General features: G+C 43.1%; 51 protein-coding genes and 1 other RNA gene (1 of these 52 running past the window's edge). 27 read left to right on the forward strand and 25 right to left on the reverse strand.

Annotation, left to right across the window (positions count from 1 at the left end; genetic code table 11):
- The 3 genes from LJ707_RS00005 to LJ707_RS00015 form a co-directional block, all read left to right on the forward strand.
- Positions 1-916, forward strand: a 916-nt coding sequence (locus LJ707_RS00005) for an RHS repeat-associated core domain-containing protein (RefSeq protein ID WP_304610893.1), incomplete at its 5' end; no start/stop codon positions are given.
- A gap of 1 nt (position 917) precedes the next feature.
- Positions 918-1,556 carry a hypothetical protein gene (locus LJ707_RS00010; RefSeq protein ID WP_228948669.1) on the forward strand — a complete coding sequence of 213 codons (639 nt, stop codon included), beginning with the start codon at positions 918-920 and terminating at the stop codon, positions 1,554-1,556.
- A complete protein-coding gene (locus tag LJ707_RS00015) occupies positions 1,549-2,208 on the forward strand; it encodes a hypothetical protein (protein ID WP_228948670.1) in 660 nt (219 codons plus the stop codon). The genes LJ707_RS00010 and LJ707_RS00015 overlap by 8 nt, the downstream gene beginning before the upstream one ends.
- A gap of 756 nt (positions 2,209-2,964) precedes the next feature.
- Here LJ707_RS00015 and ssrA read toward each other — a convergent pair.
- Together ssrA and LJ707_RS00025 are read right to left on the reverse strand one after the other, a co-directional pair.
- Positions 2,965-3,333: a transfer-messenger RNA gene (gene ssrA / locus LJ707_RS00020) on the reverse strand.
- Between the two features lie 153 nt (positions 3,334-3,486).
- A complete protein-coding gene (locus LJ707_RS00025; RefSeq protein WP_228948671.1) occupies positions 3,487-4,686 on the reverse strand; it encodes a pyridoxal phosphate-dependent aminotransferase in 1,200 nt (399 codons plus the stop codon).
- Between the two features lie 98 nt (positions 4,687-4,784).
- Here LJ707_RS00025 and LJ707_RS00030 point away from each other — a divergent pair, with 98 nt between their 5' ends.
- The 4 genes from LJ707_RS00030 to LJ707_RS00045 all read left to right on the forward strand — a co-directional run bounded on the left by LJ707_RS00030 (position 4,785) and on the right by LJ707_RS00045 (position 9,130).
- Complete coding sequence (locus tag LJ707_RS00030) at positions 4,785-5,357, forward strand: TIGR00730 family Rossman fold protein (protein ID WP_228948672.1); 573 nt, start codon at positions 4,785-4,787, stop codon at positions 5,355-5,357.
- Positions 5,358-5,457: 100 nt separating this feature from the next.
- A complete protein-coding gene (locus tag LJ707_RS00035) occupies positions 5,458-5,820 on the forward strand; it encodes a VOC family protein (protein ID WP_228948673.1) in 363 nt (120 codons plus the stop codon).
- A gap of 149 nt (positions 5,821-5,969) precedes the next feature.
- On the forward strand, positions 5,970-8,303 hold the full coding sequence (locus tag LJ707_RS00040) for a TonB-dependent receptor domain-containing protein (protein WP_228948674.1): 2,334 nt from the start codon (positions 5,970-5,972) through the stop codon (positions 8,301-8,303).
- A 5-nt stretch (positions 8,304-8,308) separates the two neighbouring features.
- Positions 8,309-9,130 (forward strand): DUF4249 domain-containing protein, encoded by an 822-nt coding sequence (locus LJ707_RS00045; RefSeq protein WP_228948675.1) that lies wholly within the window; start codon positions 8,309-8,311, stop codon positions 9,128-9,130.
- Here LJ707_RS00045 and LJ707_RS00050 read toward each other — a convergent pair.
- Positions 9,124-10,110, reverse strand: a complete 987-nt coding sequence (locus LJ707_RS00050) for a chitinase (protein ID WP_228948676.1) — start codon at positions 10,108-10,110, stop codon at positions 9,124-9,126. The two genes, LJ707_RS00045 and LJ707_RS00050, sit on opposite strands and share 7 nt — an antisense overlap.
- An 81-nt stretch (positions 10,111-10,191) precedes the next feature.
- Here LJ707_RS00050 and LJ707_RS00055 point away from each other — a divergent pair, with 81 nt between their 5' ends.
- The 3 genes from LJ707_RS00055 to LJ707_RS00065 all read left to right on the forward strand — a co-directional run bounded on the left by LJ707_RS00055 (position 10,192) and on the right by LJ707_RS00065 (position 11,322).
- Positions 10,192-10,740, forward strand: a complete 549-nt coding sequence (locus LJ707_RS00055) for a cob(I)yrinic acid a,c-diamide adenosyltransferase (protein WP_228948677.1) — start codon at positions 10,192-10,194, stop codon at positions 10,738-10,740.
- Positions 10,741-10,826: 86 nt separating this feature from the next.
- Positions 10,827-11,048 carry a DUF2795 domain-containing protein gene (locus LJ707_RS00060; RefSeq protein WP_002996718.1) on the forward strand — a complete coding sequence of 74 codons (222 nt, stop codon included), beginning with the start codon at positions 10,827-10,829 and terminating at the stop codon, positions 11,046-11,048.
- A gap of 127 nt (positions 11,049-11,175) precedes the next feature.
- The gene (locus tag LJ707_RS00065) at positions 11,176-11,322 is read left to right on the forward strand and encodes a lmo0937 family membrane protein (RefSeq protein ID WP_228948678.1); all 147 of its coding nucleotides are present in this window, start codon (positions 11,176-11,178) and stop codon (positions 11,320-11,322) included.
- Between the two features lie 45 nt (positions 11,323-11,367).
- Here the strand turns inward: LJ707_RS00065 and LJ707_RS00070 are convergent, their stop codons facing one another.
- Positions 11,368-12,054, reverse strand: coding sequence for a 2-C-methyl-D-erythritol 4-phosphate cytidylyltransferase (locus LJ707_RS00070; protein WP_228948679.1), 687 nt, complete (start codon positions 12,052-12,054; stop codon positions 11,368-11,370).
- A 93-nt stretch (positions 12,055-12,147) separates the two neighbouring features.
- Complete coding sequence (gene queA / locus LJ707_RS00075) at positions 12,148-13,197, reverse strand: tRNA preQ1(34) S-adenosylmethionine ribosyltransferase-isomerase QueA (RefSeq protein WP_228948680.1); 1,050 nt, start codon at positions 13,195-13,197, stop codon at positions 12,148-12,150.
- Positions 13,198-13,360: 163 nt separating this feature from the next.
- On the opposite strand from queA, the gene LJ707_RS00080 reads away from it, so the two are divergent.
- Together LJ707_RS00080 and LJ707_RS00085 are read left to right on the forward strand one after the other, a co-directional pair.
- Complete coding sequence (locus tag LJ707_RS00080) at positions 13,361-14,608, forward strand: ABC transporter permease (RefSeq protein ID WP_228948681.1); 1,248 nt, start codon at positions 13,361-13,363, stop codon at positions 14,606-14,608.
- A 24-nt stretch (positions 14,609-14,632) separates the two neighbouring features.
- On the forward strand, positions 14,633-15,169 hold the full coding sequence (locus tag LJ707_RS00085; RefSeq protein WP_228948682.1) for a DUF3347 domain-containing protein: 537 nt from the start codon (positions 14,633-14,635) through the stop codon (positions 15,167-15,169).
- A 14-nt stretch (positions 15,170-15,183) separates the two neighbouring features.
- On the opposite strand, the gene LJ707_RS00090 is transcribed toward LJ707_RS00085, so the two are convergent.
- Positions 15,184-18,432, reverse strand: coding sequence for a PAS domain-containing sensor histidine kinase (locus LJ707_RS00090; RefSeq protein WP_228948683.1), 3,249 nt, complete (start codon positions 18,430-18,432; stop codon positions 15,184-15,186).
- 153 nt (positions 18,433-18,585) lie between these two features.
- Here LJ707_RS00090 and LJ707_RS00095 point away from each other — a divergent pair, with 153 nt between their 5' ends.
- Positions 18,586-19,854: a citrate synthase gene (locus tag LJ707_RS00095; protein WP_228948684.1), complete on the forward strand. Its 1,269-nt coding sequence runs from the start codon at positions 18,586-18,588 to the stop codon at positions 19,852-19,854.
- 54 nt (positions 19,855-19,908) lie between these two features.
- Here the strand turns inward: LJ707_RS00095 and LJ707_RS00100 are convergent, their stop codons facing one another.
- Positions 19,909-21,804, reverse strand: coding sequence for an ATP-dependent DNA helicase RecQ (locus tag LJ707_RS00100; protein WP_228948685.1), 1,896 nt, complete (start codon positions 21,802-21,804; stop codon positions 19,909-19,911).
- Positions 21,805-21,877: 73 nt separating this feature from the next.
- On the opposite strand from LJ707_RS00100, the gene LJ707_RS00105 reads away from it, so the two are divergent.
- The 9 genes from LJ707_RS00105 to LJ707_RS00145 all read left to right on the forward strand — a co-directional run bounded on the left by LJ707_RS00105 (position 21,878) and on the right by LJ707_RS00145 (position 34,293).
- Complete coding sequence (locus LJ707_RS00105) at positions 21,878-25,117, forward strand: amidohydrolase family protein (RefSeq protein WP_228948686.1); 3,240 nt, start codon at positions 21,878-21,880, stop codon at positions 25,115-25,117.
- Between the two features lie 111 nt (positions 25,118-25,228).
- Entirely contained in the window at positions 25,229-26,581 is a 1,353-nt protein-coding gene (locus tag LJ707_RS00110; RefSeq protein ID WP_228948687.1) for a carboxypeptidase-like regulatory domain-containing protein, read from the forward strand.
- A gap of 313 nt (positions 26,582-26,894) precedes the next feature.
- Complete coding sequence (locus LJ707_RS00115; protein ID WP_228948688.1) at positions 26,895-27,500, forward strand: GIN domain-containing protein; 606 nt, start codon at positions 26,895-26,897, stop codon at positions 27,498-27,500.
- A gap of 135 nt (positions 27,501-27,635) precedes the next feature.
- Positions 27,636-28,352, forward strand: a complete 717-nt coding sequence (locus LJ707_RS00120; protein WP_228948689.1) for a head GIN domain-containing protein — start codon at positions 27,636-27,638, stop codon at positions 28,350-28,352.
- A 153-nt stretch (positions 28,353-28,505) separates the two neighbouring features.
- Entirely contained in the window at positions 28,506-29,495 is a 990-nt protein-coding gene (locus LJ707_RS00125; RefSeq protein ID WP_228948690.1) for a c-type cytochrome, read from the forward strand.
- Positions 29,496-29,577: 82 nt separating this feature from the next.
- Positions 29,578-30,927 (forward strand): trigger factor, encoded by a 1,350-nt coding sequence (tig, locus tag LJ707_RS00130; protein WP_228948691.1) that lies wholly within the window; start codon positions 29,578-29,580, stop codon positions 30,925-30,927.
- A 298-nt stretch (positions 30,928-31,225) separates the two neighbouring features.
- Positions 31,226-31,933 (forward strand): ATP-dependent Clp endopeptidase proteolytic subunit ClpP, encoded by a 708-nt coding sequence (gene clpP / locus LJ707_RS00135; RefSeq protein WP_228948692.1) that lies wholly within the window; start codon positions 31,226-31,228, stop codon positions 31,931-31,933.
- A gap of 106 nt (positions 31,934-32,039) precedes the next feature.
- Positions 32,040-33,278: an ATP-dependent Clp protease ATP-binding subunit ClpX gene (clpX, locus tag LJ707_RS00140; RefSeq protein WP_228948693.1), complete on the forward strand. Its 1,239-nt coding sequence runs from the start codon at positions 32,040-32,042 to the stop codon at positions 33,276-33,278.
- Between the two features lie 151 nt (positions 33,279-33,429).
- Entirely contained in the window at positions 33,430-34,293 is an 864-nt protein-coding gene (locus LJ707_RS00145) for an AMP nucleosidase (RefSeq protein ID WP_228948694.1), read from the forward strand.
- On the opposite strand, the gene LJ707_RS00150 is transcribed toward LJ707_RS00145, so the two are convergent.
- Positions 34,290-40,145: a carboxypeptidase-like regulatory domain-containing protein gene (locus LJ707_RS00150; RefSeq protein ID WP_228948695.1), complete on the reverse strand. Its 5,856-nt coding sequence runs from the start codon at positions 40,143-40,145 to the stop codon at positions 34,290-34,292. The genes LJ707_RS00145 and LJ707_RS00150 overlap by 4 nt on opposite strands.
- A 172-nt stretch (positions 40,146-40,317) precedes the next feature.
- On the opposite strand from LJ707_RS00150, the gene LJ707_RS00155 reads away from it, so the two are divergent.
- On the forward strand, positions 40,318-41,679 hold the full coding sequence (locus LJ707_RS00155) for a pyridoxal-phosphate dependent enzyme (protein WP_228948696.1): 1,362 nt from the start codon (positions 40,318-40,320) through the stop codon (positions 41,677-41,679).
- A gap of 193 nt (positions 41,680-41,872) precedes the next feature.
- On the opposite strand, the gene LJ707_RS00160 is transcribed toward LJ707_RS00155, so the two are convergent.
- The 4 genes from LJ707_RS00160 to LJ707_RS00175 all read right to left on the reverse strand — a co-directional run bounded on the left by LJ707_RS00160 (position 41,873) and on the right by LJ707_RS00175 (position 46,089).
- Positions 41,873-42,250, reverse strand: coding sequence for a DMT family protein (locus tag LJ707_RS00160; protein ID WP_228948697.1), 378 nt, complete (start codon positions 42,248-42,250; stop codon positions 41,873-41,875).
- The gene (locus LJ707_RS00165) at positions 42,247-43,803 is read right to left on the reverse strand and encodes a glycosyltransferase family 39 protein (protein ID WP_228948698.1); all 1,557 of its coding nucleotides are present in this window, start codon (positions 43,801-43,803) and stop codon (positions 42,247-42,249) included. The genes LJ707_RS00160 and LJ707_RS00165 overlap by 4 nt, the downstream gene beginning before the upstream one ends.
- Positions 43,804-43,956: 153 nt before the next feature.
- Positions 43,957-45,264, reverse strand: a complete 1,308-nt coding sequence (gene murA, locus LJ707_RS00170; RefSeq protein WP_228948699.1) for a UDP-N-acetylglucosamine 1-carboxyvinyltransferase — start codon at positions 45,262-45,264, stop codon at positions 43,957-43,959.
- Positions 45,265-45,366: 102 nt separating this feature from the next.
- Positions 45,367-46,089, reverse strand: coding sequence for a DUF4290 domain-containing protein (locus tag LJ707_RS00175; RefSeq protein WP_228948700.1), 723 nt, complete (start codon positions 46,087-46,089; stop codon positions 45,367-45,369).
- 241 nt (positions 46,090-46,330) lie between these two features.
- Here LJ707_RS00175 and LJ707_RS00180 point away from each other — a divergent pair, with 241 nt between their 5' ends.
- Positions 46,331-47,389, forward strand: coding sequence for a mandelate racemase/muconate lactonizing enzyme family protein (locus LJ707_RS00180; protein ID WP_228949748.1), 1,059 nt, complete (start codon positions 46,331-46,333; stop codon positions 47,387-47,389).
- A gap of 41 nt (positions 47,390-47,430) precedes the next feature.
- Here the strand turns inward: LJ707_RS00180 and LJ707_RS00185 are convergent, their stop codons facing one another.
- From LJ707_RS00185 to LJ707_RS00230, 10 genes are all read right to left on the reverse strand, one after another.
- Positions 47,431-48,801, reverse strand: coding sequence for a dipeptidase (locus LJ707_RS00185; protein WP_228948701.1), 1,371 nt, complete (start codon positions 48,799-48,801; stop codon positions 47,431-47,433).
- Positions 48,802-48,931: 130 nt separating this feature from the next.
- On the reverse strand, positions 48,932-49,102 hold the full coding sequence (locus LJ707_RS00190; protein WP_228948702.1) for a hypothetical protein: 171 nt from the start codon (positions 49,100-49,102) through the stop codon (positions 48,932-48,934).
- A gap of 26 nt (positions 49,103-49,128) precedes the next feature.
- Positions 49,129-49,317, reverse strand: coding sequence for a hypothetical protein (locus LJ707_RS00195; protein WP_228948703.1), 189 nt, complete (start codon positions 49,315-49,317; stop codon positions 49,129-49,131).
- Positions 49,318-49,383: 66 nt separating this feature from the next.
- On the reverse strand, positions 49,384-49,572 hold the full coding sequence (locus tag LJ707_RS00200) for a hypothetical protein (protein WP_228948703.1): 189 nt from the start codon (positions 49,570-49,572) through the stop codon (positions 49,384-49,386).
- Between the two features lie 66 nt (positions 49,573-49,638).
- On the reverse strand, positions 49,639-49,827 hold the full coding sequence (locus LJ707_RS00205) for a hypothetical protein (protein ID WP_228948704.1): 189 nt from the start codon (positions 49,825-49,827) through the stop codon (positions 49,639-49,641).
- Positions 49,828-49,897: 70 nt separating this feature from the next.
- Positions 49,898-50,086: a hypothetical protein gene (locus LJ707_RS00210; RefSeq protein ID WP_228948705.1), complete on the reverse strand. Its 189-nt coding sequence runs from the start codon at positions 50,084-50,086 to the stop codon at positions 49,898-49,900.
- A 59-nt stretch (positions 50,087-50,145) separates the two neighbouring features.
- A complete protein-coding gene (locus LJ707_RS00215) occupies positions 50,146-50,334 on the reverse strand; it encodes a hypothetical protein (protein ID WP_228948706.1) in 189 nt (62 codons plus the stop codon).
- A gap of 64 nt (positions 50,335-50,398) precedes the next feature.
- On the reverse strand, positions 50,399-50,536 hold the full coding sequence (locus LJ707_RS00220; RefSeq protein ID WP_228948707.1) for a hypothetical protein: 138 nt from the start codon (positions 50,534-50,536) through the stop codon (positions 50,399-50,401).
- 42 nt (positions 50,537-50,578) lie between these two features.
- Positions 50,579-50,722 (reverse strand): hypothetical protein, encoded by a 144-nt coding sequence (locus LJ707_RS00225; protein WP_228948708.1) that lies wholly within the window; start codon positions 50,720-50,722, stop codon positions 50,579-50,581.
- 34 nt (positions 50,723-50,756) lie between these two features.
- Positions 50,757-50,909 (reverse strand): hypothetical protein, encoded by a 153-nt coding sequence (locus tag LJ707_RS00230; RefSeq protein WP_228948709.1) that lies wholly within the window; start codon positions 50,907-50,909, stop codon positions 50,757-50,759.
- Between the two features lie 305 nt (positions 50,910-51,214).
- Here LJ707_RS00230 and LJ707_RS00235 point away from each other — a divergent pair, with 305 nt between their 5' ends.
- Positions 51,215-52,654, forward strand: a complete 1,440-nt coding sequence (locus tag LJ707_RS00235; RefSeq protein WP_228948710.1) for a tetratricopeptide repeat protein — start codon at positions 51,215-51,217, stop codon at positions 52,652-52,654.
- On the opposite strand, the gene LJ707_RS00240 is transcribed toward LJ707_RS00235, so the two are convergent.
- The 3 genes from LJ707_RS00240 to LJ707_RS00250 form a co-directional block, all read right to left on the reverse strand.
- Positions 52,651-52,935, reverse strand: coding sequence for a hypothetical protein (locus tag LJ707_RS00240; RefSeq protein WP_228948711.1), 285 nt, complete (start codon positions 52,933-52,935; stop codon positions 52,651-52,653). The two genes, LJ707_RS00235 and LJ707_RS00240, sit on opposite strands and share 4 nt — an antisense overlap.
- 206 nt (positions 52,936-53,141) lie before the next feature.
- Positions 53,142-53,492: a helix-turn-helix domain-containing protein gene (locus LJ707_RS00245; protein ID WP_228948712.1), complete on the reverse strand. Its 351-nt coding sequence runs from the start codon at positions 53,490-53,492 to the stop codon at positions 53,142-53,144.
- 180 nt (positions 53,493-53,672) lie between these two features.
- Positions 53,673-55,940 (reverse strand): ATP-dependent helicase, encoded by a 2,268-nt coding sequence (locus tag LJ707_RS00250; protein ID WP_228948713.1) that lies wholly within the window; start codon positions 55,938-55,940, stop codon positions 53,673-53,675.
- Positions 55,941-56,142: 202 nt separating this feature from the next.
- On the opposite strand from LJ707_RS00250, the gene LJ707_RS00255 reads away from it, so the two are divergent.
- Positions 56,143-56,553, forward strand: coding sequence for a cytochrome c maturation protein CcmE (locus LJ707_RS00255; RefSeq protein ID WP_228948714.1), 411 nt, complete (start codon positions 56,143-56,145; stop codon positions 56,551-56,553).
- 21 nt (positions 56,554-56,574) lie between these two features.
- On the forward strand, positions 56,575-57,671 hold the 5' end (the start) of the coding sequence (gene ccsA / locus LJ707_RS00260; RefSeq protein ID WP_228948715.1) for a cytochrome c biogenesis protein CcsA. 1,351 nt of this gene lie beyond the right edge of the window; the window shows 1,097 of its 2,448 coding nt (coding positions 1-1,097); the start codon lies at positions 56,575-56,577; its stop codon lies beyond the right edge, outside the window.

Raw genomic sequence — 57,671 nt, forward strand, 5'->3', positions numbered from 1 at the left:
CTATGATGCTGCGTTAGGCCGGTTTATCGCTGTTGACCCTATGGCCGAGGCTACTGAATCCATGACGATGTACCAGTATTCAGCTAATAACCCTATCATGTTCAATGATCCCTTGGGGGATAAGCATATTTCGAGTGCCTACCCTGTTGAAATGCCTGAACCGCTTCAAATCCTCGGGATTTTTCGTAGTACTGGACGTATTTCAAGGGAAATGTATTGGAGTGGTGTTGAAGGTGCTTTCATTAAAGAAGATTATGATCCGTTTGCTAAATCAGGTGATTATTCGGAATTTTGGGGACAGTTCTTAGATAAATATAGTAACTGGCAAGGAGAAACACTTAATTTAGATTTTAGTGATTTAAAGGTAGGTACTAATAACGGTCAAACAACTTATCGTTATAACACTACTTACATTGATGGTAATGCCGTGGGTGTTACCGAACATACTATAAAGGTAAATGCTGCTTATCAGGGGGGAATTGGGCCAGGAAAGTTAGGGTATGCCGATCCTTCATCTTTTAATCTTGGCAAGGTCGGGGATGCATTTGTTACCAATATTACTAATCCATATACAGTTTATGAATCTATTGATGTGTCTATATACCCATTAAGATTAACATCGCATGAAGCAGCCGTTTCCTTACCAAGCCTTTATGTGCAAGTTAGAAATAGAGGGTTAGAACAATCGCAACGAGCCATTGCGCGGGCATGGGATTTAGCTAGAGATGTGGTGCGGCGAGATAACATTGAGGGATTTTTTGATACAGATCCGTTAAAAGCAAATCAAGTATTTGTTTCTCAGTTCCGATCATATCTGAAGGATTTTTTTGGTGGAAAACCAGTGGTAACTATTTCGCCTTTCAGGGGAACTATTCCGGAAACAACAATAAAATATCTTCCAATTAGAACGTATTGAAATGAAGTATATCGATATTTACGAATGTATTATTAAATATTACCCATTAGGTATAAATGAGTTAGAGCCCATTTATCAGGAATATATTGGATATAAATTATTGCAAGAACTGTGTTATGAAAAACTTAATTCTGTTAAATCAAACCAATGGGTAAAATTACTATCAGATTTAAAGACTTCATTCTCTTCTTTTATTTGTGTGAGGGATGAAACAGAATCAATAGAGCCGTCATACAGCTGTTCATTGATTTTATATCAGAGTAAAATAGGTAATATATTATATCAAAAAGAAATACGCCTGCATATTAGTGTGTTAAGTCCTTTTTACACTGTATTTGGCTTAGATACAATACGAATTTATGATACTTATGATAATGTAGTTATGGAAACTCAACCAATATTGAGTGTCTCGCCAATTGACGATTATAAAGATTCACTTCCACTGGTTCGAGATATAGTAAAAAATATATATCCAGAACTCTCCTACGTGCCATTTTATTATTTGAAGAAGCGGGTTAAAGCATTGTCAGTAGCTGGTGTTAGCGTACCTGAAGGCAGTGGCGCCAGTGTTTTTCAGGCATTATTTACAAGTGAAGATATAGTAAATTATAAACTTCGAGGGGACATTAATTATGAATAAAATGCAACCACTAATCGTTTTTATGCTAATACTTTCGGCATGTAATCAAAAAAGCTTTGTAGATAAAAGAGAAAAGAATATGACAAACAATAATGGATATGTAGAAAATGGCAATTCTGCTATTGATATTTTTTCTAAAGACTTGAATAAAAAAACTCAAATGCTGTTCTCTAACAAGGATATCATATTAGTTGGCCTGAATAATGAGCCATATGCCTTATTTGCAAGTACAAAGTTTGAGATATCAAGTCTTCCACCTGGAATTTCAAATAACCTGTTTCAAATAAAAAGGGTATTGTTGAAGTCCTCATTTCTGGGTAATCAAATCAACGAATTACAATTTATTGAACCTTGGCTAGCCTATTTCCATAAAGTAGAATACTTAACATTAGATCATATTAAATTAAAAAATCTAAATGTGATAAAGAGTCTTCCTTTGAAATATTTGATATTAAGCGATATTGCATTAGAGAATCGAGGTGAAATAATAAATGAATTTGGCAACTTGAAAACTTTAAAATATATTGCTCATAGCAGTTTATTCACACCGGCAGAGATAATAAAAATAAAAAAAGATCTACCGGATGTAAACATACTATTAGAGGCAGATTTCAATCGAAAAGTTGAAAAAGGAGAAATTGAATCGGATTGATACAGTATAGATGTATAAAATATACGTATATCTGTTAATGTGGTTGTGGTTTATGGTGCAAGTTGTTTTTGTGTCACAACAATTTACTTGCCCTACCGCCGGTGGCGGTAGGGTTAGCAAACCTGCGCGACTTGGTTTGCTAATTTGGCTACATAGGTAGTTTACTATTTCTTAATCATAAAGAAAACTTTTATTTACCATATGGTGCCTCTTTAAAAGCAATTCATCTCGGACTTGGTTTTCCACGCCATTACATTCCTGCAATTGAAACGTTAATCAAAGATACTCCAATCAAACTATATACATTAATTTATGAAAATGATGAATATAAAAGATGGCGATTAAGTCGGAAAGAAGGGAAGCTTTGGACTTCAAACGATGATTAATAGTAAGTATTAGCGTTAGGTTTGGCAGCGAAACCAGCCGATCTTTTTGTAACTGTTTTAAATTACGCAAGTTTAACACGTTACATCTGATGAATTTGTGTCAGTTTTTTGCTATTACAAAACTGCCACTATTCTGCCACAAAAAATTTGAGCACTTTTGAAAGATTTGTGAATGCCTGTAAACCAAAAACTATTAAATCCGCTAATTATCAAAAGTTTAGCTCTGTTTACAGATGAAAATAAGTGTAATTTTAGAAAAGATGGATTCGAACCCTCGAGTACTACTGTTTATTTATAAATATCTTATAATCAACGAATTAAAATAATTCTAATAGCATAAAAAAACCGAACTTTAGGTTCGGTTTTCTTTCAGTGGAGCCGGAGGGATTCGAACCCTCGTCCAAACATGGTATAAGGTAAGCTTTCTACATGCTTAGCTTCTGTTAAATTGTCGGGAAGGGGAAGGTCAGTTGCTTACCTGTACCGTCTTCCGTAGGTGCTTTATCTCGCCTGCTTATCACACCCTAAGCTGGCCAGTTCCGTTTTTCGATGCCCCGATTGCCGATTCAACAGAACGGAAAACCGGCGGGACAAAAGCTATGCTAATTCTAAATTAGGCAGCTAAGGCGTAGTTATTTTCGCCATTTGTAAGTTTGAGCGTTCAGATTAAAGCGCTAATTCACCCAACGCGCTGCATGCTTACCTACTTATCTCCATCCTGTCAATTCCGGTCGACCCCATTTTTAATTGAAGTTACCATTGCCATATGCAGTAGTAGCTTGCAAATATACACAATTTATATGCCGCAGTTTGTTAAAATTTGCAGTTGGCAGTATTCAGTTTGCAGATATTGTTTTAGTGCTTAACTGCATACTGCCAACCGCAAAGTGATTTAATTAGTTCTACCCGGATAAACCTTCAACGCCTGCTTCAAACAAACCATGGCCTGTTTCAGGTCATCATTGTTTAGCACATAGGCTAAGCGTACTTCGTTAAGTCCGGTACCCGGGGTACTGTAAAAACCCGTGGCCGGGGCCAGCATCACGGTTTGGTTGTTGTATTCAAAGCTTTCAAGCAGCCATTGGCAAAACTTGTCGGCATTGTCTATCGGCAGGCGGGCAACTATGTAAAACGCACCGCCGGGGGTGGGGCAGTAAACACCTTCCATGCTGTTAAGTGCATTTACCAGGGTGTCGCGGCGCGATTTGTATTCGGCATTCACCATCTCAAAATAACTGTCAGGCGTATCTACCGCTGCTTCACCGGCAATTTGTTCTACCATGCCGGGGCTTAAACGTGCCTGGGCGAATTTTAAGGCCGTTGTCCAAACGTCTTTATTTTTGGTGATGATGCAGCCTAAACGTGCACCGCAGGCGCTGTAACGCTTGCTCACCGTATCCAGTACGATCACATTGTTTTCTAAACCCTCCAGGTGCATGGGTGATATAAACTCACGGCCGTCATAACAAAACTCACGATAAGCCTCATCGCACAATAAATACAGATCGTACTTTAAGCAAAGTGTTTTTAATGCTTCAAGTTCTTCACCTGTGTACAGGTAACCTGTTGGATTATTGGGGTTACAGATGATGATGGCTTTGGTTTTATCCGTAATCAGTTTCTCAAACTCACTGATAGGCGGCAGGGCAAAATCATTTTCAATGTATGATAAGATGGGTTTAACCACAACATCGCCCTGGCTGGCAAAGCCGTTGTAGTTGGCATAAAAAGGTTCGGGGATGATCACTTCGTCGCCCGCGTCAAGGCAGGTCATCATGGCAATGGTAATCGCTTCAGATCCGCCGGTGGTTACAATAATATCCTGTGTGCCGATGCCATAACCTAATTTATTATAGTATTCAGCCAGCTTTTTACGGTAGCTTAAAGTGCCTTCAGATGCTGTGTAGGCCCAAATGTTAAAATCAATGTTCTTAACAGCGTCAAGCATCCCGGCCGGGGTTTCAATATCGGGCTGGCCAATGTTAAGGTGATATACTTTTTTACCCTCCTGTTTTGCCTTATCGGCAAAGGGGGTTAGTTTACGAATAGGCGAGGCGGGCATACGCAGCCCTTTTTGCGAAATTTTTGGCATCCGCAAAAGTACAAAAATCTGTTATGCGGTAAAGTAACATTCTGTTTAAACTGGCAAAGCGTTAATAGCTATCTTCGCTGCAAATATTTGTTATAAAAATGAAAGCTGTTTGTGTGTATTGCGGAGCCAATTTTAATGGCGATACTAATCTGTTAAATGCTATTGAAAGCCTTGCCCAATATTTTGTTGATCATGATATTACGCTGATTTTTGGTGGCGGTCGTGTAGGGGTGATGGGTTTAATTGCCGATGCGGTGCTGACTAAGGGAGGCAAGGCCATAGGTATTATACCGCAGTTTTTGGCAGATAAGGAGGTGGCCCACACAGGCCTTACCGAGCTGCATGTAGTACAAACCATGCACGAGCGTAAGCAACGCATGATTGAACTTAGCGATGGCATCATCGCGTTACCGGGCGGCATGGGTACGCTCGATGAATTATTTGAGGCGATTACATGGTTGCAGCTTGGCTTGCATAAAAGCCCGGTAGCGATATTAAATATTAATGGTTTTTACGATATGCTTTTAAAGCAGCTCGACCTGATGGTTGAGCAAAAATTCATGAAACCGGCTAACCGTAACATGATATTATCATCAGGCGATGTTAGGGATTTGATGGATGCTATGCAAAATTTTGATGCCGCGCCCGAAGAGGTTTGGTTTAAAAAGTAATTATTGTCCGTTTTGCCCTGTTATAATGTTGTTTATACCCCCTTGTTTGTGATGCAATAAACCAATAGCTTTAGCACATACAAAAATCTATAACACCACTATGGAAAAATTAGTAACAGGTTTTGGCGGTTTCTTCTTCAGGGCTAAGGATGCAGGTACGCTTGGCAAATGGTACGAAGAGCATTTGGGTATTAACTCCCTGCAAAGCGGCGAAACCTGGCAGCAACAAGCAGGCTCAACCGTTTTTATGCCCTTTAAGCAGGATACAACTTATTTTGGCAGCCCCGCGCAGCAATTTATGATCAACTTCAGGGTTACCGATCTGGATGCTTTGCTGGCGCAGTTAGCAGAAAAAGGTGTACGTATCGACGAAAAAAAGCAGGACGATGAATACGGTAAATTCGCCTGGATATATGATCCGGAAGGCAATAAGATAGAGCTTTGGCAGCCGGTAGCCGAATAGTGTTGTTACAAAGTAAAGTGTAGGTTAAATTTGGCTGCCGGTAAGTTGATTGCAATTTTTTTGTAACAAAAAGTTGACTGTTGTATCAAAAAACTCCGCATACTTGCGTTATACGTACAACATACATCAACTTTACCTTACTGCCGTTCATGCAAAAACGACACTTTTACTACCTTACATTAATCATTAGCTTACTGTTCGCACTTCCTGTATCGGCGCAAAAGCGTTATACGGTTAGCGGCACTGTGCGCGATGCTCAAACCGGCGAAACGCTGATAGGCGCTACCGTCCGCATTCAAAACGCATCAGCACAATCGGCAGCGGCTACAAATTCCTACGGTTTTTATTCGCTTACCAACACGGCAGGCGAATATACGTTTACCATCACCTACACAGGCTATCAGCAGGTTACCCAAACAGTTAACCTTACTGCCGATACCAAGCTGAATATCGACCTGAAAAGCGGTTCGGAACTTGCCGAGGTTGTAGTTCGCGCTACTGACCGTAAGAACGAGAACGTGCGCAGCCCGCAGATGGGTTTGGATAAGCTCAATATGAAGGATCTTGACAATATCCCGGTGATATTTGGTGAGAAAGATGTATTGAAAACCATCCAACTGCTGCCCGGCGTAAAATCAGGCGGGGAGGGTACCACGGGCTTTTTTGTACGTGGCGGCGCTGCCGATCAGAATTTGATTTTACTGGATGAGGCTACCGTATATAACTCATCGCACTTGCTGGGTTTCTTCAGTACTTTTAATGCTGATGCTATTAAAGATGTAAGCCTGTACAAAGGCGGTATGCCATCACAATACGGCGGCAGGCTATCGTCGGTACTGGATGTAGTAATGCAGGACGGTAATAACAAGGAGTTTGGTATGCAGGGCGGTATCGGGCTTATCGCCTCACGCCTTAAAGCCGAAGGGCCAATTGTTAAAGATCGTGGCTCGTTCATGATCAGCGCGCGCCGTACTTATATTGACCTGCTGCTGCAAGCCTCGCCGGATTCATCGGTGAAAGGCAACACCCTCAATTTTTATGACATCAATGCCAAAGCCAATTATAAATTTGATGACAAGAATACCCTCTACGTTTCAGGCTATTTCGGGCGCGATAACATCGGCATAAAGGATCTGTTTGCCAACCAGTGGGGCAATACTACCGCTACCATACGTTTAAACCATGTGTTTAACAGTCGGTTATTTTCAAATACCAGCTTTATATTCAATAAGTACAACTACAGCATCAGTTTATTGGATGATGATAACAACGCCAACGTTACTTCACTCATTCGCGATTTTAACCTGAAGGAGGACCTGCAATATTTTAGCGATAAGCATACCATACGTTTTGGGTTTCAGGGTACGCACCATCGCATAGCACCTTCAGAGATCACTACGGATGGGAACTCCAGTTTTAACCCACTTTCTATCGAGAACAGGTATGGGTTGGAGATGGCCGCCTACGTGTCTGACGATTGGAAGCTGACCGATAAATTCAACCTGTTATATGGTTTAAGGCTGAGCAGTTTCTCGCTGCTTGGCCCCGGCACATTTAATACTTATGATGCCGATGGCGATGTAGCATCGGCCACAAAATATGGCAGTGGCGAATTTGTAAAAACATACTTTAATCTTGAGCCGCGCTTATCATTAAGCTATAGCCTTAACGAGGAGAATTCGGTAAAAGCCGCCTATAACCGCAATACCCAAAACATACACATACTTACCAATGCCAGTACAAGTTCGCCAACAGATCAGTATGTGATGAGCAGCAATAACATACAGCCAGAGATAGCCGACCAGGTGGCTATTGGGTACTTTAAAAATGCGAAGGATAATACTTTTGAATTCTCTGTTGAAACATACTATAAATGGCTGCAAAATCAGATAGAATATAAAAATGGCGCGCAACTTATTGCTAACGCCAATGTAGAATCGGAGTTGTTATATGGCAGCGGCCGTGCTTATGGTTTAGAACTCTACACCAAAAAAACCAAAGGCAGGTTAACCGGCTGGATAAGCTACACGCTATCAAAAACCGAGCGTAAGTTTGACGGGCTTAATGATGGCAATTACTTTCCGGCACGGCAGGACCGTACACACGATGTGGCCCTGGTAGGTATTTATAACCTGAGCAAACGCTGGTCGGTATCAGCAAATTATATATACAGCACTGGCAACGCGGTAACCTATCCGGCAGGAAAATATAATGTTGGCGGCCTTACTACCTATTATTATACCCAGCGTAATGCCAACCGTATGCCCCATACCGAAAGGCTTGACCTGAGCGCCACACTAAAGGCTAAGGAAACCAAACGTTTCCGCTCAAGCTGGTCGTTTAGTTTATATAACGCGCTTAACCGCAAAAACCCGTATGCCATCCAGTTCCGTGATAAAAAGGATGATCCCAACCGTACCGAGGCTGTGCAGATAGCTTTGTTTGGTATCATCCCGTCGGTAACCTGGAATTTTAGCTTTTAATATTTATGAAAATAACATACATACATTTTTTAGGAACATTGATGCTGGCTGCAATCGGCCTTACATCATGCGAGAAGGTGATCGATGTAGATATAAAGGAATCGGCCAGCCAACTGGTAATTGAAGGTACTGTGGTTGATGATGCTGATATGCAAACTATCAAACTCTCGCGCTCGGTATCCTATACCGAAGATAATACTTATCCGCCGGTTACAGGCGCGCAGGTAGTAGTTACTGATAGCCAGGGCAATGAGCATGATTTTGTAGAGCGCATACCCGGCGTGTACATCAGCTCATTTAAAGGGCAGCCAAATATAACGTATACCATGCGGGTAAAGGTTAACGGGAATGACTATACCGCCCAATCAACTATGCCACGCCCGGTAGAACTCGACTCGCTGAGTGTAACCGAAATTACCTTTGGCGGTGAAGACCGCAAGGTGGTGGCCGTGCACTATAAAGACCCGGCAGACGAGGTTAATCAATACCGGTTTGTTATGTGGGTTAACGGCACGCAAACCCGCCGTGTATATGCCAATAACGACAGGCTAACCAACGGTAACGATGTTAAAGATCAGCTTTTTTACAGCAGCGATGATGATAACGAAGAAATAAACGATGGTGATGTGGTAGAAGTAGAAATGCAAAGCATCGATGAACCGTTATATAAATACTGGGTAACCCTGGCCGACCAAAGCCAGAACGGGCCGGGCGGTGGTGTAACGCCAGGTAACCCACCTACCAATGTCAGCAATGGAGCGTTGGGATATTTTAGCGCCCACGTATCACGCAAAAAAACAATTACCATACGCGGAAATGGTCAGTAAGCGTAGGCTTGCATACTGCCGCATGAGCATGCGCAATTATTGTCGGCAGCGCCAAGTTGTTTTAAAAAGTGCCGGTAAAAACCTATACGGTCCTGCATATTGGTTTGCCCGTCGCCTTTACCGCATTCTACGGCACCATTAACAATATTGATAGTACTGCCAAAGCCTGGTACACGGCCTTTAGCTTTTTCAGTTGTGGCAGGCTGCCATTTGCCGCATATGGCATCATGCGCTGATGGTTTAGGCGATTGCGGTGTCATCCAAAAATAAATAGCCGTTTTAAACGCCACTACGGCATCCTGTTCTATCAGTTCGGGATTATTCAGCAGGGTTTCCTTATTGCCGAATATGCAATGCGAGGCATAGCCATAGTTGCCGTTGTAGCTTAGTTGTAACGGCCCTCGGCCGTAATATTTTTTGCCTTTTACAGGTGGGTACTCGTCATTAGGCACCACGTAAGGCAGTGTGGTGTCAGCCTCGGTTTTCAGCATCAGGCCATCATTATACTTGCCGTTAATGCCATGGCGGGTTTCATGGGCTATATGGGCGAAAAAGGCAGCCACTTCACGTTTGTTGATGGCGGCATCCTTTTCGTTACAAAACAAGCCGTAATCAATATAATAAACACTATCGGGCTTTGAGCGGGCCCAATCTTCATTGAAGCCCTCATCCTGCCTGGTAACGGTGGTTTTACCGGTCTTTTTATCGGTACGTGCCATTTGCAGGGCTTGATAGGCGCGCCTGGTGATCTTTATTTTAATGGCTGCCATCTCATCAATCGCCTGCATAAAAGCTTTGTATGTATAAAATCTATCCCGGTTAGGAAACAGCGCGTTAAATTGCTGCTCGGTTAACAGGCCGGATTGTTTTGCGTCAGATAGTTTTGTAGTACCGGCAGATCGGTTGCCACAGCTAAAGCTGAGCGCAATAAGCAGCAGGGGGATCAGTATAAATGGTTTGAACGGCGCTTGTAGTGTCATGATGGTTAAATGTAAACATTTGGCAAATTATTCACATTGATAATAATAACAGCTTGTAAATTGTTTAATTGCACCATTGTTATGAAAATTTATACTAAAACGGGCGATAAGGGTTATACATCATTAATTGGCGGTACACGGGTGCCCAAACATCACCTGCGCATTGAAAGTTATGGTACCGTTGATGAACTTAACTCCTATATAGGGCTCATACGTGATCAGGCTATTAATACGCACTACCAGGACGTGCTTAAAACCGTGCAGGACAGGCTTTTCACCATCGGTGCTTCGCTGGCCGCTGACCCTGAACGTTCAAAAATGGTACTGCCCGATATTAATGAAGGTGATATTGAGCAGCTTGAACTTGAGATTGATGCCATGAACGAAATATTGCCGCCCTTAAAACATTTTATATTACCCGGTGGTAGTAATGCCGTATCATTTTGCCACCTGGCCCGTTGTGTATGCCGCCGTGCCGAGAGGGTTGTGGTGCACCTTGCAGATGAAAGCAGGGTGGATGATAAGGTAATGGTTTACCTGAACAGGCTGAGTGACTACCTTTTTACCCTGGCGCGCAAGGTTGGGTTTGATGCACAGGTGCCTGAAAATCAATGGTTACCAAGAGAATAAAAAATGTGAAAAAAAATATTGATAATCAATTTTAAAATATTATACTTTTGCGAAATTGTTAATAACATTAAAAAACCTATATAGATATGTATTGGACACTTGAACTTGCTTCGCATCTGGAAGATGCACCATGGCCGGCTACTAAAGATGAATTAATTGATTACGCTATACGCTCGGGCGCCCCGGTTGAAGTGATCGAGAACTTACAGGCACTTGAGGATGATGGCGAACCGTATGAAAATATTGAAGAGATTTGGCCTGATTACCCTACAAAAGACGATTTCTTTTTCAACGAAGACGAATATTAAAAGCTGCTGATCAGTATTTAAACCTTTTGTAAAGTTATTTTAAAAAAATCAACACTTTTTGGAATGATTTTAGTTTGATAGATATTAACAATACTATTTAAACATTTATCAACTAAAACTTAATAACATGAGAGGTTTATTGTACATTATCGCAGTCATCCTGGTAATAGGCTGGATATTCGGATTCTTTTTTAACCACGCGGGCAGTTTGATCCACGTACTTTTAGTGATCGCGATCATCGCTTTACTATTAGGCGTTATCAGGCGAGCGTAAATTCTTAAAAAAGGATTATAGCACATACATAAAAGCCATTCCTGTTTACGGGGATGGCTTTTTGCTTAACAGTATTTCGGCAATGGCAATATCAGCAGGGTAGGTGATCTTGATATTGGTATCATTCCCTTCAACCAGGTTAATGGTATAGCCTGCCGCTTCAACCACGCTGGCATCATCAGTAAAACTATCGTTGTAGGGCTGTTGGTAAGCCTCCTGTAATTGCCGGTAGGTAAATGTTTGGGGTGTTTGTACAAGGTATATCTCATCGCGTACCAAAGCGGTTGATAAACCATTCTTAACCCGCCTTACGGAATCGCGGCTTTTAACGGCCACTACGGCATTACCATGCTTTTGGGTATGCTGGTAGGCGTGGTCTATCACATCGGGGCTTGTAAGAGGCCTGACAGCATCGTGCACGGCAATCAAAGCATCTACATCATCAACCGTATCAAACCCATTTTTAACCGAATGGAAGCGTGTGCTGCCTCCGGCTACTACGCTGTGCGGTACGTTAAACTTATGCCTTTCGCAAAGGCCGGCCCAGTAAGCATGAAAATCGGGGTGCATCACCACTATAAGCCGGGGTTTAGCGGCGCTGTTGCTAAAAGCCTCCAATGTGTAAAACATCAGCGGGCGGCCGTTAAGCAGTAAAAATTGTTTCGGCAAAGCCGATTGCATACGTGTGCCCGATCCTCCGGCTACTATTATGGCGTAATTTGTTGCTTGCATATTTTAAACCGGGCTTTAGCCCATGCAAATATGTGTAAACAAAAAAAGAGAGATGGTACACATCTCTCTTTTTTATCGGTCAATTAAAAAATATTATATGATCAGCATGGCATCGCCGTAGCTGTAAAAGCGGTATTTCTCTTTAACGGCAACTTCATACGCGTTCATTACATGCTCATAGCCACCAAACGCGCATATCATCATCAACAAGGTCGACTCCGGTGTATGGAAGTTGGTGATCATTGAATTAGCGATGCTGAACTCGTACGGCGGGAAAATGAATTTGCTCGTCCAGTCGTTAGCTGCTTTAAGCGTTTTATTGGCCGATACTGATGATTCAATGGTACGCATACTGGTGGTACCAACGGCACAAACACGTTTTTTACGCTCAATACCACGGTTTACAATATCAGCTTGTTTTTGCTCGATGATAAATTGCTCCGAGTCCATTTTGTGCTTGGTCAAATCTTCAACCTCTACCTGGCGAAAAGTGCCTAAACCAACGTGCAATGTCACCTCCGCAAATTCAACACCTTTAAGTTCAAGGCGTTTCATCAGTTCGCGGCTAAAGTGTAAACCGGCAGTAGGGGCGGCTACGGCACCTTCGTTTTTAGCGAAAATGGTTTGGTAGCGCTCTTTATCTTCGGCAGTGGCTTTGCGTTTTATGTATTTAGGCAGTGGTGTTTCACCTAATATCTCTACGTTACGGCGGAATTCCTCATCAGTACCATCAAATAAAAAGCGGATAGTGCGGCCTCGTGAGGTGGTGTTATCAACAACCTCGGCTATCAGCAGGTCGTCATCGCCAAAGTAAAGCTTGTTACCAACGCGAATTTTACGTGCCGGATCAACCAAAACGTCCCATAAACGCAGCTCTTTATTCAATTCGCGCAGCAGGAAAACTTCGATGGTAGCGCCTGTTTTTTCTTTATTTCCGTATAAACGGGCAGGGAATACCTTGGTGTTGTTCAGGATCATAACATCCTGATCGTCAAAATAATCCAATACGTCCTTGAATATCTTATGTTCAATTTTGCCTGTTTCGCGGTGCAGCACCATCAACCTTGACTCGTCGCGTTTTTCCGACGGCGTATGGGCTACTAATGATTCGGGTAAATTGAATTTAAACTGAGATAATTTCATATTATATTCTTATTGGATTTTCAGGGCGCAAATGTACGAAAAAATTTATTAGTAATGTTTAACAGATAATTAGGTGCTTTTGTGTGAGCGATATGCACAAATTAATTTAAATTTATTGTAACCAAATGGATGGGCGTATGTCTAAAAACCAATAACTGCCATTATGCTATTTTTAAAACTGTTTCGCGAGAGCTTTTTGTTTGCTTATGATGCCCTTACGCAAAACAAACTGCGCACACTGCTATCCTTATTGGGGGTAACTATAGGTATCTTTACCATCATCGCCGTATTTTCGGCGGTTGACACATTGCGCAATAACCTGCAAAGCAGCGTAAACAAGCTGGGTAACAATAGTATATACATCCAAAAATGGCCATGGATATTCGGCAGCGATTACCCGTGGTGGAAGTTTATACAACGCCCTGTGCCTAATATGCACGATTATGAGGAGCTTAAAAAGCGCAGCCAAACTGCTGCCGCAGTATCTTTTGAGATATATATTGACAGCCGGAAGGTAAAATACAAAAGCAATACGGTTGATGGCGCTACACTATATGCCGTATCTCACGAGCATGCCGAGGTATATAATTACGAGTACCAGGATGGCCGCTATTTTACCGATATGGAATCGCGCTCGGGTGCGCCGGTTACCGTTATCGGGTACGAGATAGCCAGCCACCTTTTCCCGGCGGGTGATGCCATGGGCAAGCAGATCAAGATCATGGGGCGATATGTTACCGTGATAGGCGTGTTTAAAAAGGAGGGAGATGACATGCTGGGTATTTCGGCAGATAAAGAGGTTTTACTGCCGCTCAACTTTTGCCGCAACCTGATAGATATTAAATCTGAAAAATACCAGCCGCAAATTGTGGTAAAGGGCAAAACCGGCATAGCCGAGGAGGAGGTGGAAAGCGAGTTGCGCGGTGTAATGCGCTCTATACGCCGTATTGGCCCCGGTAAGGAAGATAACTTCGCGCTTAATAAATCAACCCTGTTATCTAACCAGTTAGATTCGTTGTTTGGTATAATCAACCTCGCGGGTTTGTTTATCGGCGGTTTTTCAATACTGGTGGGTGGCTTTGGTATAGCCAATATTATGTTTGTATCGGTTAAGGAGCGTACCAATATCATCGGTATACAGAAATCATTGGGGGCTAAAAACTATTTCATATTATTGCAGTTTTTAATTGAAGCCATAACACTGTGCCTTATGGGCGGGGTTATTGGTTTGATGTTGGTATACCTGGTATCGCTGGCTGTAAAAGGAGCTGCTGATATTGAAATTGTGATCGGAACGAAAAACATTATGATAGGTGTGTTCGGATCATTAGCTATCGGTATAATTTCCGGAATTGTTCCGGCGCTTAGCGCGGCCAGGCTTAACCCGGTAGATGCCATACGTTCAAACTGAAAGGCTGTTAAACTCATCCCCAAAATGAAAAGATACTTTATTACAGCCGCCGTTGCCGCCATGTTTATGGCCGCGGCCTGCAACCAAACACCTTCAAAACAATCGGCAGAAGGTACCGAAAATACAACCCTTGCCGATACCGCCGCTTTGGCTAAAGCAACAGACCCGGATAAGAACAACGTGTCTGAAGTGTTAACCTCATACATCGCGTTAAAAAATGATCTTGTTAAGTCAGATGGTGCGGCGAGCAAAAAAAGCGCCGCTAAACTGCAGCAGGAACTTATTGAGGTTAAAGGCTGCTCAGAAGCGGCAACCCTGGCAGGTGAAATTGCCGCTACCGATAAGGTTGACGAACAGCGTAAAGCGTTTTTAACGCTGAGCAAGGATGTGATCACACTGGCTAAGGGTATTAAAACCGGCAAACCATCATTTGTAGCTTTTTGCCCGATGGCCAATGAGGGTAAGGGCGGCTACTGGCTGTCAGAAGCTAAAGAGATAAAAAACCCGTATTACGGCGATGCCATGCTTGAGTGCGGTGAGGTAAAAGAGGAGTTGCAATAAACTCCTCACCATATTTACACACGTGGCTTACGGTGTTTAGCTACTTTTTCAAAAAGGGTTTCGGGTAAAAAGGGTTTGGTGAGGTAATCATCCATGCCGGCATCAAAAGCCTTGTTGTAAGTATCCGGCATGGCATCAGCCGTAAGGGCGATAACGGGCACATCAGGATGATTTAGCTTGATTAAGCGTGTGGCCTCAAACCCGTCCATCACCGGCATTTGCAGGTCCATAATAATCATGCTGTAAGTTTTCTCTCCAGTCATTTTAACAGCTATTTCGCCATTAGTGGCCTCATCAACATTAGCGCGCCATTTGCGCAAAAACTTCGACGCGATAAGCAGGTTCATCTTATTATCATCTACCACCAGTATATGTACATCGCTCAGGTCATGAGAGAGTGCCTGTGCGGGTGTGCTTTGCGTAGCTAAAGAGTTATCAGGTACTACTTCAAAAGGTATCTCAATAGTGAATTTTGTACCTGTATTGAGCGCGCTGATCACATCAATACTGCCTTTATGCAGGTTTACCAACCGTTTTGTTATAGCAAGCCCAAGGCCGGTACCCCCAAAGGTATTTTGGTGGTGCATATCCTGCACAAAGGGGTCAAATATATCGGGCAGGCTTTCCGGCGCTATACCTATGCCGGTGTCCGTTATCGAAAAATGTATGTTAGCCGTATTCTCAGTTTCATTATTACTCTTATCAACCTTGATGGTTACGCTGCCCTGCTGGGTAAATTTAATACTGTTGCTTATCAGGTTATTCAGTATCTGGCTCAGGCGTACAGGGTCTGCCATTACCTGATCGGGCAGCAAGCTGTCTGTTATCAGCTTTAGTTCAATACCTTGCTGGCTTGCCCGCGGCAAAAATGATTGCCATATGTTTTGGGTAAGCTGCTTTAAATTTACAGGCTGTTTTATGAGGTTAAATTTGCCTGCCTCTATTTTATTATAATCAAGTATATCATTAATAATGGCCAGCAGGTTATCGCCCGAGAATTTGAGGGTATGCAGGTATTCCATCTGCTCGGGCTTAGGCTCCTCAACCAATAGCAGGTTAGTGATGCCGATAACCGCGTTCATCGGGGTGCGTATCTCGTGGCTCATGGTAGACAGGAAATCCGACTGGAATTTAGACGAACGCTCTGCATCCTCCTTGGCTGAGATTAATTCCTCCGTGGCTTTTTGGCGGCTGGTAATATCTTCACCTATCGATGTTATTTCAATCAGGTTACCATGTTCATCAAAGCTTGTGGTATTTTGCCAGCTTACAATTGCCAGGGTGCCATCACTGCAAATAACCGGGTTTATGTAGTGCGTTTCATAATTGTTATGTTCAAGCCAGCCGTTAAGCGTTGGCCTGAATTGTTCGGGCACAAAGTTGTTCACCCAGTTTTGGCCTATAATTTCATCAGCATCGTAACCTAATATGCCGGCCAGGTGGCTGTTGCAAAACGTTACAATGCCAGCGTCGTTTACGGTTAAAGCCGCCAGTTTAACCCCTTCAAGCACCAGTCGGTATTTGTTCCGGGTACGTTCAGATTCAAGTTCGGCTTTTTTACGTTCAGATATATCCTGAAGCGTGCCTATAATTTTGCGCAGGGTGCCATCGCGGCGCATAACCTTGCCCACAATTAAGCTCAAATGCTTAATGGTGCCGTTTACTGTTATTCGGTATTCAAATGAACGACCAATGGCCAGCGATGGTGTTTTTAACAGCTTGTGCAGCAACTGGCGGTCGTCCGGATGTATGTGTTTGAAAAACTGTCGGATAAAGCTTTTTAACGCTCTTTCCCTGTGGTTTATGTTGTATATGTTAATAATCTCGTCAGACCAGGAAAAGGTGCTGGTTGCAAACTCAAATTTCCAGTTTCCTATCTTAGCTATGGTTTGCGCCTCAATCAGTTCGGCCCGGCTTATTTTGGCCGATTTTTCGGACAGGCGTATCTCCGTAATATCCTGTATAACACCCGAAATTCGTTTTAACCTTCCATCGTCATATTTAATGGTTTCACCGCAAATTATTTTAATGTATTTAAGGTTGCCTTTTTCGGTAATGAGTTTGTGTTCAAATGTTTTATATCCATCCTTACCTAAATGCTGTAAAAAGTAATTAGTTGCCGCAATGTCATCAGGGTGAACAAGGGATAGGTAATATTCCTGGTGCGAAAATCCTTCAGGTACAGTGCTTACCTCTAATATATTATAAGCGTTTAACGACCAGTAATTCTCGGCCGTTGTATCATCATACCACCAGTTGGCCATTTTAGCAATACTTTGTGCCTCAAGCAGGAGCTCCTGGTTAGCTTGCAGTGCCTGTTCATAATCCTTTTGGCTGGTAATGTCAGTTATCGCTACAGAAATGCGGCCGGTATAATTAGACTGCCTGTCATACACCGGACTTATTTTGGCCGAAAACCATTTATTTATCCCAAAAATTGATCGGAACTCAACAGAAGTGGCTTCGTGATTATTAATCACAAAATCAATGGCGTTTGATAATGGCCGGCTTTTTTCTTTATCCACCAGGTCGGCCATCCGGTTATCAAAAAATATATTCGGATCAAAGTGAAGTTGCTTTTTCTCATTGTACCAAATATTTAACGTCTTGCGGTTCTCATCAATCTCAAATACAATATCGTTAATGGAATTGATAAGCGAATGGAGCTGGTTGCGGCTATCGCGCAGTTTTTGTTCGCTATGCACCAGCGAGTGGTTGGTTTTGGTAAGGTTATCAACCGCTTTTTTAAATTTAAGCCGGTACACCATCCGTACTATAAATATTATGTACCCGGTTATGGTAAACGCTACAAGCAGGCCACCTAATGATGCCGCGCTGATAGCTGGTTGTGCGGTGTTAAGATAGGCTGCAACTATAAAAATAAAGTTTAACGCGGTGATAGATACAAACTCATATTGCTTGGTGCACAAAAATGCCAGGCCGGTAAATATCATCAGCGAACTGAATATGTAGAGCGGGCTGAAATAGGTATGGCTTAATAACCAGTAGTTGTTAATTAAAAGATGTACAAAAATGGTTAGGTATAAGCCCGATCTGAAATAAAATTTATTTTTAATGAATGACAAGCTGATAGCTGCCAAACAGGTTGCGCTGCTGAAGAGCCTGAGGTACAGAGAATCGGCAGGGTTTTGATGGCACAGATAGTAAAGAGCAGGGCTGGCTATGCATAAAGCCAATAACAAAAGCCGGTATATACTCCTGTCATTATGTATCAATAATACAAGCCTGCTGTTGAGAGACATCTGTCAGTTAATAGTCGAAAATTATTAAACTTATAATATAAACCAAAGGTTTGCGTAATGTGTTAATAAAACATAAAAATTACATTACAAAACCTTTGTAGCCGATAATAATACACAGATTTATTTACATTTGCTGCACTTACATTTTTTTCTATGTCAGAAATTGCACAACTAATTATAGGCGATAAAACGCACGAACTACCGGTAATAACGGGCTCTGAAGGAGAGAAGGCAATCGATATCTCGAAGCTTCGCGATCTAAGCGGATATGTAACACTTGATATTGGGTATAAAAACACTGGCGCCACAAAAAGCGCCATTACTTTTTTAGATGGGGAAAAAGGTATACTTAAATATCGCGGATACTCAATTGAAGAACTTGCCGAAAAATCAACCTTTATAGAGGTTGCTTACTTATTGATATATGGCGAATTGCCAACCGCCGAACAATTAAAGGATTTTCAGTACCTGCTGAGCCGCCATACGCTGGTGCACGAGGATATGAAGAAATTTTTTGACGGCTTCCCGCAGCGTTCACACCCGATGGGGCAACTGTCATCACTGGTATGTGCCATGTCGGCCTTTTATCCTGAATCATTAAAATCAAACCAAACTACCGAGGAGGTTAACCTGAGCATTGTTAAAATGCTGGCAAAAATGTCAACCCTGGTATCATGGATATACAAAAAATCATTAGGCCACCCGTATATCTACCCTCAAAATAAATATGATTACGTTACCAACTACCTGCACATGACCTTTGGCCAGCGTACCGAGCAGGTGGAGATTGACCCGGTAATTGTAAGCGCCATGAACAAGCTGCTTATTTTGCATGCCGATCACGAGCAAAACTGCTCAACATCAACGGTGCGTATCGTAGGCTCGTCTGATTCAAATATATATGCTTCCATATCAGCCGGTATATCTGCGCTTTGGGGCCCGCTGCATGGTGGTGCCAACCAGGCCGTTATTGAGATGCTGGAAAAAATACAGCAGGATGGTGGCGATACCGATAAATGGATAGCCAAGGCAAAGGATAAAAATGATCCTTTCCGTTTGATGGGTTTTGGTCACCGTGTGTACAAAAACTTTGACCCTCGCGCCAGGATCATCAAAAAAGCATGTGATGATCTGTTAGAGAAACTGGGTATTAATGATGAGGTGCTTGAAATAGCCAAAAAGCTGGAAGAAGTAGCCTTAAAAGATCCATACTTTGTTGAGCGCAAGCTTTACCCTAATGTGGATTTTTATTCAGGTATTATTTACCGCGCATTAGGCTTCCCTACGGATATGTTTACCGTGTTATTCGCCCTTGGCCGTTTGCCGGGATGGATAGCCCAGTGGAAGGAAATGAAAGAGAACAAAGAGCCTATAGGCCGCCCGCGCCAGATATATGTTGGCGAAACCGACAGAAGCCTGTAAAGCTTCAGTATCAGATAAGATAACAACAAAGCCTGCACATGCAGGCTTTGTTGTTTATACATAATACCGTTCCCCATCGCCCTTTATACGCCCCGAATCAAGCAACTCGCGCAGGGCACCGATCTTTTGGTTATCATTACCTTTTTTTAATGAGGAGATAAGGGTGTGGAGCGTTAATGGCTCAATGCTTACCAACTGCAATATCTCATCAGCAAGCACCTCGCCAATGTTCTCGCTATCGCGTATGCGTTTTTCTTCGAGGCAAACATCACAAACACCGCATTTGCGGGCATCATCCTCATCAAAATAACCCAGCAGCATTTGGCTGCGGCATTTTTTGTGGGTAGCGTAGGCTAACACGGCCTCTACCTTGTTGCGGTAAATTTTTTTTCGCTCTTCAATATAAGCCTTGTTAATATATAACTCAGCGGCTTGCAGGCGGGGTTTAAGGTAGGTGATCTGCGGCTGGTCGGTTTGTTGCAGGTAGTTGATTATCTTATAATCCTGCAATTGTTTCATACCCTCAATAACCTGCTGTACGCTCATGTTGGTACGGCGCGCCATGTCAAACTCCTTAATGCGCACGTAATTATCGAACGAGCCGCCGTATGATCGCAGTAAAGTTTTAATAAAAAGGTCCCAGCCGTTATTAGCCACCTGGAAGCCGTATAATGCAGCATTGTCAATAATAAACCTATACCTCGATGGCAGGTACACACTCTCGTTAAATGACAGGTATTCATCCTGCTCCAAAAATTTAAGGGCGTTAAGCGTTTTAAATATATCGAGATTAAAGCGGTTGCAAAAAGCGGTTATGTCAAAATCAAAGCTCAGGCCCGCGCCCGCGCTATAGGCTATCTGGTACTGATTGGCCAGTTGATGGTAAACCAGCTTTATCTCATCAACAGAAGGAAAGCTGGTTTCAAACTTGCGCTCTTGCTTATAACGGTCGTTATTATTGTATAGCAGTACACCATAGGCTTTTTGCCCATCCCGACCGGCGCGACCGGCTTCCTGGTAATAGGCTTCAAGGCTTTCGGGGGCATCCTTATGTACCACGAATTTTACGTCTGGCTTATCTATACCCATACCGAACGCGCTGGTAGCCACTATAACACGTATGCGGTTATCCTTCCATTCCTGCTGATGCAGCGCGCGCTGATCCATCGGCATACCGGCATGGTAGTTGGCGGCGGATACGCCGTTGTCGGTAAAAAAGCGGGTAAGCTCCACGGTTTCCTTACGGCTGCGCACATACACAATGCCGCTGCCGCTAACACCATTGGCAATGCTGAGCAGTTTGCGCAGCTTATCCTCGGTATGCTGTACCACGTAGCTTATGTTAGCGCGTTCAAAACTTTGCTGAAATACTTTGCAGCCGGGTTTAAACAATAATCTTTCCTTAATATCCTCCTTAACATCAGCGGTGGCGGTGGCCGTAAGGGCCAGCACCGGTACGTCAGGTTTTATTTCCCGCAGGTCGGCAATGTGCAGGTACGGCGGCCGAAAATCATAACCCCATTGCGATATACAGTGCGCCTCGTCAATAGCGATCAGGTTAACCTTCATGTACGATACCCGCTCGCGCACCAGCTCAGACAGTAGGCGCTCCGGCGAGAGGTACAAAAATTTTACCGGCCCGTAAATACAGTTATCAAGCGCGATGTCAATCTCCCGCTTACCCATGCCTGATACGATGGCCACAGCCTCAATTCCTTTGGCTTTCAGGTTCTCTACCTGGTCCTTCATCAGCGCTATAAGCGGCGATACCACAATGCAGATGCCTTCCATAGCCATGGCCGGCACCTGGAAGCATACCGACTTGCCACCACCCGTTGGCAGCAGCGCCAGCGTATCGTTACCGGCCATTACCGAATTGATAATATCCTCCTGAAAAGGCCGGAAGGTATCATGTTTCCAGTATTGTTGTAGTATGCTATGTATTGTCATGCAAATATGGCAAAGCTAAAAACTGTAAAGTGTTTCAATATAATTAAATTCGTGGCTGTAATAATTTGACCTTATGAAAAAAGTTTACCCCTTTGTTCTGCTTATCCTCTTAAACCTGTGTGCCAGCGCGCAAAAATGGAACGTTGAGAATACATCAGGGCAGCCTAAAAAAGTAAGTATTACTACTGATGAGGGCACCTGGATGAATGTTGACGTTAGTCCTGACGGCAAAACTATAGTTTTTGACCTATTGGGCGATATTTATAGTATGCCAATAACCGGCGGCCGCGCAACCATACTGGCAGGTGGCAGGGCATGGGAGGTACAGCCGCGCTTTAGCCCGGATGGTAAATTTATATCCTACACCAGCGATAAAGAAGGGGGAGACAACATCTGGATCATGAACAGTGATGGAAATAACAAGCACTCCATCACCAAAGAAAATTTCAGGTTATTGAATAACGCTTCATGGTCGCCGGATGGTAACTACCTGGTTGCTCGCAAGCACTTTACGGCAAGCCGCTCATTAGGTGCGGGTGAGATGTGGCTGTATTACCGTACCGGGGGTGATGGCGTTCAATTAACCCGGCGCAAAAATGATCAGCAGGATGCGGGCGAACCGGTTATCTCTCCGGATGGTAAATATGTTTACTGGAGTGAGGATGTTACACCCGGCCCGTTTTTTCAATATAACAAAGATCCCTATCCTGGTATTTATGCGATAAAACGTTTAAACCGCCAAACCGGCGATATTGAAACCGTTACAGGTGATGCCGGTGGTGCCTGCCGCCCGCAGCTATCGCCTGATGGTAAGCTGATGGCTTTTGTTAAGCGCGTTCGCCTTAAATCGGTAATGTATCTACGTAACCTCGAGACTGGTGAAGAGTGGCCGGTGTATGACAGCCTCTCGCACGATCAGCAGGAAACATGGGCCATTTTTGGTGTTTATCCCAACTTTAGCTTTACACCCGATAGCAAGAATATTGTTTTTTATGCCAAAGGCAAAATATGGAATCTTGATATAACCACGCTTAACGCGGTACAGGTGCCTTTTGAAGTAACATCACAACAGATCGTATCCGAATCATTGCACTTTACGCAAAAGGTATTTCAGGATGAATTTACCGTGAAGATGATACGCCAGCTAACCACCTCTCCTGATGGTAAACTGGTGGCTTTTAACGCCGCGGGCCATATCTATATAAAAGAGTTGCCTAACGGCAAGCCGCAACGCATAACCAATACCGCCGATATGGAGTATGAGCCAAGCTTTAGCCCCGATGGCCGCACGCTGGTGTATGTAAGCTGGACAGATGAGCTGAAGGGCGGCATCAATAAAATTGACCTGGTTACCAAGCAGGTTACCCGCCTAACGGTTGATAAGGGTTTTTATTACTCACCAAAGTTTAATAACAAGGGCGATGTGATCGTATTCCGTAAGGGAGAGGGCAATCAGGATCTGGGATACGCTTTTGGTACCAACCCGGGTATTTATGTAATGGCCGCGGCAGGCGGTACGCCAAGGCTGGTGCTTGATAACGGTATCCGCCCGCAGTTTTCACCTGATGATCAAAAAATATATTATCAGAGCAGTGAGGATGGTAAAAAGGCATTTAAGGTGATGGATATGTTTGGCGGCAACAGGCATACATTGTATACCTCAACTTACGCTACGCAATTCAGCCCCAGCCCCGATGGTAAGTGGATGGCTTTTACCGAACTGTATAACTGCTATATAACACCCATGACGCAAACGGGTAACCCGCAGGAACTATCAGCAGGTAACAGGGCATTGCCATTAAATAAGTTAACACGCGATGCAGGTACGTACTTGCATTGGAGCAAGGACAGCCAAAAGCTGATGTGGACGCTGGGCCCTAAATACTATGCCCGCGATCTGAAAGCGGCTTTTCCTTATAATGATGCCAACCCGGATAAAGCTCCGGCAATTGATACCAATGCTACTGCCGATATTGGCCTGAAGCTGAAAGGTGATGCGCCGACCGGAAAGATCGCCTTTACCAATGCCCGTATCATCACCATGAAGGGCGAAGAGGTGATAGCGCAGGGTAACCTCATTGTGGTAAATAACAAAATTACAGCCGTGGGCAAATCGGCAGATGTGCAGGTGCCTGCCGATGCCAAAGTTTACGATATGACGGGTAAAACCATCATTCCGGGCCTGGTTGATGTACATGCCCACCTGCATACCAGCCCGGATGGGGTAACGCCGCAGCAGGATTGGAGCTATTATGCCAACCTGTCATTCGGCGTAACTACCTCGCATGATCCGTCAAGCAATACCGAAATGGTGTTTAGCCAGAATGAAATGCTGCGCGCCGGCCTGATGGTAGGGCCCAGGGTGTACTCAACAGGTACCATACTTTACGGTGCCGATGGGGATTTTAAGGCTGTTATAAATAGTTTGGATGATGCGCGTTCAAGCCTGCGCCGGTTAAAGGCGGTAGGCGCGTTCTCGGTTAAGAGCTACAACCAGCCACGCCGCGAGCAAAGGCAGCAAATTATTGAAGCCGCCCGCGAGTTGCAGATGGAAGTGGTACCCGAGGGTGGATCGACGTTTTTTACCAACATGACGCAGGTGATAGACGGGCATACCGGTATTGAACATAACATCCCGGTTTACCCGGTTTATAAGGATGTGCGCAGCCTGTGGAATGCTACCAGGGTGGGCTATACGCCAACGCTTATTGTAAGCTACGGTACACAGTTCGGCGAGAATTATTGGTACGATAGGTCGGAAGTTTGGAAGAACGACCGCCTGATTTCGTTCACGCCGCCATCATTGGTTGACGCGCGCTCACGCAGGCGTACCACTGCTGAGTATGGCGATTACGGGCATATTGATGTAGCCAAAGCAACTAAATACATTGCTGATGGCGGCACCAGGGTTAACCTGGGCGCGCACGGGCAAATGCAGGGCATTGGCGCCCATTGGGAGCTGTGGATGCTGGCACAGGGCGGCATGTCGCCGTTGCAGGCTTTAAGGTGCGCTACCATCAACGGCGCATCGTACCTGGGTATGGATAAAGAGATCGGATCCCTGGAGGCTGGCAAACTGGCCGACCTGGTAGTACTGGATGAAAATCCGCTGGAAGATATCAGCAACAGCGAAAGTATAAAATATGTAATGCTGAACGGAAGGCTATATGATGCCGACTCGATGAACGAGATAGGTAACCGCGAAAAGCCCCGCCTGCGTTTTTGGTGGCAAATGGGTCGCGGCGGCGATATGCTCAACCTGCCGGTAAACAATACCGAGACTTATTTATTTGGTACGCAGGATTGTGATTAATGTAACATTATAGTGTAAAGAGGCCATCCATTACCCGAGGGCCTTTTACACTATTGAATAATTGGGTATGTTTATATCATCATCTTTTACTGTAAACCTATATTACATTTAATGAAAAAGGCTCTTTTAACGTTTACTTTTTTATTATTTTCAGTTATTACCTACGCGCAATTTACCATTGCAGGCAAGGTGCTTAATGCTGCCGATAAAAAACCGGTTGAAAGCGCTACCGTATTTGTTAATAATACCAGCTATGGTACAAAAACGGATAAGGAGGGGAATTTTATTATTCGGGATGTGCAGGCAGGGCAGTATGACCTTATCATTTCAGTAGTTGGTTTTAAAACACAAAAAGCTTCAGTAACAGTAAAGGCCAATGTAACCGTACCGCCAATAACTATTACCGAGCGTGAGTTTGAACTGAATGAAGTTAAGATCACCAGGTCAAAAGGTGTTGATAACAAATACCTGGAAATATTTAAGCGCGAGATACTGGGATCATCCAGATTTGGCAGGCAATGCCGTATTATTAATCCAAAAGTTATTGAGTTAAGTTATGATAAGGCAGTGCGTAATCTCACCGGCTATACGTCTGATTTCATGGTGATCGATAACAAATTACTGGGCTACCGGGTAAAGTACCTGGTTGAAGATTTTGAGCGCAATGAAACCAAGGCTACGGTTAACTATGTAGGCTATGTGCTGTTTGAGGAAATGAAAGGTACCGAGAAGGAACGTAGTGAGTGGTATGTTAACAGGCTTGAGGCTTATAATGGTTCGCCGCAGCATTTTTTCAGGGCGCTATTAGGGAACAATATAAATCGTGCCGGTGAGCCGGGTTTCCTGGTACTGACCATGACCAGAACCATTAATCCCCGTCGTCTGCCTGATAGTTTAATTATGGCCAACATCAGGTACTATAGTGAAAGAAGAAGCGGCAGTGCAAGAGATTCAATGAGTTACTGGCTCAGGATGCAAAGGATACCACGCCGCATACAGGTAATGGATACCACCCGTTTAAAGGCTCAGGATGTGGTACAGTTAACTGATCAGAGTGGATTATATGCCCTTAAAATAGATAATACTAATTATTTAAAGATCTGGAAATATGTTAAAGTACCGGGTATGAGCGACATGTACGAGTATAAATGCGATACCTGCGATTATACCAACTCTTTGTATGTAACTTATACAAAAAAGGTACCCGCCCTGGTAGTTTCAAAAAACAGGGTCGGTGCCTTTTCTACTGAAAAAACGTTTACACCTACAGCAGAAATGGGACAAATGGCCAGCGTGATAACGCCTACTGAAACCGTTTTTTTTGACAGGAACGGAATGGTTGTAAACCCTATGAGTTTACGCATGGAGGGATATTGGGAAAAGCAACGAGTAGGCGATTTGCTGCCTGTTGATTATTTGCCGAATACAGGAGTTGTAAGTAATGCCCCCTCGGTTAGTAACTGACCATCGGTTGAGTTACTCCAAAGACGGACTCAACAATTAAAAAATTACGCCCGTAATAAAAATGTTACAAATGCTATGTGTGCATAATAAAATGCGCGCCTGTTAGCTGTAATATCCCTGTTTTATTATCTAAATACAGTAAGTGTACCTTATACACCATTGGTTTTCACCGATACATTTTGGCCATTCACCGATGTTTAACCCGTTTACGCCTATTTGAGGCTGATCGGCTGTAACGTTCGGGTGGGTAGGAGTGTCTTATTGATGTATTTAAAAACATAAATAATTAATTCACTATCAAAATATTATAGTCATGAAAACTACCATAATCACCATCGCCACTATCTGTTCATTAGCTTTCGGTTCAGTAACCTCAGCAAAAGCCGAAAAATTTAACGACAGTAACGCAACCGTATTAAACGACGTTAAAAGCATCAGCAAAATTGAAGTTCGCGGAAATGTTGAACTGTATGTATCAAACAGTGTTAACGATCGTGTAAAGGTTTACAACCGCTACTATACCGAAAGCGCCCTGGTACAAAACAACAACGGCGTATTGCGCATCTCATCATACTCAGCCAAAAAACTGGTAATATGGGTATCAGCTAATGATCTTCGCTCAATCTCAGCTTATGATAACGCTACTGTTAAAACATTCGGTACCCTGTCAGCTATCGATCTTAATGTTACGTTAAACAACAATGCTGCAGCGCAATTGAACATCGAATCGTACAGCGCTAACATCAAGGTAAATGATAATGCCAAGGCTGACCTTACCGGTAACGTAACCGATTATGCTTTAAACTACGGCCGCTCAACCAGTGTAAACTATGGTAAACTGGTAGCCATGGGCAAAGCACAGGTAGCAAAAAGCGCCGATAAATATGCCGCCGCTAAAAATGAGCTGGCCGCGCTCTAAGTATCACTTTTGCAAAAGTCCATCATATATTCTGCGAAAAGCCATCAGCACACAAATTGATGGCTTTTCTAATTTAAAGTGTAACTTCACGGCAGTAATCAACGTCAAAAAACCAAATACAACTAACCCGAGATCATGAAAACTATAGTATACACCCTCATTATTGCCGCAGTGGCAACATTATCATTTTCATCATGCAAAATGAAATGTAAAAAAGGTTCAGGTACCATAATAACCGATAATCGAAAGGTTGCCGATTTTACTAAAATTAATGTAAGCGGAGGTTTTAAAATTGTTTTAAAGCAGGATAGCTCGCTCAATTTGAACCTGAGTATTGATGACAACCTGCTTGAGTTTATTGAAACCGAAGTTAGCGGCGGTAAATTAACTATAACTACCAAGAAAAATATATGCCCAAGTACTGATGCTGTATTAACCATAGGCGTCAAAAACCTTGAAGAGGTTAAAGGCTCGGGAGCAATAACATTTAACAGCGAAGGCAAGCTTAATGTAAAGGACTTTAGTATTGATCTTTCCGGTGCGGGACGTACTGACCTTGACCTGAGCGCGGCTAATGTACGTACGGAGGGCAGTGGCGCTACCGAGATAAAATTGAAAGGACAGGCGGCATCAAATACCGTAAACCTTAAAGGCAGCAGCAAAGTAAGCGCGCTTGATTTTGTGGTAGGCAATTACAATATTGAAACAACAGGTGCCGGAGATTATAAAATAAATGTGCTAAAATCTTTAATAGTTAAAACTACCGGCGCATCATCGGTTGAATATCGTGGCAATCCAAGCACTGTTGAAAAGAAAGAAACAGGATCGTCAACAATTAAAAAGATAGACTAACAGTCAAACAAAAAAAATTTAAAAGCTTGCCCATCGGCAGGCTTTTTTTATGAGGTAAAGTGTTGGTTCACATTTTTTTAACATAACTTGTAGCATTTACAACATTGTTTGCGTCTAAACCTGAATACAAAACAATCACAACCAAACCACACAATGAAAAAGTTAATCAAATGGATAGCCATTATCCTTATTTTAGTTATTGTAATAGCAGTTTCGGGGCTATCTTATGTCAAATTCGCGCTGCCCGATGTTGGCGATCCTGAAAAAATTACTGTTGAACTTACACCGCAGCGTATTGAGCGCGGTAAATACCTGGCCAACCATGTTGCCGTTTGCGTTGACTGTCACTCCGCCCGCGATTTCAGTAAGTTTGCCGGGCCGATTGATACCACCCACATAGGTGCCGGTGGCGATAAGTTTGATCAAAACATAGGCTTTCCGGGGCTGGTGTATGTGCCCAACATTACCCCGCTTAATTTGAAGAACTGGACAGACGGCGAGATATTTCGGGCCATTACTACCGGTGTAAAAAAGGACGGCTCTGCCATATTCCCGATAATGCCGTGGCAGTATTACTCAAAAATGGACAGGGAGGATGTGTATGACATTATAGCCTACCTGCGTACCCTGAAATCCGAAGGCAAAAACTATCCGGCGCATAAACTTGATTTTCCGTTGAATTTTATAGTGAACACCATGCCGCAGCCTGCTACACTGGGCAAGCGCCCGCCCGGGAGCGATACACTTAAATATGGCGAATACCTGGTGCAAACCGCTGCCTGCCGCGATTGCCACAGCCAGGATGAAAAAGGCGTTGTTATAGCCGGGCTTGAGTTTGCAGGCGGCCGGGTATTTAACCTGCCCGGCGCTACACTAAAATCTTCAAATATAACCCCCGATAAGGAAAGCGGTATAGGCGGCTGGACGAAAGAGCAGTTTGTGGCCCGTTTCCGTCAGTTTGCTAATGGCAATATACCGCCATCTGCCGTAAAACCCGGCGAATTTCAAACCATTATGCCCTGGTGGAAGTATGGCAGCATGAAAACCGCCGACCTTGAGGCCATGTACGCTTACCTTAAAACCATTAAGCCGGTACTAAACCCTGTAGTAAAATTTCAGCCCAACGCTGATGCAAGTAAATAAATTAAAATAAAATTCATACTTTTGCGCCTCAAAATCAGGTACGGCGCACCCGTACCTGTTAATAATTAAACATTCGCAGAAGATGAATATTACACAGGAAAAAGTTGATAACCTGAACACCGTTCTTAAAATTAACCTTGCACCGGAAGATTACTCTCCGCGTGTTGACAAAGCCATTAAAGACCACGCTAAAAAAGCCAAGCTTCCGGGTTTCCGTCCGGGTATGGTACCTGCCGGCCACATTAAAAAAATGTATGGCAAAAGTATTTTGGTTGATGAGATCAACAACCTGTTATCAGATACACTGAATAACTATATTGACGAGCAAAAGCTTAACATATTAGGTCAGCCGCTGCCAAAGGTTGATGATGAAAAAGAATATAACTGGGATTTTGCCGACACTTTTGAGTTTAACTACGAAATAGGCTTAGCCCCTGAATTTGATCTGGAGTTCACCTCAAAAGATAAGCTTACGCAATACGTTATTAAAGTTGACGACGAAACACTGGCATCACGTACCAAAAACATCCGTCGCAGCTATGGCAAAATGACAAATCCTGACGTATCGGCAGATGATGATGTGCTTTATTCGCAATTAGAGCAGCTTTCACCGGATGGCTCTGTTTTTGAAGGTGGCATTAACGAAACTGTATCGGTTCGTTTAGATCAGGTTAAAGATGAAGCCATCAAAACTTCATTGATTGGTTTAAAAAAGGATGATACCGTTGAATTTGATATTCAGAAAGCATATGATAACGACGCAGCTAAAATTGCCGGTCTGTTAAAAATAGACGAGGAAACCGCTGCCGACCTTAAATCAAACTTCCGCCTGACAGTTAAAAATGTTAACCGTTTAGAGGAAAGCGATCTGAACCAGGAGTTCTTTGATAAATTATTTGGTGAAGGTACTGTAACTACCGAAGAGGAGTTCAAGGCTAAGATTACTGAAGAGCTTGAAACCATGATGCAGCAGGACAGCGACCGTAAGTTGCAGGACGAGATATACAACTATGCTACCGGTAAAGTTGATTTTCCGCTGCCTGACGAGTTTTTGAAACGTTGGTTAAAAGTTACCAATGAGAAACTGAGCGACGAGGAACTTGCCGAAGGTTATGCCGAGTTTGCTAAAAACCTTAAATGGACGCTGATAGCTAACAAGATCATTGTTGAGAACAACATCGAGATAAAATACGAAGAGGTTTTCGAGGCTGCTAAACAACGTTTGGATGCCCAGTTCAGGATGTACAGCCCGCAGCCTTTAACAGAGGAGCAATTAGGCCAGTACACCGTGCAATACCTGCAAAACAAAGAGAATGCTAACCGTATTTTTGAAGAAGTAAAAGCGCTTAAAGTATTTGATTACATTAAAAGCGTTATCACTCTTGATAAAAAAGACATCGCTTACAACGAGTTTACCAAGCTGGCAAACTAAGCGAAAAGCTTTCCATATAAAATTCACCAAAAGCAACTTGAACAAGGTTGCTTTTGGCGTTTAAAGGGTATGGGCTGATTTCGCGGTAAGTGGTTAGAGGTTTAGTATTCCGAGAAATTGAACTTGCCTATCCTCTCCCTCTTTGCGCAGCAGAGAGGGAAGTCGGGCGCAGCGATGACAGGGTGAGTTACACCAAATATTTTTACTTTTTGAAAACCTTAAACGCAAAATAGTATTCAAGTAAAAAGTATATATTTAACACGGGCAACAACGCCCAATCTAAAACACAATAAATACAATGAGCAGTAATATCGACAGAAATGAGTTCAGAAAATATGCTGTAAAGCACCACCGCATCAACAGCTTACACGTAGATAAATTTATTTCAAACGTTGACAGGGCGAACCTGCCAATGGGCATGACGCCATACATCATCGAGGAGCGCCAGTTGAACGTTGCCCAGATGGACGTTTTTTCGCGCCTGATGATGGACCGTATCATCTTTTTAGGTGATGCTATTTATGACAGCATAGCTAACATTATACAGGCGCAATTGCTGTTCCTGCAATCGGCAGACAGTAAACGCGATATCCAGATCTATATCAACTCACCGGGTGGATCGGTATACGCGGGTTTGGGTATTTATGATACCATGCAGTTCATCTCAAATGATGTAGCAACCATTTGTACAGGTATGGCCGCCTCAATGGGCGCGGTATTATTATGTGCCGGTACCAAAGGTAAACGTGCCGCGTTACCACACTCAAGGGTGATGATCCACCAGCCGTCAGGCGGTGCGCAAGGTCAGCAATCTGACATTGAGATCACTTACCATGAGATCACCAAACTAAAAAAGGAGCTGTACCAGATCATTGCCGATCATAGCGGAGCGTCATTTGAAAAAGTTTGGGATGCATCAGACCGTGACCACTGGATGATTGCCGAAGAAGCGAAAGAATTTGGTATGGTTGATGAAATTTTAAGAGGTAACAACCCTAAAAAATAATATTAAAAACGCCCCGTTGCTAAAACCAAAACCGCAATGGGGCGTATACTATTGTAAATGACGGAATTTTTAGGTAATTTTGTCTAATTTACTCAAAGCAAAAGCAATGACTAAAAACAGCAAGGAGATCAGGTGTTCGTTTTGTGGTGCAGGTAAGCAGGATAGCCTGATGCTGATAGCAGGTTTAGATGCGCATATATGCGATAAGTGCGTTAACCAGGCCAACGAGATATTAGCCGAAGAATTAAAGGTTCGTAAAGTTAAATCGTCGCCATCAACGCCATCTGTTTTAAAACCAGGCGAGATCAAAACACATCTTGACCAATATATCATCGGTCAGGATGATGCCAAAAAAATACTTTCAGTAGCGGTATATAATCACTACAAGCGCCTTAACCAGCGTGTTGATAAGGATGAGATCGAGATCGAAAAATCAAACATCATAATGGTGGGCGAAACCGGTACCGGTAAAACCTTGTTAGCCAAAACCCTGGCTAAGGTATTGAATGTACCTTTTTGTATATGCGATGCCACCGTACTAACCGAAGCTGGTTATGTGGGCGAGGATGTGGAAAGCATACTTACCCGTTTGCTGCAGGCTGCTGATTATGACGTAACCGCTGCCGAACGTGGTATTGTTTATATTGATGAGGTTGATAAGATTGCCCGCAAAAGCGATAACGCGTCAATCACCCGCGATGTATCAGGCGAAGGTGTGCAACAGGCATTATTAAAGATACTTGAAGGTACCCTGGTTAACGTACCACCGCAAGGCGGCCGTAAACATCCGGATCAAAAAATGATCACCGTTAATACCAGCAACATTCTGTTTATATGCGGCGGCGCTTTTGATGGCATCGAACGCAAAATAGCCGGCCGTTTGCGCACACAAACAGTAGGCTACAAGTTTAACAGCGATGATAGCGAGGTTGATCTTAAAAACCTGTACAAATACATTACTCCGCAGGATCTTAAATCATTCGGGTTGATACCCGAGCTTATCGGCCGTTTGCCGGTGTTAACTTACCTTAACCCGCTTGACCGTGATGCCCTGCATAACATACTTACCGAGCCTAAAAACTCGCTGCTTAAACAATATAAAAAGTTGTTTGAGTACGAAGGTGTAAAGCTTGGGTTTGAAGAGGATGTGCTTGATTTTGTAGTTGATAAAGCAATGGAATTTAAGTTAGGAGCCAGGGGGCTTCGTTCCATTTGCGAAGCGATAATGATAGACGCGATGTTTGAATTTCCATCCCGTAAGGATGTTAAGGAACTGACCGTAACATTGGATTATGCCCGTGAGAAGTTTGAAAAATCAGACCTCAAAAAGTTAAAAGTAGCTTAACAATAACCCAATAGCGCAAGCGCTATCTTTATTGATAATAAAACACAAACCCTGGTGAAACGCCGGGGTTTGTTGTATCCGGAGGTTTGGTATCGGTGCAATCAAATATAAATCGGTGCAATCAAATAAGTAATTAACAAAGGAGAAATATATGAATGAAGAAACCGTAGTAAAAAAAGATGAAGACATTGTAGCCAATGCTAAAAAGGTAAAGGAAGTACAAAGCCCGGTACGCCGTGGTTTAAAAACCAAGGAAGCTATTGTAGCTAACTGGTTGCCGCGATACACCGGCCGCCCGTTAGATCAGTTTGGGCAGTACATTATCCTCACCAATTTTTCAAAGTATATACAATTGTTTTCGCAATGGAATGATGACGCGCCCGTGATGGGGCTGGATAAGCCTATGCAAAGCGTTACCGCCGGTAATATTACCATTATTAACTTTGGTATGGGCAGTTCGGTTGCTGCAACGGTGATGGACCTGCTTACTGCCATTAAACCTAAAGCCGTAATATTTTTAGGTAAATGCGGTGGCCTTAAAAAGAAGAACAATGTAGGCGATATGATATTGCCCATCGCGGCCATAAGGGGTGAAGGTACCTCTAATGATTATCTGCCTGCCGAAGTGCCTGCACTGCCATCGTTCGCGCTGCAAAAGGCTATCTCAACCACCATGCGCGAAATGTCGCTTGATTACTGGACAGGCACCTGCTACACCACCAACCGCCGCGTTTGGGAGCATGACAAGGAATTTAAGCTTTACCTTAAAAAACTGCGTGCCATGGCCGTTGATATGGAAACCGCTACTGTATTTGTTACCGGTTTCGCCAACAAAATACCAACCGGCGCCTTGCTGTTAGTGTCAGACCAGCCGATGATCCCCGAAGGTGTAAAAACCAGCGAAAGCGACTCGAAAGTTACCGAAGGGTATGTAGAAACACACCTTAAAGTAGGTATCGAATCATTAAAGCAACTCATCAACAACGGGCTTACCGTTAAGCACCTGCGGTTTTAATTACCGCCGATGCTTACTTTTTTGAGGCCCTCGCGGCCATAAAATACAGGGAAATACATCAGCTCGGCCTTGGCCGGGTTAAGGGTGTATTCCCCATCATAGCGGGGCATCAGTTCAACCTCAAATTTATACTGCCCCTGTTTAAGCTTGCGGCAAAAAATGCTCACCTTTTCTTTAAAGTATTCGCGGTGTATCTCGTTATTACGCCACGATTGCTCCTTGCTTTCATATGAGCATCCCGCCGGGATCGGAATCTCTATCATTACAAATTCGCCATCAGCACGTGCGGTAACATCGGCAATTAGCTTTACCTTTTTGCCTCCTTTTAAGCGCATGGTTTTGTCGCCATTGTTTTCAAACCAGGTGTTTACGGTAAAATCCTTACTTATTTTTTCGGGCTTGCTGTTCCAATACTGCTGGTAACCGGTAATATAAACAGGCAGCGTACCCTTTTTGCTGATGCCAAGCGTTTGGCTGTCAAACGTAGCCGAGTAGGGGAAGGTGGTCACTGTTTCGTTCTTACCGCCGGTTAAAATTAGCTGCGGTTGTGTAAGCCCGTCCCGGCCTTTCATCAGGTCGGGTAAAATGGTTTCCAGTATTAATGATGATTCGTAGGTATTGCGCCAGCCACCTTCGCGTCGCTGCTCAAGCAGGTAGCCTGTTATCCTGTCAAGCAATTGGGATTGCTTTCCTGAATTTTTTATTATCTGGTAGGCCAAAACACTTAATTGTACCGAGTTGTCAAAAAAACGGTAACTGTTGTTTTCGCCCCAATAGATGTTGCCGAACATGGTGCTTTTTTTGCTGCTTAGCAAATCATCAATGTTTGCCGTTAAACCGGCCTTTTGCTGTATCAGCATTAAGCGGTATTTATTGTATACGGATGGATATTTTAATGCTGATTGCTCCTTTTGTGCGGCGGCAATATATTTTTTATAGTCGGCCTTGGCTTCCAGTTTAAGTAGTAGCTCAATGGCATTAATTTTATCATAACCATTATATCGCTCAAGCTGATATATCAGGTATTGGGTTATCTTTTGTTTATCAAAGTTTGTGGCATAGCCTTCTTTTTGCGCATCAAGCAATGCCTCAATAACATGCCTGCTTATCCAAATTTCTTCATCGCTCTCTTTCCACCAACCCCACAGGCCGCTGCCTTTACGGTTCTCGTTCAGTTTTTTAATGATGTCGATTATATTCTTCTCGTGCGCAAATGGTTGCTTTAAATAACCTTTTATGCGTTTTTCGCTAATAAGGCCTTTTAATTTTGAGGCTAACTGCTCGTTACACAGGTAACGGTATTCGCGCAGTTTGTCAGTCTCCTCGATCAGTGCGGGCAAAGCCGATGCTTCGGCCCTGAAGGTTACCTTGCCGAGGGCGGCTTCAAATTTGATGCTCATAGTGGTATCCTGGCGCAATACTTCAAACAGACCTTTGGTTTCCTGCACGCCTTGTTTTACAACGGGTATTTTGCGTTGCTCGCCATCGCTGTAACCGTTATTACGTTTTATGGCGTACTCAAACGTAAGGCTGTCGGTAGCTGCAGCGGTAATGGCCAGCGTATCTATCTTTGAATTACTTACACTCAGCGAGTCCTGCTTTTGCGGGGTACCGTTGTAAATGAAAGTACGTTGCAGCTTAACAGGGGTGGAGTTGTAGTTCATTACCTTGCCAATTATGCTCATCTTGTCGCCCTCAACGGCAAACTGCGGCGCTATCATTGCGGCGCTTACCGGTTTGTAAGCCTTTATATTACCCTCAGTAATGGCCGTTTCCATTTTATTGCTTATGCCGATAAAAAAGGTACGCCAGTTGGTAATATCATCCGGAAAAGCAGTGGTGAACCTGGCCTTGCCGTTGGCATCAGTAGTTAAACGGGGTTGCCAGTAGGCATAATCGTTAAAGTTTTTGCGCAGTGAGTTGCCGCCGTTTTGGGCAACCAGGTTAGCTTCCGCCTCATCAGCAGCCTGTTTCTTTTTTGTAGTAATGATAATAACGCCATTGGCAGCACGTGCGCCATACAAAGCTGTGGCTGCTGCATCTTTTAATACATCAATATTGCCAATATCATCCGGGTTCATGCTCTTAAACTCAGCCTCGGTAATCACGTTGCCATCAACTACCACAATTGGGCGCTTTTCAATATTAGGTGATGACATTCCTCTGATTATTACATTAGCCTCGCTATTTGCAACAGAAACTCCTGCTACCCGCCCCGCAAGCGCAGCAGAAACCTCCTGCCTAACATCAGACACCATGGATGCCGATAATTCTTTTTTGCTACGTGTACCATAACCCACAACTACAACTTCATTTAACTGGCTTGAGCTTGCATTTAACGTTATAACATAGTTGTCACCCGGCTTTATGGTAAACTCTTCCGTTACATAACCAACAAAAGCTACCAAAATTTTACCTGTTTCAGGTACTTTAAGTTTAAAGTTACCTTTTGCATCGGTTTGGGTGCCATACTTTGTGCCCTTTACTACTACACTTACGCCCGGTATCGGCAGTTTATCATCAGCGGATAACACCGTACCTGTTACTACTTTAGTAAACCCGCTGTTGTCGAGGTACTTTTCGTTAAATGATTCCTTTATAGTGAGTTTGTCATTGTTAATGTTTCTATCGCCATAGTCATACATATCATTGCGCTGCTGTATTACCCGGTTAATTTTTATACTTACCGAATCGCGTGCGTGAGGTTTCATCGCTATATTATAATAGTTACTGCCATTGGGTTTTATAATGATGTTTTCCTGTATAGCATACTCATCATCTTTCAATAAAAACATCAACCTATATTTACCTGCCTCCAGGTTGCCGAAATTTCTTTCAGCACCACGGTATATCTGTAAAAATTCGGTGTCGTTATTTTTGTATATCAGGATATTTTTAACAAAGTGTTTATCCTCGGCCTGTAATCTGATGGTCAGTCTGCCTGTGTTGGTACCCCATATATAATTATTTTGAAACAGGTCTGAATTTTGGCTTCGTCTGTCAAGATAGTTTTGCCATAACGTATCAGCGGCGGCAGGGGTTATGGCAAGCTGGGTATAGTCGGTTACAGGTTTACCATAGTTTAGTTGTTTGTTAAACGGATAGCCATCAAAGCTTTTTTGCTTTAACAGGCCGGGTAAAAAGGTATAATTATACCCGGTTTCGGCAATAAAGTTTTGTTCTATACCTCCTTTTAAACTATATGTACCCAGGTTTGGCGCTACCGGACCGGTTAATATACTTTGCCTGTCAGACCCGGCAATTGCAGCATTTAGTAAGTATAAACGCTCGCCTTGTTGCAGTGTTGCCATTTGCATTTTAAAGGTATTTTCAATACTGATGAGATGATTGTTCAGCGTTCTTTTTTCATCATTGGTTAAAGTGTCAGGCGCTTTTTTGATGCTGATATCAAAGCGTTTAAGCGTTGAGTCGGCGTTGATGCTGAATATGGTTTTTTTATGGTGCGCTATAATCACATCCTTCACTTCGATCTCCATTTTGCTGGTTCGCATCCTGATGTCGTGCATGCCCGAATCAACCCTGAAACTGTACCGGCTCAGATCCTGCGTTTGCGAAAAATACACCGGTATATTATCTATGTACACAATATGTACGGGTATAATGTCGCCTTTGTGTACTACAAAAGGTGCTATTTGGGTAATAGTGTCAGGTACGTGCTCGGTTATGGTGTAAATGGTATCAGGATGGGTAAACTTATAATATTCAATACTATCCAACCCCATGTCGCGGCTCCAGCGTTTCCAGTTAAGCAGTATGTTCTGGCTGTTGTTTAAAGGCAGATTACTGTACAGTATATTCATATTGGGTACCTTGCCAAATGTGCCAAAGTAAGGTACCGACGGCGCGTTGTAGCCTTCGAATTTGGAGGTGAGCGACCACGCGGTTATATCCGCATCGGCAACAGGTTTCCCGTCATTATCGGTAACGGTAAGCTCAGTAGTTACCTTTTGGCCGGGATAAATGGTCATGGGCTGCTGTACATTAATTTTTATGGAACCGTCATAATTGGCGTATGTTTGGCTGTAATTCCGTAACCTGCCGGCCCACATATAGTAGGCAAAAACTGTAATGTTGCCCTTTGATCTGATCCGTTTATTATAATTAAGTGAATCGGCTTCGCCACGCTCAATCAGTTTATTATCCAGGTAGATGCTGTACCAAAAATGTAGTTTTCGTTTGCTTTTTACGTTCACTTTTGCCGATTCGGCCGTACGCTCGCCGGTAATGCTTACGCCGCTATCTTCGCTGCTAAGATTAAATTCCGCATGTGCGCTGTCGGCCACAATACTGTAATTGCTCACGTTAGGGTTGATGAGCACTTGTGCAGGCAATGTGAGGGTTTGCTTGTTTAGTGTATCATTATTGCTGATAGCGTACAACATGGCTTTTAACGGTTGTTTTTTACCACGGATGTAGCTATCAATTTTCAATGTGTCGCCACTGATTTTAGTATTTATCCGGTAATTGTTGGCTTTGTATTCAATATATTTCCATTGGTTACGATGCTCATTAGATAAATTTAAAAAGTCGGCCTGTATTTGATATGAAAAACTTGCCTTCGGAAAAATAGAATCGGGCAGGGTAACCTTGGTTTCACCCAGCGGATCAAGCTGTACGGTATGCGTCCATAAACTATCGGGCACAAATACATGGCTGGCTTTGTAATTATTAACGTAATTGGTTTTCACTAACAGATCAACGCGTCCGTCGGGTACCGGCAGTCCGTTCTCGTCCGTTGCCTTGAGGTAAACGTTCAGCGTGTCTCCGGTTTGGTGGCTGTCCTTATCGGTACGAATATTAAAATTAATGGCTTTAAGTTCATACTCCTCGTACTCAAATTTGCTGCTTACAAGCTGCAGGTAGTTCTTTTCGCTATCTTCTAAATCTTCCTCCTCTTCATCATCGTCATCATCATCATTTTTGTTGTTGTTTTTCTTTTGCAGCTTTTTGGTGTCAGTCAGTATAACGCGATAGGTATCATCCAGATCAAGGTCGAGGCTATCCGTCAGTACAAAACTATACTCGTACATCCCCGGGCGATAGCTGTTGATGGTAGCCAGGGTTTTAAAATCGTTATTGCCATATTCATCAGAGAGGCGCACCAGTACCTGCTTATTTTTTAGTGGTTTATTGGTTTTAATGTCCGCAATAAAAGCCTTTATCCTCACAGTATCCCTGGGTTTGTATTTGGGCTTATTAAGCACCACAAAACCGGGATAATTAGCTTGATCATTATACCTGTAGTAGTTTTGCTCAGGCTTTTTAGCAAATAACTTTTTAAACCATCGTGATAAAAAAAATGGTTTTTTAGGCTGAGTTTTACCAAGCCTGAAAAAATTTGATACCCCTTTGTACGTTACTTTTACTATATTCTGCCTTGCAGGGCTGAATGTGTAAAAGCCGTTATTCTTATCATACCCAACATTTTTACCATTATTGGTAACAATGGCATCAGTTACAATGGTGCCATCCCGGCCGGTAAGCAAAAATTCAATATGCTTGTTCTGCGTTATTAACTGCATTGATGCTGTCCGGTTTTCAATCAGGTCAAACATCAAGCTATTTTCATTTGCATACACCTTTACATAGTTACCCGGGGTGAGTTTTGGCTGGTACCGAAATGCGTACTTTGTTAAAACAGAATCCACTTTTTGCTTCAACACATCATCCGTCGGCTTTTTTTCGGGATGCAGGTAAAGGTTCAGCAGGTCATCATCGCTTATTTTATAGAAATAGGTGTAGCGGCTGTTCCGGATGCTTTTGGTAAGTTTTTGCTGTGCAAAACCGTTAAGTGTCAGCAGAAAAAATATTAACAGGAAGATTTTTTTCATTGTGAGTTAGGCTCGTGGTACAAGGCTAAATATAGTATTTGTAGCTGTTAGTTTGAAACTAATTATATTATGTAGGGTTTGATAAATAAGTATTCCGCATTATGCCGGAATTAGTTTTAGTAAAATCTGATAAAATCTATAGCTTTGCTATACTAAAAAGAAAGCGCCTTTTATGTGGTATAACAACATCCTCGAAACTATTGGCAACACGCCGCTGGTAAAACTTAACAAAATTGTGAAAGACATACCGGCAACCGTTCTGGCTAAAATTGAAACCACTAACCCCGGTAATTCAATTAAAGACAGGATGGCGCTTAAAATGATAGAGGATGCCGAAGCCAGCGGCAAGCTTAAACCTGGAGGGACAATTATTGAAGGCACATCGGGCAATACGGGTATGGGCCTGGCCATTGCGGCCGTTATAAAGGGCTACAAATGTATTTTTACGAGTACCGATAAGCAATCAAAAGAGAAATTTGATGCCCTGCGTGCCTTTGGGGCCGAGGTGATAGTTTGCCCTACTAATGTTGACCCGGAAGACCCGCGTTCATATTATTCGGTATCATCCCGTCTGGAGCGTGAGGTGCCAAATTCATGGAAGCCCAACCAGTATGATAACCTGTCAAACTCGCAGGCGCATTACGAGCAAACCGGCCCCGAGATATGGGCGCAAACAGAAGGTAAAATAACCCACCTGGTGATAGGCGTAGGCACAGGTGGCACCATATCGGGCACAGCGCGTTATCTTAAAGAGAAAAACCCTGCAATACAAGTGTTAGGTATTGATACTTATGGCTCGGTATTTAAAAAATACAAGGAAACAGGCATTTTTGATAAGAACGAGATATACCCTTATATAACCGAAGGCATCGGCGAAGATTTTTTACCGCAAAATGTGGACTTTAGCCTGATCGATCACTTTGAGAAAGTAACCGATAAGGATGCTGCTTTGATGACACGCGAGATAGCCCGCAAGGAAGGCATCTTCGCCGGTAACTCAACAGGCTCGGCCGTAGCCGGTGTGCTGCAAATGAAGGATAGGTTTAAAGAGGGAGATGTGGTTGTAGTGGTCTTCCCGGATCATGGCTCACGCTATATGGGTAAAATGTATAATGATGACTGGCTGCGCGATCGTGGTTTCCTGAAGGATGACAAGCTGACCGCACGCGATATTATCAGTAAAAAGGAGAGTGCCGAGATCATTACTATCGACCACGAAAAGACCATTATCGAGGCTATTAATACCATCAAAGCGCTCAACATATCGCAAATACCCGTTACCCAGCACGGTAACATTATTGGCAAGGTAACTGAAAGCGACATACTGGACGCGCTGCTTGAAAGCCCCGGACTAAAATCGCAACCGGTAAAAAATATTACTACTGCTCCGTTCCCTTATGTTGATCTGAATACTTCGATAGACCGCATATCGTCAATGATCAATAAGGATAATATTGCCGTTTTAGTAACCGACGAACGTGGCAATGCCGAGATCATTACGCAGTATGATATTATAAACGCGATATCGGCGTAAGGGGGGTGCGGATTTCGAAAGTTAGATTGCGGAATAGTGTTTGAAATGAGGGAATTCGCTGCTCATTAATTACCGCTCACCGTCTTACTCACCCTGTCATCGCTGCGCTTAACATCCCTCTCTGCTGCGCAAAGAGGGAGTGACTATGTAAGCCTTTTGCTTTGGTCTTTTTGCTTTCAGCTTAAATCTTAAATCACCATTTCTTAAATATCACGTAAACAGCCAGCACGATAAGCAGAAAGCCTGCCAAATGGTTCCAGGCCAGTTTTTCGGTTTTAAAGAAGATGGTGGTGAATATCATGAAGATGGTAAGCGTAATGGCTTCCTGTATCACCTTTAACTGTACCAGGCTGAACGGGCCGCCATCGTCTTTATAGCCAAGGCGGTTGGCAGGCACCTGGAAAACGTATTCAAAAAACGCCAGTCCCCAACTGATAAGGATTATGGCTACAAGGCCGAGGTTTTTGCCCCAGCTATAATCCTTGAACTTTAAATGCCCGTACCAGGCAAACGTCATAAAGGTGTTTGATATAACGAGGAAGATGATGGTTTGCAGTGCCCGTAGGTTCATTGTTTTCTGAGTTCGGCCAGTTCTTTTTGATAGCGAAGGTTTAACGATGGCAATGGGTTATATAGTATATAAACACCTGAGCCTTTTTCGCGGGCAAGCGGATTATTGATAGTGCCTATTTTAACATAGCGTTCAATAAAGGGCTGCAATTCTTTTACACCTTCTTCATCCTCGGCAATATAAATAAGGTATTTGGGTACCAGGCTGTCGGGCGCCCAAAGTGAAAAGCTGCTGTTAAGGCATACCACCTGCGGTAAATTAAGCCGTTTTCCAAATACGCTGATAGCGCCCGCCTGGCCATAGTTTTCGGCAAATATGCGGGTTTGTGCCCGGGCCTGCGCGTTAAGGCCATGGTATGCTTTGGCTGTAAGGGTGGCCATTTCATCCCAACCCAGCATATCCGCGTAATCCTGCGTGGTGGCATGTTGCCGCTGATCTTCCCATCGGGTTACAAAATTAAGAGCGGGCATTATATTTTGGGTGTATTTTATAGCTGTAACTGTTTGCGGCAAGGGGAGCAATGGCAATACCATGGGTAAAAGCAGCAGGTTAGGCGCGGTAACTATTACTATGGCAGCGGCACGTAAAGGCTTACCGGCTGTTTTAAACAACCTGTCGAACCCGCAGCCACCCGCCGCGAACAGCATAGGGTAAGCGCCAAACAGGTAATAGTTTTTACCATTCATCTGGAGTAAAAAAATAAAGATGATAACGTAGGCAAAGGCCAGAAACTGGTACTTACGCAGCCGGAACGATGCTAACAAAAAAACAAACCCAACCAGCCACACAAACAGTGCAACACCGTTAACCATTAATTGCTGCGCGATAAAATCACCGGCTTTTATATGTTCAAGCTGCGTTTCGCGCAGTTCGGCCATGTGGTGCAGCACCGGAAAGTTATGCTGCCATTGCCATATCAGGTTAGGTGAAAATAGTAAAATGGCTACCAGGCCCGCGCCAATGGTATGTTTGGTAAACAGCACCCGGCGTTGCTTGCTTATTAGAACACCAATAACAAGCGCGATAGCGAAAAAGGCCATGGTATATTTAGTAAGCATACCAACACCGGTAGTTAAACCAAAGCCATATAAAAATATTACCGAGGAGGTGTTTACATACCTTACCATGCACCAGGCAGCCAAAACCCACCAAAGCTGATCGAACACTACAGGCTGAAATAAATAGCCGCTTGCAGCGAAAGCCGGGGCAAATATTATGGAGAGGCAGGCAATGGCAATAGCAAATTTACGGCCCCCAAGTTCAATGGTGATCATGCCTGTAAGCCAGATGATGATGCCGCTGGCGATAGTGGTGAACAGGCGCGAAGCGAAAACGGAATCGCCAAAAACGGTTAACGATATTTTAGCCAATACGGCAATAAATGGCGGTACCTCCTTAAATCCCCAATCAAGGTGATCGGCCAAAGCAAGGTGCAGCAATTCATCACGGTGAAAGCCGAAGTTAGAGATGGCAATAAGATTAAGTACAACCTTAACAAGCACAAATATCATCACAAACCTATGATATTCAGCCCGCTTATTCCTGTAGATCATGCGTGGTTAAAAAACTGGTTTGATAAAGTTAATATTTAAGTTTACTATTTACCAAAAAATAAAGGGCTGAGCTTATTGATGGTCGGGTTAATTATTATATCATCCCTCAAATCAACAGCTCAGCCCCTTTTAATTAACTAAAAGCAGTTACAGTTATATGCGTTTTATATCAGCGCCTAAAGCTATCAGGCGTTTATCAATATGCTGATAGCCACGCTCAATTTGTTCAATATTATAAATGGTTGATTTACCTTTTGCCGATAGTGCGGCGATCAGTAACGACACCCCGGCACGTATGTCCGGCGAGGTCATGGAGATACCGCGCAGTTGTATGCGTTTATCCAAACCAATAACGGTGGCGCGGTGCGGATCACAAAGGATAATGTTAGCACCCATATCCAGCAGTTTATCCACAAAGAACAAACGGCTCTCGAACATTTTTTGGTGGATAAGTACCGAGCCCTTTGCTTGTGTGGCAACTACCAGTACAATGCTCAGCAGGTCGGGTGTAAAGCCCGGCCATGGCGCGTCAGACACGGTTAATATCGAGCCATCAATAAAGGTATCAATTTCGTAATGATCCTGCTCAGGGATAAATATATCATCGCCGCGAAGCTCCAGTTTAATACCCAGGCGTTTAAATACTTCGGGTATAATACCCAGCTCTTTATACTGCACATCTTTAATAGTGATCTCAGAACCCGTCATGGCAGCCAGGCCGATGAACGAGCCGATCTCGATCATGTCAGGCAGCATGCGGTGCTCGGTACCGCCCAGGCGTTCAACACCCTCAATAGTAAGCAGATTTGAACCAATGCCGCTGATCTTAGCTCCCATGCGGTTAAGCATTTTACAAAGCTGCTGCAGGTAAGGCTCGCAGGCGGCATTGTAAATGGTGGTGGTGCCTTTAGCTAATACGGCAGCCATTACAATGTTGGCTGTACCGGTTACCGAGGCTTCATCAAGCAGTATGTAGGTGCCTTTAAGGTTTGATGCGTCAACGTTATAAAACTCTTCAGTGGTATCGTAATTAAAGCGCGCGCCCAATTTTTCAAAACCCAGAAAGTGGGTATCCAAACGGCGGCGGCCAATTTTATCGCCACCCGGTTTTGGAATAGAGGCCTTGCCAAAGCGGGCCAGCAAGGGCCCCACAATCATTATTGAACCACGCAGGCCGCCACCTTTGGCTTTAAACGCGTCTGATTGAAAGAAATCCTGGTCAATGTTCTTAGCCTCAAAGGTATAAGTATCGTCAGAAAGGCGCTCAATGGTAACACCCATATCGCCAAGCAATTCTATCAGTTTGTTAACATCAACAATATCGGGTATATTACTTATGGTTATCTTTTCCTCAGTTAAAAGTACGGCCGAAAGTATTTGGAGCGATTCGTTTTTAGCACCCTGTGGTACTATTTCGCCTTTAAGTTTTTTGCCGCCAATTATTTCAAATGCGTTCTTCATAAATTAGTGTTGGTATTAAACAGATATGGCAAGGTTAATACCTTGCCCATCCTTAAAATGTTTTCTCGGTTCAAAAATAATAAAAGACTGAAATTTTAGCGCTTAATATTTACGCGCGCCGCCATTATTACGGCCGCGGTTGTTTTGGTTGTTATTGCGCGGGCCGCTACCGCCGCCGTTATTGTTACTGCGGCCACGGTTGTTTTGGTTATTGCTTTTGCCGCGCGCATTTTGGTTATTAACCGGGTTGGTGCGGTATTCAACCTTGTTCAGGTTAATGTTGTCGTCAAGCTTTAGTTCCCCGCGAGACATGCTGGCCAGGTCGTTAAGGATGATCTCGTCAGATACCGAATCCTTGTTCCACTGCACATAGGCCATCTTCATAAAGTTGGCTATTGATTGTACCATGTGGCGTTTACGCTCAGGCTCCTCGATTGCTTTAGCGCGCTCTATCATCAGCTCAATGGTTTTGCCATAGTGCTTGGCTCGTATACGCTGATTTGGGTAGTTAAGCGGCTGTGGTTTTATGTGTACCGATTCCGGTGTTGGTTTTGGGTAAGGTGAGTCAACATCTATCTTATAATCAGATATAATGTGCAGGTGATCCCAAAGTTTGTGTTTAAAGTCGGCAACATCGCGCAGGTGCGGGTTTAAAAAGCCCATCAGGTCAATAACCACTTGTGCGTAGCGGTTACGTTCTTCTTTGCTTGTTAAGTTGCATATGTATTTGACCATGTTTTGCACATTGCGGCCATATTCGGTCAAAATAAGTTTATTCCTTGTTGAGTTATAATCAAACCCGGTAGGCAGTGTAGTAAAAGCCATGTATTATAATAAAATGAATGTTAAGTTGTCCGCAGCGCTAAACAGCATCAGCCGGACTATAAATTGACAAGTTTATCAAAAAATTCTCTTGTAGTAACGCAAATATACTGCAATTGTGTTAATGTGCAAATAAGTTTGTTGAGGCTTAAATTTTATTGCTTTATTTTAGCATACAAACATTACTATTTTGAAAGACCATCTATTGATCAGTAAGATAGACATCTACCGCTTCAGCATACCTATGGAGCCCTTCAGCATTGCAACAGGTACAATGAACCACGCTCAGAACGTTTTTGTACGTGTGCATACCGATGCCGGATTTTATGGTGTGGGTGAGTGCTCAGCCTTCCCGATGATTGTGGGCGAAACACAGGATACCTGCCTGGTTATGGCGCGCGAGTTTGCACGATTGTGGCTCGGTAATAATGCGCTCGAAATTGAAGCCCGTATGCAGCAATTGCACAGCTTTACCGCGGGCAACACCACCATTAAAAGTGCCTTTGACATGGCTTTGTTTGATATTGCTGCAAAACAGGCCTGCTTACCGTTATACAGATTTTTAGGTGGATTGGTACGGGATATTGAAACCGACATTACCATCGGCATAAACACACCCGAAGCTATGGCCGAAAAAGCCGCGCATTTTAAGGCTACCGGCGCTACTATATTAAAGGTAAAGCTGGGTAAGGATGCTGTTAGTGATGTAGAGCGAATTAAACAGATCCGTCAGTCGGTAGGAGATACAATGCGTATCCGTGTTGATGCTAACCAGGGCTGGAGCTTTGATGATGCCATGTTTGCCTTATCGGGTATTGCGCCGTATGATGTTGAGTTTTGCGAACAGCCCATGCGTACCTGGTATGATGATCGCCTGCCCGAACTAATGGCCCTATCACCGGTAAAAATAATGGCCGACGAAAGCGTATACAACCACCACGATGCCCGCAGGCAGATAGAAAGCGTATCGTGCCATTATATCAATATTAAATTCTCCAAATCCGGCGGTATGCTGGAAGCCAGAAAGATACACGATACCGCTGCCGAACGAAATATTCCCTGCATGATGGGCGGTATGCTCGAAAGCCGCATTGGCCTGAGCGCCAAGCTGCACTTTGCCTACGCAAGCCCGAATATCCGGTTTTACGATATGGACACCTGTATGCTCGGTCACCTTGCCGACCCATGTGTTGGCGGGGTAAAGTATAAAGGCTACTTTTTGCAGATTGATGATACGCCCGGAATAGGCGCTGATGCCGATGAAAGATTTTTATTGAATTGCGAACGGTTTACGGTAGAATAAAAAAGGCTCCGAAAGGAGCCTTTTTTATGTGTATATTTTTATTATTTACTTAATTCATCAAAATATTTGTAAAACAGCGGTATGGTTTCAATGCCTTTAAAGTAATTGGCAATATCATACTTTTCGTTTGGTGAGTGCAGGTTATCGCTATCAAGGCCAAAACCCATCAGTACGGTTTTTATACCCAGTTCAGCTTCAAATAAAGCCACAATAGGTATGCTGCCCCCGCCGCGGGTTGGTATAGGCTCTTTCCCGAATGATTCGGCAATGGCTTGCTGCGCCGCTTTGTAGGCCACGCTATCAGTAGGGGTTACCACCGGTTCGCCGCCATGATGCGGGGTTACTTTTACCTTAACTGATGGTGGGGAAATGCTCAAAAAGTGATCGGTAAACAGTTTAGTGATCTTTGCCGAACCTTGGTTGGGCACCAACCGCATTGATATTTTGGCACTTGCTTTTGATGGCAGTACGGTTTTGGCACCCTCGCCAATATAACCACCCCAAAAGCCGTTCACCTCAAGGGTAGGGCGGGTTCCGGTGCGCTCAAAGGTTGAGTAGCCGTTTTCGCCCCAAAGCTCGTTTAAGCCTAAATCCGCTTTATATTCAGCATCATCATAAGGTGCACTGTTAAGGGCATCGCGCTCGGCATCGCTCAGGTTTATTACGTCATCATAAAATCCGGGTATGGCTATGCGGTTGTTATCGTCATGCAGGGAGGCTATCATTTTAGCCAGAATAGTTGCTGGGTTGGCCACAGCGCCACCGTAAACGCCTGAATGCAGATCGCGGTTGGGGCCGGTAACTTCAACTTCGAGGTAGGAGAGGCCACGCAAACCGGTTTCAAGCGATGGATGTTCCATGCTGATCATGGCCGTGTCCGATATAAGCACTACATCGGCCTTTAGCTTATTCTTATTTTGCTTAACAAAGTCGCCCAGGTTGTCAGATCCTACTTCCTCCTCACCCTCTATCATAAATTTGATATTGCATGGCAGGCTATCGGTCTGCATCATCAGCTCAAAGGCCTTTACATGCATGTAAAACTGCCCTTTGTCATCGCAGGCGCCGCGGGCAAATATTTTACCGTCGCGTATTGTAGGTTCAAAAGGAGGGGTTTCCCACAGTTCGAGCGGGTCGGGTGGTTGAACATCGTAATGCCCGTAAACCAAAACCGTTGGTTTTGTGGCATCAATAATTTTTTCGCCGTAAACAATAGGGTAGCCTGCAGTTTGGCATACTTCTACATTTTCGGCACCGGCTTCAATCAGCTTTGTTGCAACAAACTCGGCTGTTTTTAAAACATCGGCTTTATATTTTGGGTCTGCGCTTACAGACGGGTAGCGCAGTAAATCAAACAGTTCATCAAGCATTCGCTGCTCATGCTGCGCAACATAATTTTTTATGACTGACATAAATAAATGTATTTGCAGCAAATATAGCGTAAGTTGCTTTTAAACCATGTGGTTTTTCAATAAGGATTAATGGCATCGCGCCAATTGTATTTATATATTATATGGTACCTGTTTTATAAAAAGTACCGTATCAGTCGGCAGTTGAAACATCGTGCATATTACTGCCCGGAGCTTTATTGGTTGAGTTTAATTTTTCGATTTTGATAACCTGCTCGGGTGCAACTTCAGTTTTTTTATTGAATGACCATGCAGTAATGCCTGAGGTAAGAACAATGGCTGCGGCAATGATGTATTTTTTCATATGTGCGTTATATAAATGTTAATTGATTAGTCGGCAGAAGAAACATCTTTTTTGTCGCCAGCTTTAGCGTCTGCTGAGCTTACGTCTTTCTTGTCACCGGCTTTGTAATCTGCAGAAGACACATCTTTTTTATCACCTGCTTTGTTTGCGGTAGCTGCTACTGAAGAGAATATGGTTGAAAGAACTAATGCTGCTGCTATGATTGATTTTTTCATGGATTTTTATATTTTATCGGGGTATAATATTGTTAATGTGTTGATTATATGCTGTGTTTAGTGTAATTAGTCGGCAGATGAAACATCTTTTTTATCGCCCGCTTTAGCGTCTGCTGAGCTTACGTCTTTCTTATCACCGGCTTTGTAATCGGCAGAAGAAACATCTTTTTTATCACCTGCTTTGTTTGCGGTAGCTGCTACTGAAGAGAATATGGTTGAAAGAACTAATGCTGCTGCTATGATTGATTTTTTCATGATTTTATATTTTATCGTGGTATAATATTGTTAATGTGTTGATTATATGCTTTGTTGATTGTGTAATTAGTCGGCAGAAGAAACATCTTTTTTATCACCGGCTTTAGCGTCTGCTGAGCTTACGTCTTTCTTATCGCCGGCTTTGTAATCTGCAGAAGACACGTCTTTTTTATCGCCTGCTTTGTTTGCGGTAGCTGCTACTGAAGTGTATACGGTTGAAAGAACTAATGCTGCTGCTATGATTGACTTTTTCATGATTTTTTATGTTTTATCGGGGTATATAGTATTGTTAATGTGTTGATTATATGCTTTGTTGATTGTGTAATTAGTCGGCAGAAGAAACATCTTTTTTATCACCGGCTTTAGCGTCTGCTGAGCTTACATCTTTCTTGTCACCGGCTTTGTAATCGGCAGAAGAAACATCTTTTTTATCGCCAGCTTTGTTTGCGGTAGCTGCTACTGAAGAGAATATGGTTGAAAGAACTAATGCGGTTGCTATGATTGACTTTTTCATGATCGTGTTGTTGTGGGGTATTTAATTTTATGTTGATTACGTGTGTTGTTGATTGATAATTAGTCGGCAGAAGAAACATCTTTTTTGTCACCGGCTTTAGCGTCTGCTGAGCTTACGTCTTTCTTATCACCGGCTTTGTAATCGGCAGAAGACACGTCTTTTTTATCGCCTGCTTTTATTTGGTTTGCTGATACTGAGCTAAAAATTGTGGCAAGGGCCAGGGCTGTTGTTAAAAATATTTTTTTCATGGTTTTAATACTTTAATGTTTGGGGTCTGTGTGTTTAATATTTTTTATATATAATTATATTATTTTAGTCGGCAGTACTTATGTCGTTCTTAAAGCCCATCAACACATGCAGCGGCGCTTGCGGCTTGGCTTCGTGCTCTTTTTTGCATGATGCCAGTGTGCCCGTAATAACTACCAGTGCTGCTAAGAAAATCTTTTTCATGTTGTAGGTAATAATATTTGTATTTTATTGTAATTCAGATAATTAATCGGCTACGCTGATATCTTTTTTAAAGCCTGATAGGGTTTTTACCGGTGCTTCGATCCGCAATTTACCTTCCTTTTTACATGAGGTTAGGATGCCTGAACCGGTTACTGCTACGGCAATTATTATTATGATCTTTTTCATTTCCGTTAATTATTGAAAGTGGTATAAATAAATATTAGTCGGCAACGCTGATGTCTTTTTTAAAGCCGGTTATTTTAATGCTCGGCGCTTCAATGCGGTTATCAGCAGGTGTAATGTTAGAATTGGCATTTAAAGAAAATGAACCAATAACTAATAAAATTGCGACAAAAAATACTAAAATTTTCATATAATTTATTATTTAATCTATAGTTAATACAATATTCAAGAGTATATTATTCCATTTTTCCTGTTCAGAATAAATGAACAACTTGCTTTCCTCGCGGTCCTGTTTCAATTTAACAATCCGCTGGTATGGCTACTTATTTTCCTGAATATTATTTTATCATATAATGTGTTGTTAGTCAATTATTTAACAGTAGCAAATATACCTATGTTTCGGCAATGCTAAAGAATTTTAAAAAAAAGTTTTCAACATGGCTTTTATTGCTATTTTTATAACTTGCGGCAACAATGCCCGCATTACAAAGTTTAATGAATAAATACCTTTTTCTGCTACTCCTGTTTATTCTTGGCTTTAACGTTTACGCATACCCTGCTTCAAATGTTATGCTGCAGGATACCAATGAGGTTATCAAGTTCAATAAACAAGGGTATGATAGCCGCCTTACTGATCCGGAGCAAACACTGGCCAATGCCAACCGGGCGCTTGATCTGTCAAAAAAACTTAATTATGTACGTGGGATAGGTGAATCATACCGTGTGCTTGGCATCGGGTACTATTATCTTAACGAAGCAGAGAAATCCATTGATAATTACTTAAAGGCGCTTGAGTTTTTCAGAAAAATAAATGATCTGCAAAGCGAGGCTAAGGTTTACAACAACATAGGTAACTTATTTAGGGATAACGATTATGACCAATCATTAAACTATCTCAATAAATCATTAGTTATCGCGCTCAAATTGCAGGATAGAGAGCTGATAGCATCCTTGTACCTCAATATAGGCAACATTAAATACCGCCAAAAAAGCTTTAACCAGGCGCTTGATTATTATAACCGCAGCAGTGTGCTCTTTTCAGAGTTAAAGGATTCAGTAAATATCATCAAGTGTATTCAAAATAAAGGCGTTATATATTTCTATCTTAATGATTATAATAAATCAGAAAAGCTTTTACTACAGGCTAATCAGGCTGCCAAACGGCATGATCTGAACCAAACGGTTGCCAGTATAAACCTTACCCTGGCATCATTATATATAGCTAAAGATAAGTTTGCCGAGGCTGTTAATATAGTTGAGGAAGGCAAAACTTATTCAAACATTATTAAAGATCAAAAGCTTATTTATGATTACGAGTACACTAACTACCAGTTAGAGTATAAGCGCAAGAATTATGAAAAGGCCTTACGCTATTTGCAGGACATTTACCGTCAGGACAGTACCCTGCACAAATCAAACGAGTCTACCAAGATCACGCTGATACAAAAGCAGTTTGAACAGGCCGAAACCGAACGTAAAACAGCGCTGTTGCTGCAGCGGCAGGCTTATGATAAACAGCGCTTTTTTGGGGTGTTAATTGTGGCTATTTTGCTGTTGGCTGTGGTGGGGCTATTAATTGGCAATGTTAAGCGAAAAGCCAAAACCAATGCACAGCTTACTGATCTTAACGCTGAGGTGTCAAAACAAAAGGATAACCTTGACAGGATCAACCACCACCTTGAAGAGATCATTGATGAGCGTACTAAGGATTTGCAGGTAAAAAACCGTAAACTGTCTGAATATTCATCATACCTTTCGCACCAGATACGGGGGCCTATTGCTACCCTGAAGGGTTTGATGAACCTTGAAAAGGAAGGACTGGTTGATCAGAATGAATGTATCAGGATGATGGACAAGTGTGTATCAGATATCGACTCTAAAATTATCGAAATGAGCGATATGCTGCACAACCCGGCAAAGGATGTACAGGATTAAGGCCAGTTTGGGTAGATACGCGCCTCAAATAAACCAAGATAACTGCAATACCATGATATCATTTGCAGTATAAGCAGCTCACGGTGTTTTTTATAGCCTTTGGTTTCAAACGCCAGTACTTCATCATTGGCCGTTACAAAAAAACGCATCTCGCCTTTGCTCGGTTTAAACTTTGATTTTAAAACATCGTGTACCCTAACCTTTAATTTACTTATGGGGTCGTGTATCACGCCATTGGCAACCGTTTCGTTATTAGCTATTGATATCAGGTAGTTTGACATAGTTTAATACTCTTAATGATCGATGATCAAACAACAACATTCAAACCAAAGTGGCATTTTGGAGGAATTTTGCAGTGCTTCAGCTTGTTGACAATAGCTTTAAGTTTAAACTTTCGCGTATGGTGATTTATTTAATTTTTGATTAATAATAAAAATGCCCTGTTTTATTGCAAAACAGGGCATTTTGTAGACATTTATAAACAATATCAGGCTTTAGCACGTAATTCTTCGTAAAGTAATATAACCTTACGTTGTAAGGTAGCTATTTCATTTTCACGTTCAAGTAGCTTTTTCTGAGCCACACTAAGGTTTGATGGTTCCGGCTCGGCCTCCTCAATATCATTGGCAAGCAGGTACACAACGGCAACCTCAAAAATGTTAGCGATCTGTTCAAGGCGCGAAAGATTAATGTCAGTAACGCCGGTTTCGATCTTTGAAAAAGCAGGAATAGATATGCCTAAGCGGTTTGCTACGTCCTCCTGGCTCCAGCCACGTTGATGACGTAAGATTCGGATATTTTTACCGATCGATTTGTTGGTTCTCTTTTTTTCGCTCATACCTAATATATCTCAATAGTTTAAAGGGGAAAGGGTTATTTAACTATTATAGTGTTCCAAACACAATGCCATTTTAAAAAACACGCACAGTTTAATTAAAATGCAATTATGTTCTTAAACTTTATTCCCCAATTGTAGAGAATATTCTACAAATATGGGAAATATGAGATATATTTTTTCTCAATTTAAAACGTGCAGTTTTGCGAATTTTAGTAAAAGCTGCTTTTGCCCGACCTCTTTAAAGAATATTGTAGCTTTAATGTCGGGTTTATTGCCTTCTAAACTGATCACTTTACCAAAGCCAAACCGTTCGTGCTCTACCTCCATGCCAACTTGCAGTTTTGATGTATCTGATGGTTTAAAACCGGGTGATGGCACGTGGGCTTTAGCTAATACCGATGTGGTTTTAACCGGTGCCGACGCAGGCTTTGGTTTTGAGAATGCATCGCTGCGGCCCCAGGCCGCACGCTCATTGTTAAATGATCCGGCTGATGGTGCCGGTTTGGCTGTAAAATCAAGCTCAAGGTATTTGGCATCTATTTCATCCAAAAAGCGGCTTGGCTCGCAGTTTATCAGCGTGCCGAATTTAAAGCGCGAAGTAGCATAGCTAATGGTCAGTTTGTGCTCGGCACGGGTTATGGCCACGTAAAACAGGCGGCGCTCCTCTTCCAGATCGCTGCGTGAGTTGAGCGACATTTGCGATGGGAACAGGTTTTCCTCCAAACCTACCACATGCACGTTCGGAAATTCAAGCCCCTTTGATGAGTGGATGGTCATGAGTGATACCGTGTCCGCATTCTTGTTCTTGTCATTATCATCATTGGTAAGCAGGGCCACATCCTGCATAAATACGTCGAGCCCGCGCTCTTCAATATCTTCACGTTCCTGGAATTCCTTTATACCATTGAGTAGCTCCTGTATGTTTTCGTAACGGTTAAGGCCCTCAACAGATTTATCTTCGTACAGATCTTTCAACACGCCCGAATGCTGCGCTATATGCAATGCAGCATCATAAGCCAACTGGTTTTTTGCGATCACCTGGAAGCTTTGTATCATGGTAGCAAAGTTGGGCAGCGATGCCGGGCTTTTGTCGATATATTTTGCAGGGGCCAGGATCACTTCCCACGGCGTGATCTGGTGCTGATCGGCCGCTAAAATGATCTTATCAACCGTAGTATCGCCAATGCCGCGTTTAGGGTAATTGATCACCCGTTTCAGTGCCTCCTCGTCGTTCGGGTTAAAGGTTAGCCTGAAATAAGCTATCAGGTCCTTTATCTCTTTACGCTGATAGAAGGACAGGCCACCATATATTTTATAAGGAATATTCAGTTTGCGCAAACCCTCCTCCATGGAGCGCGATTGCGCGTTGGTGCGGTAAAGTATGGCAAAATCATTCCATTTTAGACCATTGGTGGTGCGGCGCTGCATAATTTCTTCGGCAATGATTTTGCCTTCCTCGTTATCGCTAAAGGCACGAATCACCTTTATTTTATCCCCTGTTTCTTTTTCAGAGAATACGTTCTTTTTTAGCTGCTCCTTATTGTTGGCAATGATGCTATTGGCAACGTTTACTATGTTTTGTGTAGAGCGATAGTTTTGTTCCAGCTTAAATACTTTCAGGTCAGGATAATCCTTCTCAAAGTTGAGGATGTTTTGGATGTTGGCACCGCGAAACGCGTAGATACTTTGCGCATCATCACCCACCACACACAGGTTCTCGGTAACGGCGGCCAGCTTTTTCACTATAAGGTATTGCGAAAAGTTAGTATCCTGATACTCATCCACCATCAGGTATTTAAATTTGTGCTGGTATTTGTTCAGCACATCAGGGTGGTCGCGCAGCAACTCGTTGGTTTTGAAAAGCAGGTCATCAAAATCCATTGCCCCCGCGCGGAAACATCTTTTAGCATAATTTTCATACACCTTGCCCAGGTGGCCACGGCCGCTGCTAAAGTCATCAGCTTGTATCTGCGTGTTCTGCTGGTAATCCATCCACGATACCAGGTTGTTTTTGGCTGCCGATATACGGTTGTATACAAAGTTGGCATTATACAGCTTATCGTCAAGGTTCATCTCCTTCAGGATGGCTCTTAATACGCTCTTGCTATCGTCGGTATCGTAAATGGTAAAGTTATTAGGGTAGCCAATTTTATCAGCCTCGACACGTAAAATTTTAGCGAAAACCGAGTGGAAGGTACCCATCCATATATTTTTGGCATCAGCACCTACAAGGTTATTGATACGCTCGCGCATCTCCTTGGCGGCCTTGTTGGTAAAGGTTAATACCAATATGTTAAAAGCGTCAACACCTTTATTAATAAGGTGCGCCACCCTAAAGGTAATTACCCTGGTTTTGCCCGATCCGGCACCTGCAATTATCATTACCGGGCCTTCGGTCTGTTCAACCGCGGCACGCTGTTCCCTGTTTAATCCCGCTAAATAATCCAATGCTATCCCTCTTTATTTATCAGGGCGAAATTAGGGTTTTAGGCCGAAAGCTGAAAGCTGTTTACCGCAAGGGTTTTGCACATATACCTGTAGGTTGATTTTATTGATAATGATTCTAAATAGCATATATCCCTTACAATAAACATTATTAGCTGCCCGTTTCGTATTTTTGTAACCTCGAATTACAAAGTGTAAACCGCAAATGAAAAAAAGTTCAATTTTCGGAATAATCATTATAGCCATCGCAATTGCAGTGGTTATCAGTACTTATTCAAATTCAAGCACATATGGTACCTTTACTGAGGCTACCGAAACACAGGCCGAACTGCACGTGGTTGGCCATCTTAATAAAGGCAAGGAGTTGTATTACGATGCCACCAAGGATGCAAATTATTTTTCGTTTTACATGAAGGATAAGGATGGCAAGGAATGCAAGGTGGTTTTCACCGGCACTAAGCCGCAGGATTTTGAGCGCTCAGAGCAGTTGGTGCTTACCGGCAAAATGCAGGGCGGCGAGTTTCATGCTTCAAAAATATTGATGAAGTGCCCGTCAAAATACAATGATAATAAACTGAATGTGGCCGAGGCTACACCTAAAACCGCTAACCTATAATATTTTTGACCCTTTAGTTTAATGGATATTGCTTTTAAGAATGAACATTTATTTGTTGGCGATTTAGGACGTTTATTTGTTGCACTGGCATTTGGCGGTGCGCTCATATCATTTATAAGTTACTTTTTTGCAACCCGCGAAGAAAGTTTAAATAAGGATACATCATGGCATAAAATGGCGCGTATTGGCTTCTGGCTAAACTCGCTTGCTATTATTGGCATGGGTGCCTGCCTGTTTGTAATTCTGTATAACCACTATTTTGAATACCACTACGCATGGTCATACACCTCGCGGTCGTTACCGGTATATTATATTATATCAGGCTTTTGGAACGGGCAGGAGGGCGGCTTTTTGCTTTGGATGTTTTGGCAGGCGGTATTAGGTAATATCCTGATACGCAAAGCCGGTTCATGGGAAAAACCTGTAATGACGGTGGTTGCCCTATCGCAAGCCATACTGGGTACCATGGTGCTGGGTATTGATCTGTTCGGGGCACGCATCGGCAGTTCGCCATTTTTATTATTACGTAACGCTATGGAGGGGCCGATATTCTCGAACCCTGACTACCTGTCGTTTATAAAAGATGGCCGCGGCATGAACCCCACGCTGCAAAACTACTGGATGGTGATCCACCCGCCGACATTGTTTTTGGGCTTTGCATCGGTAGTGGTGCCATTTGCTTACGCGATTGCCGGTTTGTGGCAAAAACGTTATAAGGACTGGGTTAAACCGGCCTTATCCTATGGTTTATTTTCTGCCATGATATTAGGTACGGGTATTATCATGGGCGCTTTTTGGGCGTATGAGTCGCTTAACTTTGGTGGCTTTTGGGCCTGGGACCCGGTGGAGAATGCCTCGGTATTCCCGTGGTTAACCCTGGTAGCTGCCTTGCACGTCATGATCGTGTTTAAAAACACAGGGCATTCCTACTTTACCGCTACATTTTTAGTGATGATCAGCTTTGTGCTGGTTTGGTATTCATCCTTCCTGGCACGCAGCGGTATACTGGGCGAATCATCCGTACACTCATTTACCGATTTGGGTATGTTTTGGCACCTGGTGCTGGGCATCCTGATATTTTTGGTACTGTCGGTTTACTTTTTGGCGGTACGCTGGAA

Origin of the sequence: Mucilaginibacter sp. UR6-1 (genome assembly GCF_020880975.1) — a bacterium.
GTDB lineage: Bacteria > Bacteroidota > Bacteroidia > Sphingobacteriales > Sphingobacteriaceae > Mucilaginibacter.

What these genes read in the sequence shown, in the direction of transcription:
- LJ707_RS00010 (WP_228948669.1), top strand. Translation starts at nt 918, where the DNA reads ATGAAGTATATCGATATTTACGAATGTATTATTAAATATTACCCATTA.
- LJ707_RS00015 (WP_228948670.1), top strand. Translation starts at nt 1,549, where the DNA reads ATGAATAAAATGCAACCACTAATCGTTTTTATGCTAATACTTTCGGCA.
- LJ707_RS00025 (WP_228948671.1), bottom strand. Translation starts at nt 4,686, where the DNA reads ATGCCAAAAATTTCGCAAAAAGGGCTGCGTATGCCCGCCTCGCCTATT.
- LJ707_RS00030 (WP_228948672.1), top strand. Translation starts at nt 4,785, where the DNA reads ATGAAAGCTGTTTGTGTGTATTGCGGAGCCAATTTTAATGGCGATACT.
- LJ707_RS00035 (WP_228948673.1), top strand. Translation starts at nt 5,458, where the DNA reads ATGGAAAAATTAGTAACAGGTTTTGGCGGTTTCTTCTTCAGGGCTAAG.
- LJ707_RS00040 (WP_228948674.1), top strand. Translation starts at nt 5,970, where the DNA reads ATGCAAAAACGACACTTTTACTACCTTACATTAATCATTAGCTTACTG.
- LJ707_RS00045 (WP_228948675.1), top strand. Translation starts at nt 8,309, where the DNA reads ATGAAAATAACATACATACATTTTTTAGGAACATTGATGCTGGCTGCA.
- LJ707_RS00050 (WP_228948676.1), bottom strand. Translation starts at nt 10,110, where the DNA reads ATGACACTACAAGCGCCGTTCAAACCATTTATACTGATCCCCCTGCTG.
- LJ707_RS00055 (WP_228948677.1), top strand. Translation starts at nt 10,192, where the DNA reads ATGAAAATTTATACTAAAACGGGCGATAAGGGTTATACATCATTAATT.
- LJ707_RS00060 (WP_002996718.1), top strand. Translation starts at nt 10,827, where the DNA reads ATGTATTGGACACTTGAACTTGCTTCGCATCTGGAAGATGCACCATGG.
- LJ707_RS00065 (WP_228948678.1), top strand. Translation starts at nt 11,176, where the DNA reads ATGAGAGGTTTATTGTACATTATCGCAGTCATCCTGGTAATAGGCTGG.
- LJ707_RS00070 (WP_228948679.1), bottom strand. Translation starts at nt 12,054, where the DNA reads ATGCAAGCAACAAATTACGCCATAATAGTAGCCGGAGGATCGGGCACA.
- queA (WP_228948680.1), bottom strand. Translation starts at nt 13,197, where the DNA reads ATGAAATTATCTCAGTTTAAATTCAATTTACCCGAATCATTAGTAGCC.
- LJ707_RS00080 (WP_228948681.1), top strand. Translation starts at nt 13,361, where the DNA reads ATGCTATTTTTAAAACTGTTTCGCGAGAGCTTTTTGTTTGCTTATGAT.
- LJ707_RS00085 (WP_228948682.1), top strand. Translation starts at nt 14,633, where the DNA reads ATGAAAAGATACTTTATTACAGCCGCCGTTGCCGCCATGTTTATGGCC.
- LJ707_RS00090 (WP_228948683.1), bottom strand. Translation starts at nt 18,432, where the DNA reads ATGTCTCTCAACAGCAGGCTTGTATTATTGATACATAATGACAGGAGT.
- LJ707_RS00095 (WP_228948684.1), top strand. Translation starts at nt 18,586, where the DNA reads ATGTCAGAAATTGCACAACTAATTATAGGCGATAAAACGCACGAACTA.
- LJ707_RS00100 (WP_228948685.1), bottom strand. Translation starts at nt 21,804, where the DNA reads ATGACAATACATAGCATACTACAACAATACTGGAAACATGATACCTTC.
- LJ707_RS00105 (WP_228948686.1), top strand. Translation starts at nt 21,878, where the DNA reads ATGAAAAAAGTTTACCCCTTTGTTCTGCTTATCCTCTTAAACCTGTGT.
- LJ707_RS00110 (WP_228948687.1), top strand. Translation starts at nt 25,229, where the DNA reads ATGAAAAAGGCTCTTTTAACGTTTACTTTTTTATTATTTTCAGTTATT.
- LJ707_RS00115 (WP_228948688.1), top strand. Translation starts at nt 26,895, where the DNA reads ATGAAAACTACCATAATCACCATCGCCACTATCTGTTCATTAGCTTTC.
- LJ707_RS00120 (WP_228948689.1), top strand. Translation starts at nt 27,636, where the DNA reads ATGAAAACTATAGTATACACCCTCATTATTGCCGCAGTGGCAACATTA.
- LJ707_RS00125 (WP_228948690.1), top strand. Translation starts at nt 28,506, where the DNA reads ATGAAAAAGTTAATCAAATGGATAGCCATTATCCTTATTTTAGTTATT.
- tig (WP_228948691.1), top strand. Translation starts at nt 29,578, where the DNA reads ATGAATATTACACAGGAAAAAGTTGATAACCTGAACACCGTTCTTAAA.
- clpP (WP_228948692.1), top strand. Translation starts at nt 31,226, where the DNA reads ATGAGCAGTAATATCGACAGAAATGAGTTCAGAAAATATGCTGTAAAG.
- clpX (WP_228948693.1), top strand. Translation starts at nt 32,040, where the DNA reads ATGACTAAAAACAGCAAGGAGATCAGGTGTTCGTTTTGTGGTGCAGGT.
- LJ707_RS00145 (WP_228948694.1), top strand. Translation starts at nt 33,430, where the DNA reads ATGAATGAAGAAACCGTAGTAAAAAAAGATGAAGACATTGTAGCCAAT.
- LJ707_RS00150 (WP_228948695.1), bottom strand. Translation starts at nt 40,145, where the DNA reads ATGAAAAAAATCTTCCTGTTAATATTTTTTCTGCTGACACTTAACGGT.
- LJ707_RS00155 (WP_228948696.1), top strand. Translation starts at nt 40,318, where the DNA reads ATGTGGTATAACAACATCCTCGAAACTATTGGCAACACGCCGCTGGTA.
- LJ707_RS00160 (WP_228948697.1), bottom strand. Translation starts at nt 42,250, where the DNA reads ATGAACCTACGGGCACTGCAAACCATCATCTTCCTCGTTATATCAAAC.
- LJ707_RS00165 (WP_228948698.1), bottom strand. Translation starts at nt 43,803, where the DNA reads ATGATCTACAGGAATAAGCGGGCTGAATATCATAGGTTTGTGATGATA.
- murA (WP_228948699.1), bottom strand. Translation starts at nt 45,264, where the DNA reads ATGAAGAACGCATTTGAAATAATTGGCGGCAAAAAACTTAAAGGCGAA.
- LJ707_RS00175 (WP_228948700.1), bottom strand. Translation starts at nt 46,089, where the DNA reads ATGGCTTTTACTACACTGCCTACCGGGTTTGATTATAACTCAACAAGG.
- LJ707_RS00180 (WP_228949748.1), top strand. Translation starts at nt 46,331, where the DNA reads ATGGAGCCCTTCAGCATTGCAACAGGTACAATGAACCACGCTCAGAAC.
- LJ707_RS00185 (WP_228948701.1), bottom strand. Translation starts at nt 48,801, where the DNA reads ATGTCAGTCATAAAAAATTATGTTGCGCAGCATGAGCAGCGAATGCTT.
- LJ707_RS00190 (WP_228948702.1), bottom strand. Translation starts at nt 49,102, where the DNA reads ATGAAAAAATACATCATTGCCGCAGCCATTGTTCTTACCTCAGGCATT.
- LJ707_RS00195 (WP_228948703.1), bottom strand. Translation starts at nt 49,317, where the DNA reads ATGAAAAAATCAATCATAGCAGCAGCATTAGTTCTTTCAACCATATTC.
- LJ707_RS00200 (WP_228948703.1), bottom strand. Translation starts at nt 49,572, where the DNA reads ATGAAAAAATCAATCATAGCAGCAGCATTAGTTCTTTCAACCATATTC.
- LJ707_RS00205 (WP_228948704.1), bottom strand. Translation starts at nt 49,827, where the DNA reads ATGAAAAAGTCAATCATAGCAGCAGCATTAGTTCTTTCAACCGTATAC.
- LJ707_RS00210 (WP_228948705.1), bottom strand. Translation starts at nt 50,086, where the DNA reads ATGAAAAAGTCAATCATAGCAACCGCATTAGTTCTTTCAACCATATTC.
- LJ707_RS00215 (WP_228948706.1), bottom strand. Translation starts at nt 50,334, where the DNA reads ATGAAAAAAATATTTTTAACAACAGCCCTGGCCCTTGCCACAATTTTT.
- LJ707_RS00220 (WP_228948707.1), bottom strand. Translation starts at nt 50,536, where the DNA reads ATGAAAAAGATTTTCTTAGCAGCACTGGTAGTTATTACGGGCACACTG.
- LJ707_RS00225 (WP_228948708.1), bottom strand. Translation starts at nt 50,722, where the DNA reads ATGAAAAAGATCATAATAATAATTGCCGTAGCAGTAACCGGTTCAGGC.
- LJ707_RS00230 (WP_228948709.1), bottom strand. Translation starts at nt 50,909, where the DNA reads ATGAAAATTTTAGTATTTTTTGTCGCAATTTTATTAGTTATTGGTTCA.
- LJ707_RS00235 (WP_228948710.1), top strand. Translation starts at nt 51,215, where the DNA reads ATGAATAAATACCTTTTTCTGCTACTCCTGTTTATTCTTGGCTTTAAC.
- LJ707_RS00240 (WP_228948711.1), bottom strand. Translation starts at nt 52,935, where the DNA reads ATGTCAAACTACCTGATATCAATAGCTAATAACGAAACGGTTGCCAAT.
- LJ707_RS00245 (WP_228948712.1), bottom strand. Translation starts at nt 53,492, where the DNA reads ATGAGCGAAAAAAAGAGAACCAACAAATCGATCGGTAAAAATATCCGA.
- LJ707_RS00255 (WP_228948714.1), top strand. Translation starts at nt 56,143, where the DNA reads ATGAAAAAAAGTTCAATTTTCGGAATAATCATTATAGCCATCGCAATT.